Origin of the sequence: Atopobacter sp. AH10 (assembly GCF_003664595.1) — a bacterium.
Taxonomy (GTDB): Bacteria; Bacillota; Bacilli; order Lactobacillales; family Aerococcaceae; genus Atopobacter.
The window spans coordinates 1-56,586 of the sequence record NZ_QXPZ01000023.1; the positions used below are offsets into that span (position 1 = coordinate 1).

Below are 56,586 nucleotides of genomic sequence, written 5' to 3' on the forward strand. Positions count from 1 at the left end.
ACCATAAAATTAGGATTTGTACGACTTAAGCTCGTTATTGGTTGGGGAATTCAGGATATAAAGAATGGCTAAGGACTAGTGTAAGAATTTTCAGACAAAAAAAGCCGAGATCTCTCTCAGCTTTACTGCAACTGGGCTAGCTGGATTCGAACCAACGAATGACGGAGTCAAAGTCCGTTGCCTTACCGCTTGGCTATAGCCCAATAATATAAAATGGAGGGAAGTGGATTCGAACCACTGAACCCGAAGGAGCGGATTTACAGTCCGCCGCGTTTAGCCACTTCGCTATCCCTCCCTAACTGATACTTAAATATTCTATCCTAAGATCCATTGAAATGCAATACTATTTTGCATTTCTTTTTCTAAAATGACGCCCTCTCAAAAGAAAATACGTCGCACTTATCCTAAAATATGAGCTTTTTCCCAGTCAATATTCTATATTTTTGCTAGTCTGTAGCTTCTTTTAGCCAATTTCTTGCCATTATTGCCCTATAGATCTTCCCTTTTATTTAACGATACTTTTTATTTCTCCTTAAGGTAAACTCATCCGGAACAGGATCCATCCCCCCTCTAAGGAAAGGATGACAACGCAAGATGCGAGCTATCCCCATCACAAAGCCTTTTAAACTCCCATGCCGTTGAATGGCTTCTATCATGTAACTTGAACAAGTCGGAGAATACCGACAGCTTGGGGGGAAAAGAGGAGAAATAGCTTTTTGATAACACTTGACTAAGAAAATCAACACTTTCCCCATCATCTCTCCTCCTCTTCCCCCCTAGTTTACCATAAACAGCTAAGAGACTATATCTCTTTACATTGTCCTGCTAAAACTCAACAGTCTCTAGTCACCTACGCCGTATTTTCCCCTCTTCCTGATTTTTCCTTTTATCTCTCCTTTCTTTTAGCTCCAGCAGTCTAAAGGGTAAATGTCTATACCCAGCCCTCTAGTTCTTTTCTATCTCGATTTTTGCCGGCTACTACAAGAAAGTCAGCTCTTTCACTTCCCTAAAGTACCAAAATAAGGTGCTATTTCTCATCAAAAATAGTATAGTAATATTGAAAACTATGAATTACGCTAGGAGTTGATAAAAAATGTCCAAAAGTTCTACCAAAACTTTAACGATGAGGGGTATTTTCGTTGCCATCCTTTTACTACAAACCTTTGTTCCATTCTTTGGCTATATTCCAATCCCCCCACTCAATCTAACGATTATTCACTTAACCGTTATCTCCGCTGCACTTATTTTCGATGGTTACTCCGGTTGGTGGATCGGCTTAGCTTGGGGTCTTTTAAGTATGTTGCGAGCTTATATCGCTCCGACTTCCCCCTTTGATATTCTAATCTTCCAAAACGCTATTATCGCCGTTGTTCCACGCGTATGCATTAGCTTAACAACTGCCTACACCTTCAAACGCCTATCTAAACTTTTAGACAAGCATTCGTCTTTGATGTTAGCCTCTGCAGTCGGTTCTATAACTAACACGGTAGGCGTTTTGGGGCTGATCGCTCTTTTAAAAGGGAAACCTTACGCTGAACTAGCCCACACGACACCGCAACTACTTTATAAGCTTTTGGGGACGACCGTTGTCACCAATGGTATCCCTGAACTCATTGCTGCCTCTGTAGTCGTTCCTATTATTGTCTACGCCTACCAAAAAGTAGCCAATCGGAAAAAACACTAATCACTTATCACCCATTAAACATCCCCTCAAGCGGAATTTACTAGACCCTAAAGAAGCGATAGTCCTGCAAAAGGGATGATTCCTTTCCCTAACAGTAAGTCTTTAGATTATAAAAACGAGTAGAGCTGTTCAATAAGCAACAGTTATACTCGTTTTTCTTGACTTTGACACTTAAAAAATAAAAAAGCGGGTATAGATGTTGATTTACCAACGTTTATACTCGCTTTGCTTTTTTTGATCTGTATATACTAGACTATTCTGCCTATTTTAGAAATCTGCATAGGTGAAGCCTGGTGTTGACAGCCCCATGCCAAACAAATAAAAGATGTACAAAACAGCCATACAAGTAAAGAATCCTAACATATATCTCAGAAATTCCTTATCTTTTAGCCAAGTCATTTTTTTGATAGAAGTTAAAAATGGCTTCATTGATCAACACCCAACCTCTCTTCCATGGATGAACTGCATCACTGAGGACATATGGTTCATAAGTATAACTAGAGAGGTCAGCAACCTCTGCTTTGTACTTGTCAGCTATCGCATGGATCTTTTCATAGCATTCTTTTCTTCTCTTCTTACTCATTCCAGTATGATCATACCAATACCCATTAATCGGTTGAAGAATTAATTGGACTTTTTTATTATTTGCCCGAGCGACTTGAAGGAAGAGTTCTAAATCTTTGAATTCTTCTGACTTGGTCAACTCATCATTTTTATGTGCATTCTTCATCCGTTTCCATTTTTTAGAGAATTTTCTCTTCCACTGATCCTGTTTTATATAAAGAGGATTCTTTGATTCATCGAGGGACTGCTTATAGGCTTTTTCCTTAAACTTTTGCCAATCGATATGATGAGGATCTTGAATCGTCGCTTTGCCCCTTTGATATTTTGCTTTTTCAAAGAGCATAGCCAGCTTCACTGCGCTATTTTCCTGATCCTTACGCATTCTTTCCACAATTGTCTCAAGGCTTCTAACAGTCCACTGTTGGTCTTTTTCGAAATAGACTTTATTATACAGTTTAACTCTAGAAAGCGTCTTTTTATCATTTGCAAGCAAGCCAACTACTCTTTTTATAATCTTTTCCTTGAGTGGCCGTTTAATTCTATCATCCTTTAGCATTTCAATATATTCTGAATCAGAAAATCGAATACTGAACGCATTAGGATCAATCCCATCGCCTCTGAACCAAGTTGGGGACACCACCATCACGACCTTGTTGTTCGTCGTATTCTTCGATAAAGCAGCTAAGGCTATCGTGTGGTTGATACTCTGAGTATAAGGTTGACCAATCAATAAGGCATTCAAATCCCTATCTTTGAACATATTTTTTAAATGATACCAACTCTTTTGATGGTGGCCAAATTCAGATGAACCAAAAACCATCATCGTTTTTTTATCCATATTACTACTGATCGCTTGATAGGATTTGTCTTTATATTGATTGTACCAAGTCTTAAAACCTGATCCACTCTTCAAACTGATGCTATTGGTTACCCCATGAAGAGTCGCAACAAATACAAGCAGTAGCAAAAACGCTGCAATAAATGCTTTGATTTTTTTCATTTATCCTAACATTTACCCTCCACTATGCTAGCGATTTTAGAAGGAGTATCCATCTCCTCTCTTGTATACTCTGTAGGAGCAATCACTACACCTAGTTCTGATTCAAGAGATACCAACAATTCCATATAGCCAAATGAATCAATCAATCCTTCATCGACGATATTGATATCTGGTTCTTCAATGACAACTTCGTCCCCACAGACTTCAGCTAAAATTGCTAACACTTTTTCTCTAATATTTTCCATTTTAATTCCCCCATTGTAAACCCATTTTAGATAAACTTCGATAAATTCCCAGAGAAAATCAACAAACCAAACATCACTAGATTAAAGGTGACAAACCATGATAGGCCTTGATAGGCAGGATTTTTTCTATACTTTTTATGCCAAGGTAGCTTCTTTTGGTATAATTCTGTCCCAGCAAGCAAGACACCATGATACAAGCCATAGATAATATAGTGACTTTCTACACCATGCCACAAACCCATAATGAGCATATTGATGATAAAAGCTGTAGAGGCAATCACATATTTATTCCTAACCTTACCGCTCTTCATAATATCCATGGTGATTCTAGAAAAGACAAAATCTCTAAACCAATGTGATAAAGATATATGCCACCTATCCCAAAATTCTTTCATATCTTTGCTGATGAAAGGCTTATTGAAATTATCCGGTGATTGAATGCCGAAAAAGTAAGACATCGCCACAGCCATCAAACTGTAACCAGCAAAATCGAAAAATAAATAGAATCCATACGCATACATGTTGACGAAAAAGGCTAAGCTTCCGTTTCCTTTGCCTAAAAGCAAGATTGCTTGATAAAAAATAGCAGATATCACTAACTTGTAAACTAGACCTAGACTCATTTTCCAGAGCCCTTTCCCAACTAATTCCAGATACTCCGCCCGTGGAATTGTCCGATAGACATCTTTTTTAAATCTTTCACTCCGGTCAATCGGCCCTGAAGTCAGCACTGGGAAGAAAATCATCATGTAGATATAGCTAAAACTATCAATCTGCTTAATTTGTCCATCATAAATCTGAATAATCACTTGCAAAGCTTTGAATTCCATATAGGAAATTCCCAGAAAGGCAAAGAAAACAAATTGGCTATGCTGAGCAATCCCGTATTTGTTTAATAACAAGGGAAGTAAGGCTAAGCCCATAAACAACCAGTAAGTTCCAGCCTTTCTTCCTTGTTTCTGCCTCAGCCAAAGATAAATTTTAGCTTCTAGTAGTTGCCAGATGAGAAAAATAACCAAGAAAACCAAAGCAGTTTTGCTATCTTTCATCGCTAGAAAGACAAATAAGAGTGAAACCGCAAACCCATAAAGTCGAATAGGCTTTTCAAAATAGCCTAATAGGATAGCCGGTAGAGAGAGCAAGGCAGCATAGACAAAAAATCCTGTATCGACAAATAGCTGCATTAAATAGCCTCCCTCATCTTCTTTTTATCCACCTTACCATTCGGCGTTATAGGGAACTTTTCAAAGAAGACTATCTTTTTAGGCACCATATATTTTGGCAGCTTTGCTCTTAGCGATTCACGGATATATTTGCGACGGTGATAGGACTGATCTTCGCTATTTACCTGTGAGACACAGGCAGTTAGAGAGTTAGGTACCCCATCCTTAAGTTCAATTAAGATGATAGCATCCTCCACGCCTTCAATATCGAGCAAGTTTCTTTCAATATCCCCGATTTCGATACGATAGCCATGTAACTTAATTTGCGTATCCTTCCGTCCTGAACAATATACCATTCCGTCTGATGTGACATAACCAAGATCCCCGGTTCTATAAGCAGGCTCCCCATCTTCATTCGTAAAGAAACTTTCTGAAGTTCGCACAGGATCGTTAAAGTAGCCAGCTGCTACTGTATTCCCAGTAATAATCAACTCGCCTCTTTCTCCATAAGGGAGTTTCTTACCTTCCTCATCAACAGAATAAAGACTGGTTCCCTCTTTGGCCACTCCAACTGGAAGTGCCTTTTCCTTTTCTACTATTTCCTTACTAATCTTTACAGACGTCACGCAAACAGTTGATTCCGTTGGACCATAAGTATTAATCACATCTGCTTTACTAAAGCGCTCTAGCAAGTTTTTAGCGGTCTGATTTTTCAATGGTTCCCCACAGAAAAGGAACTTTCTCATCGATTTTAAATATGCCCCATTCATCTCATCTGATGATAAACACATTTCCGCAAAGGACGGAGTGGACACCCAATAAGTTACTTTATTTTCCTTAATAAATTTTAGCGCCTCTTTAATATTCTCCGTCTTTTCCTTATTAAGAGAGGCAATCGTAGACCCTGTCACTAGACCTGTATAGGTATCCATCACAGATAGGTCAAAAGAAAATGGCGCTTGATTTAAAAATACTCCAGCTTTTTTCTCCACCAATGTTTCGGACCATTTAAGGTAATTGGCCAAATTCCCTGTTGTAATCTTCACGCCTTTAGGGCTACCCGTGCTTCCTGAAGTAAAGATAATATAGTGAATATCATTTACTTGATTGGCATCCTCATCTGTCAACTCTTTATAGTGCTTTTCTTCAACAAAAGATGGCGAAACAATTTTTTCAAGATCTTCTCTTGTCGTCTTCAAGACATCCTGACAGAAAGAACTATTTGCTTCCGTGTTGATAGCAAGTGGTGACTCAACAGCCTTCACAATAAATTTTACGCGATCTTCTGGCATAGAAATATCAATTGGAACATAAGCATGCCCTGATCTTGTTGCCGCAAGCATACAAATAGGCATCCAGATATTTTTATGGCCATAAATTGGAATAGGTATATTTCTCTTAATATTTAAACTCAAGATCCATTTGGCAAGTTCTCCTGATAGCTTCCAAAGTTCTCCATACTTGATGGACTCATTTGCAAATATAAAAGCTTCCCTCTCTGGATTCGTTCGAGCAACTTCTTCAATTCTTTTTAAAATATCCATTATTCTTTTCTCCTATCATAAATCGGCGCTTATAAAAGGCAACTTCCCTAAGGAATCAAAAAGGGGGGCTATCCGCCCAAAGTAATCTGCATGCCTTCCACTCAAAAGTCGTCCCTAGAACAACTCAATCGCTACTGCCGTCCAATTTTTAATGCACTAAACAAAGTGAATAACTCCATCTTTTCTAGTTGATATGGATTTTTTTCAGTGTCTATTATATCCATTAACTCGAATTAAAAAAAGATGAAAATTCAATCAAGTTGTCAAAAATGCATTTTTTATACGCACAAAAAATAAACACTTTCCTTGATAAGATTAGCTAGCCTAAATCTCATGGAAAGTTGTTTACATCTTAAAGATATCAGCTAAGCAACGGCTCCCTTGACTCAACTTTTTGCTTGCATCTTGGAAATTGCTCTTATCAAGGGAAAGGAGACCTTATCCTTTTCTTCCCATTCAATTCTCTAAAACTCATTTCCTTAATGCCCCCCTCTTACAAAGATATTGAGCATATCCGATAAAAAGCCTGCTCCCTTTAGCATAATCATGGTATAGATGTAGAGAGTTAGAGGCTTAGAGAGGAGGTAAATCCCCATAAAACGTTTGAAAGACATTGATGTCAAGCCAGCTACCATACAAAGGAAATCATCTGGAAAACCTGGCAAAGCAAAGGCTGCAAAAAGCATCTTGCCAAAACGATCTTGTTGGTCAATCCAATGGTGATACTTATCATACTGCTCATCCGAAACAAATGAACGCACCAGTAACTCCCCATAATTTCGTGCCAAATAAAAGTTAATAATCGATCCAATGGTGATACCAATAAAATTGTAGGTAAATCCCAAAGCATTCCCAAACACAATATGGCCAACTAAACAAGGTACTCCTCCTGGGATAACTGGATATATAACTTGAATCACTTGGATAAGGATAAATAAAATCGGAGCTAAGCCCCCCATAGCTTCCAAGGATTGACGAAAGGCCTCTCCATCTCCTTTGAAATATCCTGAACGATACACAGCTAGGGCTATCATAATGGATAGAACAATTCCAATCACTGTTACAATTTGTACGATTTTCCTGTTATATGCAAAAGCTTTTTGTCGATCCACATTCTCACTCCCCTTGCTTACTCCTATTTTACGAGAAGATTTCACCAAATGCCTAGGTCGTTAGTATGATTTTGCTCACTTTCCCTAGACCAGGCTTTCGAAGACTGATTTTAGTGGATTCAAGGGGCAAAAGTCAAGACAGTTTTTACAAAGCATGGCTTGAAATCAATTTGTTTATTTCATATCTTGTTTTCTCTATACTACCTTTCTCATTTTACCTACTATTGCCCTCAAATCACTCCCTATGAAGTGTTTTTTAAGAAGATCTTTTCATAAACTTAAGCTTTTCTCCCCCTATAGATATAAATACCCCCTAAAGTTAGATTGTTCAGTCCAACTTTAGGGGGCATTTCAATACAATTGACTGGCTATGGGATTTTAGACGGCGCTAAATCAGAAGCCTTTTTATACCCTTTATTCATCCATAAAAGTTAATGGTTACTCATCCCTATTACTTTATGGCAAGTAGCTCATCCTTAAGGAGCTATTTTCACTCTAAGATGCTCCTAAAAGACAGGCAGGTTAACAACTTATTTTTACATCATACCGCCCATGGATGGATCCATCCCTGGAACTGGTGCTTTATCTTCTTTAACATCTGCCACAACTGCTTCCGTTGTTAGAATCAAAGCAGATACACTAGCTGCATTTTGCAAAGCAGAGCGAGTTACTTTAGTTGGGTCAACAATACCAGCTTGTACCATATCTACCCATTCATCCGTTGCAGCATTGTAACCTACTCCGGCTTCTTCGCCCTTGATGCGATTAACAATTACAGAACCTTCTTTACCTGCATTAGTAGCAATTTGACGAAGTGGTTCTTCCAAAGCCCGTGTCACAATTTGAACACCAGTAGCTTCATCACCTTCTGCCTCTACAGCAGCTACTTTATCTTGAACGAGTAAGAGAGCAGTCCCCCCACCAGCAACGATACCTTCTTCAACAGCTGCTCTGGTAGAGTTCAAAGCATCTTCAATACGTAGCTTGCGTTCTTTTAATTCTGTTTCAGTAGCCGCACCAACTTTAACAACAGCAACCCCACCAGCTAATTTAGCCAAACGTTCTTGTAATTTTTCACGATCGAAATCAGAAGTTGTATCTTCCGCTTGCTTACGAATCAATTCTACCCGTTCTTTAATCTTACTTGCTTGACCTGCTCCTTCAACAATTGTTGTAGAGTCTTTAGTAACTGTTACACGGCCTGCAGAACCCAATTGGTCCATACTTGCTTCTTTTAATTCCAAGCCTAGGTCGTCAGTAATCACAGTCCCACCTGTTAAGATAGCAATATCTTCCAACATTGCTTTACGGCGGTCACCAAAGCCAGGTGCTTTAACTGCAACAACATTGAAGGTCCCACGTAGCTTATTCAAGACTAATGTTGGCAAAGCTTCACCATCAACATCATCCGCAATAATCAAAAGCGGACGTCCTTGTTGAAGAATTTGTTCTAATAAAGGCAAGACTTCTTGAATATTGGAGATTTTCTTGTCGGTGATCAAGATATATGGATTCTCCAATTCAGCAGTCATTTTTTCATTGTCTGTCACCATGTATTGAGAAAGGTATCCACGATCAAATTGCATCCCTTCAACCACATCTAATTCGGTGTCGATCCCTTTTGATTCTTCAATCGTAATAACACCATCTTTACCCACACGTTCCATAGCTTCAGCAATTAGTTGACCGATTTCTTTATCGTCGGAAGAAATAGCCGCTACTTGAGCAATAGCATCTTTAGAAGCTACTTTTGTAGATAATTTTTTCAATTCTTCTACAGCGACACGTGTTGCTTTTTCAATTCCTCGGCGGATCCCAACTGGATTAGCCCCAGCTGTAACATTTTTCAAGCCTTCACGTACGATAGCTTGAGTCAGAACAGTAGCTGTCGTTGTCCCGTCCCCAGCAATATCATTCGTCTTGGAAGCTACTTCAGCAACTAATTTAGCCCCCATATTTTCAAAATGATCTTCCAATTCGATTTCTTTTGCTATAGTCACCCCATCGTTTGTAATCAGTGGTGAACCAAAAGCTTTTTCCAATACGACATTGCGCCCCTTAGGCCCCAAGGTAACTTTCACTGCATTCGCAAGAATGTCTACCCCTTGAATCATTTTACTACGTGCATCTTCAGCGAATTTAATTTCTTTTGCCATATCTTCCCAATCTCCTTTGCATGACAAGATTTCACCCTAGACCTTGCTAGGCTTTGAAAAATTATATATTTACTTCCAACAACTAGATCGACTAGCCTCGAATAACTGCCATGATATCTTTTTCTTTCACGACAAGGTAATCTTCCCCATTGTGTTTTACTTCTGTAGCAGCATAAGTTTCATAGAGGACGTGGTCGCCAACTTTGAGCTCTGTATCTTCTATCTTGTCACTAATCGCAACGACTTCAGCCACGTTAGATTTTTCCTTGGCAGAACTTGGTAGGACAAAGCCACCCTTAGTTACTTCTTCTTCCACTGGTTTCAAGATCATTCTGTCCATCAAAGGTTTTAACATGTCAATTCCTCCAATTTCTAAATATACAATAGTCAGGGTCTAGGCAATTAGCACTCTAAGCGTCCAATTGCTAAGCTCTAGTGTTATCTTAACTAATATTGACCAATCATGCAAGTAAATTTACTTAAAAAAATGCTAAATCCCCTTAACGACTTTACAAGAATCCGTTCAAAAAAACTTGTCATTCAAACAAATTGGCAGAAACTTTCCCCAATTCTCTCTGAAAGTACAAGGACACCTTTCATCAATAGCCATAAATATAGCTAAAAAACTTGCCCACTCAACCCACTCAAACTAGAAATAACAAGAAAAGCTCGCTTACTAAAAAAGTAACAGAAGGCATTAGCTAGTCGAAATATGCATAAGAAAAAAGTCCCTAAACTAAGGAATTCCCCTAGCTTAAGGACTTTCATTGATCTCTTTTTATTTGTCCTCTTCGTGACTCTTTTCCATTCTTCCTCCCTTGATATTAGAAGAATTAAGAAAATAAATTAACGTTTGTAATTCATTCGTTAAATCCACATTTTGCACGTGAACATAGTTAGGTAGATCCAAGCGAATTGGCGTAAAGTTTAAAATCCCTTCAATTCCTCCTTCTACCAAACGTTCTGCCATCTCTTGCGCATTTTCTTGTGGAACCGTAAGAATAGCGACCTTCAATTGTTGTTGTTCAATTTGAGATTCCAATTCGTCCAAACTATAAACAGGGACGTTGGAAATAATACGGTTAATCTTTTCTTGTTTGACTTCAAAGGCTGCTGAAATCCGCACATTATTGCTCTTGTAAAAATTAAAATTCAGCAAGGCATGTCCCAAATGTCCTACCCCTATTAAGGCAACATTGGTGATGACATCTTGTGATAAAGTACGGCTAAAGAAGGACAGGAGGCTCTCCACATCATATCCATACCCCCGCTTACCTAATGGGCCAAAATAAGAAAAATCTCGGCGGATAGTTGCACTGTCAACTTTCACTGCTTCACTTAGTTCCTTGGATGATACCCGATCTTTTCCTGCATCATGCAAAAAACGTAAATAACGTTGGTAAATAGGTAGGCGCTTGGCCGTTGCTTTAGGAATAATCCTCTCGCTCAAGGTTACTCCTCCTTTCTTTATTATCACTTATTTTTTACGTCTATAGTCAGACATAATCTGTCTCGAAGCTATAAGCTTATCACACTTGTGGCTTCTTCATCTACTGATAATATAGCAAAAAAAGTGTCAAATAACCATACATCAAGCTATAAAAAGCCAATTTTTTCACAAACTTTTTATTTACCCAACTTTTTATCCCCTTACTAGTAGCTTACAAGCCTAAATAGTCCCAGCCTAAATTTCCCCTCATTTGAAACCAAAATAGACCCTTGGCATTTTCTATCTGAAGCAAATAGCTGCCCCTTTTACTTAAGCCTCTCCCACTTTACACAATAGATTCCTTTTCATTTATCCTTATATATTGCTAAATATTCTCTTTTTTACGTTTATCTGCCACTTCTCCTAGCGTTTTTTCAATTGAACCCCAAAGTATTTAGCAAAAAATTGTCCCTTTCAATTGACGTAAGAGTCATAATCTCAGACAATGGAACTAGGCAAAAGAGGGCGTAAGCTCTTTTGATCCTCTTCTTTCTCTTTTGAGAAAGCTACTATTTTAGGAAAGTGACTGAATGAAAATGATTGAACTCCAAGCCCATCAAGTCGCCCGTTACTTCGGGTCTGATATTCTCTTCCATCAAATTTCCCTCAACTTGCAAACTGGCGAACGTGTCGGTTTAATCGGCCGCAATGGGACAGGGAAATCTACTCTTTTAAAAATTTTAACTGGTGCCGAAAAGCCTGATGAAGGGTCGGTACATATCGCTAAAGACCACACATTAGGTTACTTGGACCAATATGCCCTTTCCGCTTATCAAGGCCAAACCGTTTTTGAAGTTGTTCGTTCAACACAAAAGGAACGATTAGCGCTTTTAGATACACAAGAAAGCTTAAGCCAAGCTTTAGCTGATCCCCATTTAGACCATACGAGCGATCGCTACCATGAGCTTCTTCAACAATTTGATCGCAATCAACAAGAGATAGATGACTGCAACGCCTATGCCGCGAACAGTGATATCAAAATGGTGCTATCCGCCTTCCATTTCCCAGCTGAATGCTACGATCAAGAAATTTCCACTCTTTCTGGTGGGCAGCAAACTCGCTTAGCCCTTGCCAAATTGTTACTAGAAGCTCCAGACATCCTTATTCTAGACGAACCGACCAACCACCTCGATATTGATACACTAGCTTGGCTTGAAGATTACCTCATTGCGCGCCGAATGACTTTACTAGTTGTCAGCCATGACCAATACTTCTTAGACAAAATCTGTACTAGGCTTTACGAATTATCTCACGACCATATAGAAGAATATCATGGCAACTATTCCTACTATTTAAAAGAGAGAGAGGCACGTTACCGGCAACTCATGAAGCGCTACGAAAAACAACAAGAAGAAATTCAACGATTAGAAGATTTCGTGGCAAAAAACATTGTTAGAGCTAGCACCACCAAACAGGCTCAAAGTAGGCGAAAAATCCTCGAACGTATGGAGAGGATCGAACGTCCTAAACAAGATAAAAGATCCATGAGTTTGACCTTCTCTACCCAACGTGACTCTGGCAAGGATGTCCTGAAACTAGAGAACCTTTGTATAGGTTACACGAAAACTTCCCCTCTTGCGAAAGGTATCAATCTCAATATTAAACGCCAGCAAGCCATCGCTATTGTAGGTCCAAACGGAATTGGAAAAACAACTCTCCTTAAAACCTTAATGGGACAACTAGAACCCCTTGAAGGGAAATTTCAATTTGGTAGCCATATTGATTTAGGCTACTATGACCAACATCTCACCCATCTGACTGACCATCTCAGTGTCTTGGAAGAAGTTTGGCAAGACCATAGCAATTTACCAGAACTTGCGATTAGGACTTTGCTCGGTTCCTTTCTTTTCTCTGGAGATGATGTAAAAAAGAGTATTAAACAATTGAGCGGGGGCGAACGAGCTAGAGTTGCTTTGGCAAAACTTTCTCTCGAGCAAGACAATACTCTCCTAATGGACGAGCCGACCAACCACCTCGATCTCGATAGCAAAGAAGTTCTTGAAGAAGCTTTAAGCCATTATGATGGTACTCTCCTTTTCGTCTCTCACGACCGTTACTTTATCAACCGTATTGCCACAGCGGTTTTGGAGCTTTCCGAAAACGAGTCTCGCTTGTACCTAGGCGACTATGACTACTATCTGGCAAAAAAAGCTGAAGAAAGTGAACGACAAAACGCCCTAGAGGAAGAAATCGGCAAGGTTCAAAATGCTAAGCCTGCTCAAAAAACGGCTAGTCAAATCAGTTACGCTGACCAAAAAGCCAAACAACGACAAGAACGTGATCTTTACCGCCAATTTGAAAAAGTCGAAGAGACTATCGAACTTTTAGAAGAAAAAAAGGCCAGTCTACACGATGCCATGACTGACCCTCTTATCTTTAGTGATCCAGAAAAACTCCAGGAACTCTCCAGCCAATTAGAGGAAATAGAACAATCTCTTTCTACTGCTAGTAAAGAATGGGTTCATTTGGCTGAAGCTATAGATGCTCTCTAGTGGCTATCTAATTGTAGGGCACTCCCTAAATCTTTTGATAATACACAAACAGCGCCCATCGTCTATCCAAAAGACTTGGGCGCTATTCTTATTGGGCTCTATACTAGCCTAACTCCCATAAATTCGTCCACCATCACGGCATTAGCTAAAATTGTAGGGGATTTAGCTTTTTATGTATCGTTAGTCAAAATACCACACGAACTAGTATAAAGGGTCTTTTTATTTTTACCCTAACCCCCCAAAAAAATTTGTCCGCTACACCTTGGATAAATTTTGGGGGAATTTAGCTTTTATATCTCTTAATGTATCGATGGTAAAGCTTGGTCTATCGCCCAACCAGGAAAAGCATTTAAACGGCTATCAGCAAAGTCTCCCTTTAGATATTGGTAATAAGCACAGGCCGCAATCATAGCTGCGTTATCTCCACATAATTTCATTGGTGGTCTGAGAAATTGAACTGAACCTTTTAATTCCTTTTCCAAACGTTCCCTTAATCCTCGATTAGCCGCTACTCCTCCCGCCAAAATCAATTGTTTCGAAGGATATTCCTTTAAAGCACGCAAGGTCTTCGTGGCCAAAATATCCACCACTGCCGCTTGGAAACTAGTTGCTACATCTTCTTTAATAATTTCCTCTCCTAATTGATCGGCATGATGAAGAGTATTGATCACTGCACTCTTTAAACCGCTGAAAGAAAAGTCATAATTATCTTCTTCCATCATTGCCCGTGGAAAAGCGTACTTATCTTCCCCCTGATGAGCCAATTGATCCATTGCCTTCCCAGCAGGATAAGGCAAACCTAATACTCGGCCAATCTTATCATAGGCTTCCCCAACCGCATCGTCTCTAGTTTCTCCGATCACTTCAAAAGTCACATGGTCTGTCATTCTAACCAATTCAGTATGGCCACCACTGACCACTAGTGCCATCAAAGGGAATTCCAGTGGCGTTTCTAAATGATTAGCATAAATATGACCAGCCATATGATTCACTGCAATCAAAGGAATACCTTGACTATAGGCTATCGCTTTCGCTGCTGATACCCCTATTAAAAGAGCCCCAACTAAACCCGGTCCAGCTGTTACCGCAACTGCATCTATATCCTCCAAATGAAGATTAGCTTCTTCCAGAGCCATAGCAATGACAGGGTTAATACAAGCGATATGATGACGGCTCGCCACTTCTGGAACAACCCCGCCAAACCGCTGATGAGAAGGAACTTGACTGGCCACGATATTCGAGAGCAATTCTCTCCCATTGCGTACTATGGCTGCAGATGTTTCATCACATGAACTTTCAATAGCTAATATAGTTGTCATTTCACGTCCTCCTCTCTTGTTAAATCTTTTTTCATCACAAGGGCATCTTCTTTCGGAAAACTATAGTACTGCTTCCGTTGATAAATTTCTTTAAAACCATTTTTTTGATACAGCATCTGAGCAGAAAGATTAGAAGTTCTGACCTCCAAGAACACTTCCTCCGCCCCTTCTTTTTTTAGGCAAGCTAAACTCGTTTTTAGCAAGTATTCTGCCAGACCCTGTCTTCTAAAATCCGGTAAAACCGCCAAAAAGAGCAAATCCGCTTGACCTTCTACTAATTGGTAACCGATAAAGGCAACCGTTTGTCGAAAATAGGTCAAACGATAATCGAAGGATATTTCTTTGGACAAATGCTCCTCTATATCTTCTTTATGATAAGGTACTTGATGGATATCAAAACTTTCTTCCAACACTAGCGCTAATTCTTTACAGATATCCTCTTCATCACTAGATCTCAGCTTAACTTCTTCAAATCGGAAAGCTCTTTCAACCAATGGGCACAACATAAAATAACCATCCTCTTTAGGCTTTTGGTAATACTGAGGCAGTCTTTTCACCACACGAAAACCATAGGAGTGGTAAAGAGCTTGCGCTTTCGTATTGCTGGTTCTCACCTCTAAAACCATATGATTCGCCTGATAAAATTGTGCATGATCTATAGCTACTTCGGTGAGTTTCCCTCCAAAGCCCTGCCCCTGATACTTTGGATGTACAGCGATTTGTGTGATATGTGCTTGTGAAGCATCCAAACGAATGCCAATGTATCCCACCAGAGATTGATTAACAAAAAGGACATAATAACAAGTATTGGCTCGACTCAAATCAAAAGAAAAGCCTGAAAGTCCCCACTGCCCTTGCCCCTCATAAGCAGACTCCTCTACGGTTACCAAATAACCAATATCGCTTCTTTGGATGCGACGAATTTGGCAAGAGTTTTCCCCTTCCTGCCATTTCTTTGACCAGGCTGGATAGCTATCCGAGGTAAATCCTTCATCAATAGGGCTCATAAAAGCCTCTTTCCATTTCTTCCACATTTCTCTAACGCCTGCAAAGGGATCCTTACTAGACATAGCGCACATATTCCAAAGGATCTTTATCCTCTTGTTCCGGATGAGCTGCTTGCCAATTTTCTTCAGCTTCCACACGTTTTAAATACGAGGGTTCAAAGAGATCGGCTTCTACTGATGCCTCTTTTAATTCGACAAGATAGTGAGCTTTAGGATAAGCATCATTTACGGGATGTTGCCTCCATTCACTTGGCCATTCCACTTGCTTAGCTCCTTCGCCAATTAAATAAACTTCTTCCTCTAAACTAGAAAGTTGCTCAACCCACTTATCAACTGGTGTGTAATGATCTCCAATCACTTCTACTAAACGCCCATTACAATAGCGATAGGCTCCTGTAAAGACAGCCTGACGCCTTGCATCCATGTAAGGGACTAATAAGCCAGTCCAATCACTTGGGGCATTCTTAGCTAAAGCCGCTAAACTGGACACAGGATACAAAGGAACGGATAAGCTTTTCGCCAGTACTTTTGCTGTTGTCCCACCAATTCGAATTCCCGTATAAGAACCTGGCCCTTTAGCAATAACAATAGCTGTTAAATCCTTTGGCGAAAGTTTAGCAAAGGTCATAACTTGTTCAATAGCCGGCATAAGGGAAACAGCATGTTGCATTTGTCCTGTCGTCGTCAACTCACTTAAAACGCAGCCTTCGTCAACAAGAGCTACACTCATCGTCTTATTCGATGATTCAATGGCTAAATCCATGATCCACCTCCTTAATTAGTGCCTGATACACCTCCACCCCACCTGTTTAAACTAACAAGCGGGGTGAAAGAATTGCTTCATTCAATATAATTTACTTCAAACGTTACTTATCCAAAAATACCCCTCTTACAGGATTTTAACTCAAAGCTTAATAAGCTCTCGCAATCCAAACAGTTTCTTTAGCAGGCTTGCCACTAACGATGTCAACTTCCTTCTTCACTGGTGGGTTGAATGGGATATTCCGAATAGTGAAGCCTGTTTCTTCTTTAATTTTCGCTTCACTTTCATCTGTGCCGTCCCAACCCACTAAAGCCCATCCTGCTACTTCATTAGCTGCACGTTTTTCTTCGATATGGGCCTTTAATTGGTCTAGCGTATCAATATGCGTATAGGCATTGGCCTTGAAAACTTCCCTTGCTTTTTCCAAGAGGCGTTTATTCATAGCTGGCATACCCTCTAAAATATATTCTTCAATATTCTCTAGAGCAACTGCTTCCTTATCCTCTTGATCACGCCATTTAGCCATCATATGACCTGCTTGTAAATCACGTGGGCCGAATTCTAAGCGCAATGGCACCCCACGCACTTCCCATTCATTAAATTTGAAACCTGGAGAGTTATCTGTATCATCGACTAAGACGCGAATACCCTGCGCTTTCAACTTGCTTTCTACCCGACGTATTTCTTCCAATATTTCAGGTTTCTTCTTCCATGGACCAACTGGCACAATCACTACTTGTTTAGCCGCAACAGTTGGCGGTAAAACAAGGCCTTGGTCATCCCCATGAACCATGATCAAAGAGCCGATCAAGCGGGTAGATACCCCCCAAGAAGTCGTTTCACAATAGACGTGTTCATTATTTTCATTCAAGAAGCGAATATCAAAAGCTTTAGCAAATTTTTGCCCTAAATAATGGCTAGTCCCAGCTTGTACAGCCTTCCCATCCTTCATCATCGCTTCGATACAATAAGTACGCACAGCGCCTGCAAAGCGTTCACTCGGTGTTTTTTCCCCATCAATTACTGGAATAGCTAAGATACCTTCTACGACTTCTTTGTATACTTCTAGCATACGTTTGGTTCTTGCTTGAGCTTCTTCAGCTGTCGCATGAGCCGTATGCCCTTCTTGCCACAAAAATTCAGACGTCCGCAAGAAAGGTAAAGTTTTCTTTTCCCAACGGAAGACATTGGCCCATTGATTAATTTCATAAGGCAGATCACGATAGGATTGAATCCACTCACTAAAAGCTGTCCCAATCATAGTTTCTGATGTTGGACGCAAGGCCAAACGCTCTTCTAATTGTTCACCAGCCGCTTCAGTAACCCATGGCAATTCTGGACTAAAACCTTCAACGTGTTCTTTTTCCTTGGTAAAGAAAGATTCTGGGATCAGCATTGGGAAATAAGCATTCCGAATTCCTTCTTCTTTGAAACGTTTATTGAATTCTTCTTGGATATGCTCCCACATTTCATAGCCATCTGGTTTGAAGATCATACATCCACGAACCGGCGAATAATCCATCAAGTCCGCCTGTTTAATCGTTTGAATATACCATCTGGAAAAATCTTCCCTCTGTGTCACATCAACCATACTTTAATTCTCCTCTGTTAATTAATTAAGTCAATCATAGTAATTCATATTTACATTGGCTATTTTAATGCATTTTCCAAACTGAAACAAGCTCAAAAAGGCTATCTCAAGGGCAAATACCCTATAAAAGAAAAAAGGGATTCCCCCTAAAGAGTCCCTTTTCAATACATATAAGAGTTTAAACTGGCTTATTTTTTAATTTTATCCAATAGATCACTGGCTTTTTCTTTTAACTTGCCACCGACTTCTTCCAGTTTCCCTTCAACTTGTTCTACTTTACCTTCAAGTTTTTTCTTATCTTCTTTTGATAACTTGTCATATTCTTCTTTGACTTTTAGAACGAGCTTATCTTTCAAACCTTCTGCTTTTTCTTTCAATTCTGTCATAGAATCGCTCCTTTCAAGTCTTTCTATCTTTAGTATACAAAGAGTGAACTTCTATAACAAACAATATGCTCATATTGGCCTATTTGTTCTACAATATTCTCTTATCGATAAAACATTTTACTTAGTCATTTATTTTATAACCAGCTCTAGGGCAGCCACAGCAGTGTAATGGAAAATCCCCTTCCTACAAATCAACAATATGGTAGTCAAAACCTATGCTCTTCACAAAAGAAAGAACATCTTCCGTCTTAAGAAAAATTGTCTTCGTATTGTCATTTGGGTGGAAAGTCTGAATCTTCTCCAGTAAAATTTCCCGATCGAAATAAACGTGGATATTTTTCCCTTCATTATTCATCAAGCCAAAAGGGGAAACCACTCCCGGCTTCGTTTGCATCTGTTCCTCTAAACTAGCTGAACTGGCCATTTTAAGGCGCTTCTCCCCCACAATCTCGCATACTTTCTCCATATCCATGCGTTTGCTATCATCCATCACCAACAAATAAAAAGCCGTTTTTTTCTTATTGGTCAGGAACATCGACTTGGTCCGCACACCTTCCATGCCCTCGATAAAGCTATCAGCTTGTTCTGTCGTTAGAGCCGCTTCATGTTCAACAATGTGATAGGTCATCCCCAATTCCTCTAACCTATCTTTTACTTGTTGGAAATCGCCCATTCCATTACCTCCTATAGCTTTCCACTTTTACTGCGAATCCATTTTTTAAACTAGCACCCTTATATTACACTAAAAGCACTAAAAGGACTAATAGGACTAAAAAGTTCCGCCTTATGCCTAACAATCACTCCCGACTTTTTCACTTTCTCAAGAAAAATCGCCCCCTAGACAGTTTCTAGGAAGCGATCCTCTTTCTAATGATTATAAAATATACAACTAACTTTCTACCGAAGAATATCAATAACGTTCTTAGCTGCAGCACTTTTGGCGGGGAAAACGCTAAATGCTATCCCAATAAGCACTGATACACCTATTGCTAGACTGATACTGAAAAAGTCGAGATAGATATTGAAAGGAAGAGCTAGACTGATGAGATAAGCACATAAGACGCCTAAGATATAGCCAATTACTCCTCCGATAAAAGTCAGTACAATCCCTTCAATCAAGAATTGCTTTTGAATATCGCTAGCTGTCGCTCCTAAAGCCCGACGAATCCCTATTTCTTTAGTCCGCTCAGAAACAGAAATATACATCATATTCATTACCCCAACACCAGCAATAAGAAGAGAAATCCCGGCAACTGCCGATACGAAGTAGGTTGCCATATCCAAGGTTTTGCCAATCTCATTCATCACTTCAGACATATCAAAATACTCATACTTCCCTAATTGCCGGCAGGATCCTTGTGCATTTAAATAGGTTTGCACATCGTCAGCTACTGTTTTGGAATCATAGCTTTTCTTGACATAAACGGTCAAGTTCAAGCGATTATTATCTTGAGGGTAATAACGGAAGTAGGATCGGTCTGGGATAATGGCATCCCCAGTATTAGCATCAGGCTTTTTATCACTAAAACTAATACTGATACTTTGATCCTTATGACGGAAGGTTCCCACAATAGTAAATTGCACGTCTCCAATGGCCACCGCATGATTCAAACTATTTGAAGAGGAACCATACATTTTTTCCGCTAACTCCGTTGATATCAGAGCCACTCTTCTATAAGCTTCATTATCTGTATTGGTCAATGAGCGCCCTTCTACCACTTGGCTTTGATCAAATTCCTCGACTCTTGAAATAACCCCTTCTTTGTTAGCATTACGCCCTTCTATATTTTGGTAGAATTGACCATCATCATTAGGCTTTTTAAATTCAGCTTTTTCTACCCCCTTGATTTTTTCGATAGCAGAAAAATCCCCTTCTGAAAATGGCGAAAGCTTGCTCATATCCAACGTTGGTGAAGTTGGTGTGAAATAAAATTGTATAGGCACAGCTCCTGTTTTATTATTCGTCAATGATTGAACCGCTTGACGTTGGAATCCCTTCCCCAGACTAATAATTGTAATAACGGCAGCAATCCCAATAATAATCCCTAGCATGGTCAAAATTGATCTTCTAGCATTTTTCCTTAGAGAGCTTAAAGCTTCTGTTAATAAGACGCCTGTATTCATTAACCTAGCACCTCATCTTTCAGAACCTGTCCGTCCTTTATTTTAATACTATGGGTGGCAAAGCGCTCCAAGGATGGGTCGTGCGTTACCATAATGATGGTCACTTGATCTTCTTCATTAAGCTCTCGCAAAAGATCCATAATCTTAGCTGATGTTTTGGAGTCCAAGGCCCCAGTTGGTTCATCAGCTATAATAAAACGTGGTCGATTCACAATAGCCCGAGCTATAGCAACACGTTGTTTTTGCCCACCAGAAAGTTGATTCGGGTAATGATCCATCCGATCAGCTAGACCGACTCGAGTCAGGACTTCTTTTACCCGATCATGTGTTTGAGAAGGAAGCATACCCGCATACAAGAGTGGCACACGCACATTGTCAGCAACATTTAAAGTATTGATCAAATTAAAATCTTGAAAGACAAAACCTACTGTCTTATTGCGAATTTTGGCTAATGCATCATCCGTTTTCGCTTTAACTAATTCATTATCAAAAACATATGCCCCTTCAAATTTACGGTCTAAAAAGCCCAAGACATTAATCAAAGTCGATTTCCCTGACCCAGAAGGCCCCATGACGGTGACAAATTCCCCAGATTCAATTCTTAGGTTAATATCCTGCAGGACTTGTAAACTTGTTTCACCCGTTTGATAAAATTTATTGATATTTGTTAGATGAATCATTGGCCTTCCCTCACTTTGCTTGGGAAGCGTCATCGATTTGATCACCGTCTTTTGCAGAATGAGCATCCGTTAAGATACGATCACCCTTTTTCAAACCAGACATAACCACTAGATTGATCCCTCTTTTTTCTACGCTTACCTTTTCTTGCTTAACCTTGCCATTAACAATTTTCATCACATAGTATTGACCAGATTTTTTCTTAAAAGCTGTAGCTGGAACATCATATCCATCAACAGGGATTTCCAGACTGACTGAATAGCCAATATGCACTTTCTTATCCGGAACAACTTGGAAACCGTAAGTAGTCGCATCAATAGCACTAGAATTTTGCCCAGCTGATTTTCCTGCATCTCCTGAGCTTTGACTTGCCCCAGAATTAGCAGTGGCCATATTATTCGGCAGTTCATCAACAGCTGATACATGCCCTTTAACAGTCCTATCTTCTGCCTTGACGTAAATTTTCACCTTTTTATCGCGTTTCAAGCGAGCATAGTCATATTCACTAATAGAAGAATTGATGACTAATTCTTTAGCTACTAAACGAACTAGGGGGACTTGGCTATTATAAACGCCTTCTTCATTCACATAAACAAAACCATCGTAGTCAGCATAAACAATCGGCTTTTGATCTCTCTTCGCACGCAAGAGTTTCTTCTCTACTTCCTTAATGGCAGAGTTCACTTGGTCGATTGCTGGATCCCCAGTTGAAGGGATCGAATAGTCTATCTTACCAGTAGCTACTTGACTGCCAGAAGAACTATTATCATTTTCCCCTGCGCTTATTGTATCAGTCGGCTCATCAACCGTTTCATTCTCTATATCCGCTACTCCATTAGCCCCTGTATCGCCTTTACCATAGACATAGTTTGCGTCCAAAGGGTAACCAGCATAGTTATAATCTTTCCCTGTTAACTTTTTCCGTTGGCGAATCAAACGAATTCTCTGATTGTAGAGATTGGTTTGTTCCTCCAACAAATCCGCCACTGCATCTTTTGTTTGATTACTGCTATCCACATATTCAAACAGCGGATCACCTTTTTTTACATATTGGCCATTTTGCACATAAATTCTAGCCACTTGCCCCTTTTCATTATTGGCAAAATACCCCTTATCAACATTAGAGCTTATTTTCCCATTTGCGGTTAATGGCGCTTGTTCAACTATGGTATAGATTCTATCCGTCTTACTAGATTCAGCTTCTTGACCTAACTTTCCACCAAAGCCAAAAGCTACATTCCCAGCTAAAGTAAGTGTCGCCAGGCTTCCTATGCCTATTAAAGCCATTTTTGCAATTTTAACTGTATCCGCCATTAACCTTTTCTCCCCACTTTCAACCTGATCTTCTTAAACATCCCTTGATTAAAAATTCTTTCTTCTTCATCCATTTCTCGATGGCTTCGTTTTAATTGCCGTAACAGCCAATAAGGATAGGCAATCATGGCCAAATACAAGCCAAAACTCACTCCACTAGTCCCTATAGTAACCATCAGCGGTAGACTAGGCATCATTCTACGAGCAATTACCACATCAAACAAAGTCACTAATAGCAAATATACTGCATTAGCTTCAAATACAAATTTCTCTGGCAATTCTTCTTCCTTAGCTAAGCGGTAATTATGCCAATATAAAACGCCTAAAGCTAATAGGGCTAACAAAATAAAGAAAGTCATTCCTATCGCAAAAGGTGTTTTTTGAGCAGATAAATTAATAGTCAATGCGCCAGCTTTTGTACTGACTAGCTTTCCAGTTAAACGCTTGATCAAACTAAAACTTCGATTCAAAAAAGCCAATACTTGAATAATCAGTAAGAGCAAAGAAAAGTTCTTCACTTTCTTTAATTTATTTTTTCTAGATCATCTAACATAAGCCTTCCTCTTTTCTTCAGATTTTTTCAGGAACCCTTCTGAACCAGTAATAGTCACAGCAACAAATTCCAACTCAAACTACTCCAATGGCTTCTGGGATTCTTTTTCTAACAGGCGAAGACTCGCTCTATAATAAAGGGCATAACTAAAGATTGCTAAGAAAATCGCCCCTCCCCCTATAATGAAAGCCAACTGCGACAGACGTAACAAACGTGCAAAGCCCAAGCCCATAAAGGCGAAGCAGAAACTTTTCCACCACACCGTCTTCGTTTCAGCCAATTCATTTAAGGTCAAAAAGAAAAACCAATAACCGAGCCCTGCTCCCATCACAGCAATCAAAGGATTAAAAACAAAGGCAGGTACTAAGGGGAATCCTAGCCATAAGTCTATACTAAAGACAGTTCCAGCTAAAAAAATTCCAGTTAATCCTGCTATTCTTAATCGTTTTAATGAAGATAAGTTCTGTGTTCCTTTAATAAAGGTATATTGTAACATGTTTTTTCTCCTTTAATCGTCTTCACTCTCATCTCCATTCTAACAAAACTCTGATATAATGTAAACACAAAGATCTGTAAAAAACATCCGTCCAAAGACGGATAAGTCTATACTTTGCATAAAACGTTTTTGAAGTCTCATATAGACTATTTTCTCATGTTAACAAGGAGATCCACATGCTAAAGCATTTTTACCTCTTTTCCTACCCAAATGACTGGCAAAGGGAGGGACTTGCCCCATTCGTTCTCGATGATACACTACTCCACTATATCAGTCAGCGACAAGATTCCGGCGCATGTCACTTTTGGCCTAGTCACAAGCGGGTTATTTTAGGCGCCATGGATAAGCGTTTGCCTTATTTTGAAGACGCTATCTTATCCTTAGAAAAAGCTGGGTATCCTCCAGTTGTGCGTACTGCAGGAGGTTTAGGTGTAGTAGACGACCCAGGCGTATTGAATTTTTCTTTACTCCTAGCTAATCCTCATCAAAAGATTTCCATCGATGGCGCCTACGAGATCATGCTAGACCTTATCCGTTCTTGGCTAGCCCCTTACCGATTAGAAGTCACCCACCAAGAAGTCCCTGATTCTTATTGCCCAGGAAGTTACGATCTCACTGTTAATGGGAAAAAAATTGCTGGTTTAGCTCAACGCCGTTTGTCACACGCTGTTGGTATAATGATTTATCTCAGCCTTTCTGGCAAGCAAGAGGAGAGAGGCCAATTGATGAGAAATTTCTATACAATCGGCCAAGGCAATGAGCCCATAAAAGGGACTTACCCAGCAATTGACCCTTCTAGTATGACCAGCATAGAAAACTTACTCGGTCTAACCATCACGAGAGAACAAGCCATTGATCAACTCATCAGCCTAATTAGCCATCGTTGGCCACTTCAAGAAGGTCAGATGGACTGGTTAGATCCAGACCGTTTATATAAAAATTGGCAAAAAATTTCAAGGCGCCAAAAAGGAAGCAAAATTTGATGTTTAAAGGAGGTTACTTATGTATTTCTATAGTCCAACCCTCAAACAGGAAAAAGTCTTTCGTGATCCTATCCACGACCATATTCATATCCAACATCAATTGATATTGGACATTATTAATTGCCGAGAATTTCAACGTCTCCGCCGCATTAAACAAACAGGTACTTCCCTTTATACCTTCCACGGGGCAGAACATTCTCGTTTTGGTCATTGTGTAGGGGTATACGAAATAGCTAGACGGATCTGCGACCATTTCAAACGCAACTATCCTAGCCAAAAAGAAGGCGATGGCCTATGGGACGACCGCAATCGGATACTAGTCCTCTGCGCTGCCCTTTTACACGACTTAGGTCATGGGCCTTTCTCCCACGCCTTTGAAAAGATCTTTCAAACCAACCACGAAGACATCACAGTCGCCCTAATCCTTTCAGAAGAAACAGAAGTTCATCAGGTCTTGGCTCGAGTCCATCCAGATTTCCCCAAAGCCGTCGCTTCTATTATCCAAAAAACGCATCCTAATAAACAGTTAGTTCAACTGATCTCTAGTCAAATCGATGCCGATCGAATGGATTATCTCTTGCGAGATGCTTACTACACTGGCGTCAATTATGGCAGATTCGATTTATCCCGAATTTTACGCGTCATGTTACCTAAGAAAAACGGAATTGCTTTTCACCTATCTGGCATGCATGCTGTAGAAGATTACGTTTTGAGCCGTTATCAAATGTATATGCAAGTCTATTTTCACCCCGTTTCAAGAGGAGTAGAGGTTCTATTAAACCACTTACTCAAACGAGCTAAATACGACTATGGTCATCCTTCTCATCCCCTTCATCACTCTGCAAGCCTACTCGCCCCTTTCTTTACAGGAGATTGGAGCTTGGAAGACTATCTTAAGTTAGATGATGGTGTCCTCAGCACTTACTTCACCCATTGGCTAGAGGAAGAAGATCCTATCCTCAGCGATCTAGCAGGTCGCTTCCTTAGTCGAAAACCTTTTAAATCTGTAGCCTTTGATCAGGAAAAAGACCAAGACAAAATAGACAGACTAACCCAAATAATTAAAGAACTCGGCTACGATACTAACTATTACACCGCCCTCAATTCAAGCTATGACTTGCCTTATGACTTTTACCGGCCAGGCCAGAAAAAGAATAGAACGGAAATTGAATTACTTCGTTCAGACGGTCAATTCATCGAGCTCTCTCTAGTATCAGAAGTTGTTCACGCCATCACAGGAAAGGCTCGTGGAGATAACCGTTTCTATTTTCCAAGAGAAATCCTTTACCCTGAGACAAATTCTGTCAGCCTCTTTAATGACCTTATCGCAGAGTTTCAACAGCTCATTCAGCAATTGTCCCATTAACTATGCCAAAAAAGCGACAGTAAACTGCATTATGCAACAAGTTATTCGTTAAGGACTATCTATTCTAAAGGAGATTTTATTATGACACAAGCAACAGCTTATCAAGAACCTCTCTTTTTACACGCCCACTTTTCCCCAAAAATTTGGGGGCATGAAGACTGGGTCATTTCCGCCCATAAAAACGGTCCTTCTATTGTAGCAGAAGGAACTTTCAAAGGTCTAACATTGACCCAAGTGTGGGAAGAACATCCAGAAATATTTGGTGTAGATACTAGCAAAGCTTTCCCACTGTTAGTAAAAGTCCTCTATGTTGACCAAGATCTTTCTGTCCAAGTCCACCCAGATAACGCCTATGCTTTAGCCCATGAAGGTGAATACGGTAAAAACGAATGCTGGTATATTTTAGATGCGATTCCTAATGCCTCTATCGTTTATGGGCATCATGCGCAAACGAAGAAAGAATTCGCCCAATTATTAAATGAAGGGCGCTTCTGTGAACTACTGGCTAGCCTTCCAGTAAAAAAAGGAGATTTTGTTAATGTCCCAACAGGTACTATTCATGCCCTTAAGGCCGGCTTGGTTGCCCTTGAAATCCAACAAAGTAGCGACACCACTTATCGTCTCTACGATTACGATCGTGTGAACAAAGATACCGGTATGAAGCGTGAACTCCACCTCAAACAAGCTATAGATGTTACACGTGTTCCTCATGAAGTCATCCCTTACACGCCTAAAATAGAAAAGCTTGCTCATGGCCAATTAACAACCTTACTGGAGAATGACTACTTTATCGTTCGCCACTTAGAGCTAAAAGGCAAAGCAAACTTAGAAGCTAGTGCTCCCTACAGCCTGCTAGATATTTTTGAAGGGGAAGGACGCTTGCTCATCAATGACAAGATTTACCCGCTCACAAATACTAGCCACCTCATTCTCCCTAACGGTGTTACATCCTACCAGATTGAGGGAGATCTACAATTGATGCTCAGCACAGCTAAATAGACTCCCTTTGCCTTAATCATTTAATCTCTCGACTCTTCGGACTTCCTGCCTGTGGTTTTTTTCACCTTCCCCCACTATTTATTGGTATAGGATATCGTTATAATACAGATGATGTCTTAATTATTCCATTATCGGGTATAGTAGCCTCTACTCATCCCTCATTAACGAATAAGGAGAACACAATATGATTTTATCTATTACATTAAATCCATCTATTGATATTTCTTACCCTTTAGAACATCTCAAGATCAATACGACAAACCGTCCTCTTGCTACTAGTAAAACTCCTGGGGGCAAAGGTTTAAATGTGACTCGAGTAGCAGCCCAACTCAAGCACCCAGTTATTGCTACAGGTTTCCTTGGTGGGAAATTAGGGGAATGGATCAATGAGCAATTGCTCCATTTGGATTATGTGACTCCAGATTTCTTCCCTATCGCTGGCGAAACACGCAATTGTATCGCTATCTTGCATGATGATGGTCAGCAAACGGAAATCCTTGAAGCCGGTCCTGAAATCAGCGAACAAGAAGCACAGGGTTTCCTCACCCATATTGAAAAAATTTTCAATGAACAATCTATTAATATTGTTACTATTTCAGGGAGTCTACCAAAAGGTTTAGCCAACGATTACTATAAACAAATCATCCAATTGGCCAATAAATTCGCTATTCCAACCATTCTAGATGTTTCAGGTAAGCCCTTGGATGCCATTTTAAATGGTGAGGTGAAACCTTTCGCCATCAAACCAAACGACGAGGAACTTTGCGCCATCGAAGGCATCCCTAGCACACGAGATCTCAAAATCTTAAAAGACATTCTTTCCAAAGACCTCTATAAAGGAATTCCTCTCATACTTGTTTCTTTAGGAAAGGACGGAGCCTTTGTCCGCTATGACGGTCAATTCTACAAAGTAAGCATTCCACATTTAGATGTTGTTAACCCAGTAGGTTCTGGTGACTCAACCGTTGCTGGTCTGGCTGTTGCAACAGCTCAAGACGCTTTAATCGAAGCAATTGTAAAAACTGCCATGACAACAGGTATGCTCAATGCTATGGAAAAAGCAACAGGTTGCATTAACCCAGCGCTTTTCGATAGTTATTACGAAAAAGTGATAGTCGAAAAACTTTAATCAGGCAAATCATCTCTATTAAGTTTAAAAGGTCGCTACTTTCACAAGTGACGACCTTTGTTTTTTCAAGGAAAGGAGTTTTTATGTCACATTACAGCATCCGACTCGCTCAAAAAGAAGACCTTCCTTCTATTATAGATTTAATCCAACAAGGTCGTAGTCTATTAAAAGAACAAGGATCTCCACAATGGCAAGATGGTCACCCTACAGAAGAACGATTAGCTCAAGACATCTGCCAAAAAGCCTCTTATTTATTACTCGTAGATGGCAAAATTGCAGGAACAGCCGCCTTGCTTGAAGGCCCTGAACCCTCCTATGAAAAGATTTATGACGGGTCTTGGTTTGACAACGAAGCTCCCTATGCTAGCATTCATCGCTTGACCATTTCTCCTAATTACCGAGGAAAAAAATTATCTTCAGTTTTTCTAAAAGAACTCATCCAATTAGCCAAGAAAGACAAAATCCCCTATATGCGAATTGATACACATATCCTAAACAAAGGTATGCAAAAAAATATTCATTCGGTTGGCTTCTGCTTTAGAGGAATTATATATGTATCAGCTAACCCAGACGGCCATCGCCTAGCATATGAACTGCCCTTACTCTAAACATCTGCTTGTACTTTGTAAGAAGCTATGGCACAGGTATAAACAAATTAATGAGATGTTAGCCTTAATATCCCATAAGTTATCTCTCCTTTCCCCTGCTTATGAGCCGGAGAATTCAGGGATGATAAAGGATACCTGCACCCCTCAATTGAAAAGATTGCCCTTCATTCAATCCCTAGACCGTCCTTATTTCTAGATTGCCTCTCTAGCCTAAATTCCCCCAAAATTTGTTCACTTGAATATTGGATAAATTTTTGGGGAATTTAGGCTCTATACTCCATTGACAAGATCTCACATACTTAAAAAACGAAAATTCCGATTAATATATACAGCAGGGAAAATATAAAGCGAGTACAAACGTTGTTAAATCAACATCTATACTCGCTTTTTTATTTTTTAGTGTAAAAGTCAGGGAAATCAATGGCTTCCTGAAATTTACTCGTTTCATATGGCAAAATGACAGACCTTGTAGGCCTTGGATTACCTAATCGTGTCATGCCATCTCTCCTTTTTTAATCGTCTTCTTTCTCTCAAATGGTCTGAATTTATTGCGGACTTTTTCGGACTAAATCTGACCACACAAAAATCTGCATAAAAATAGCACCCCTCGATTGAGTGAGTGCTTAGTCTTCGTTTTGTTTAGATTTTACATTGGGCAACTCTTCAGTATCTTCTCCCCAACGCTTAATACATTCATAAAATTCTTCTGGAGTCATTTCTGGTCCATCTAGCATTAAATTATTTTCCATTGTTTCACCTCAGTATATATCTGACCCCCGCATTATACATCGCTTTAATTACACTTACAAGATACTTATCCATATCTTTATCTAGCGAAACATCTCTTGATAAATCCCGAGCAGAGTTTTTATCAAATCTATCTGTTTTAGTTAAATACATGACCTTTCCTTGATTAGTAACAATAGTTAAAGTTTTGACAGAATCATGAGACATAAAAGTTTGAACGTCGTTTGCCGAAAAACTAGACCCACCTGGATGATTATGCAATATCGTCAAGCTTCTATCTGGTGAACTATTGATCAGATACCTTGCTTGAACTGATTTGTTGATATCCACCGACACCTGGTCTCCATACACCACAACAGGCTTTCCTTCCGTCGTTATATGCATGACTTCGTTAGATTGGTTGTTTTGTTGAGCATCTCTTAATAAAACTTTATGAGCTTCCTGTATCCGTTTGTTCTCCTCTTGGGAATAGCCTGGAATTTCAACAAAAGGCACCTTTTCTATAGCTTGGTCTGTAATATAAATCTTTTTGCCACGCTTTTTAGCCATCGCTAAATTAAGCGCCTCATTCTTCCTCTCCTCTATCTTACCATCTTTATCCACATCACTCCATACTTTCGACCATGCATCCTGCTTTTTCCCATTTCCTGGATAGTAGGTCAATGTACAGTGACAATTGGCGTGACGTCTGAAGATGTCTTTATCGATGGTGTCCTTGTCATAATCGTAAGTTCCGACCCGCTCTCTACAGAATTCACACTGACTATGGGATCTCTTCTTTCCCGTCCGTGCGCCTAGTTTACGCACAATTTTAGGTGCTAAGCCTAACTTGTGGTGAAAAGAAACATTTTTCTTTAAGGTATCCGATTTAAAGATTTTCTATAACGATCTTTAAACAACACCTAGAGCCACTTGCCGGATTCAATAAGCGCACTGTATCAACTCTTAATCGCCATGCGTGCAAAATGTGTGCAAAATGAGTGCGCCAAGTTACGGAACTAAAAACATCTAAAACAATTTAACTAAAAGGGTTGGCTTTATGCAACACTCGCTGTATAATATAATCAGAGGTTGCGAGATACCTCAATAAAAATAGGAGGTGAACATATGTGAGTAGGAAACAAAGAAAGAAGCTTGAAGACGAAATCAAGCTAACTAAATTATTAAAAGCAGTCGCAATGCTTGAAATAATCAAAACGTTAGTTGAAATAATCGACAAGCTCCTATAAAACTTAGGGCTGGGCAACCAGCTCAGCCCTTTTCTTACTTGCATTATATCATGAAAAAAGAAAAAGTAACACTCAAAGAACTATTAGTAGTATTAATTGTTTTACAAGCAATCGATATCTTATTAACCATTTTCAGATAGGGGGTTCATTATGACCTACACAGAAATAATTGCGTCTGTTTTGAATTCAGACCAAACTAGCTACTCAATTGCTAAAGCAATCGGAGTTCCCGTCCAAACCATTGATCGTTACCGTAACGGTAGCAATATTGATAACATGAAACTTTATATAGCAGAAAAAATAGTAAGTTACTATCATACTGAAAAAAAACCCTCTGATTAGGAGAGGTGTCAGAAAAACTTTACAACTACGCTATATCTATAAAAAAGGGGCGTCTATAATGGCTACCCCTTTTTATATAACTAGATTTCCTCTTGACTTTATAACGGTTAGCCGTTGTAATATAGATAGAAGGTCAAGAAAGGAAGCGTGATATGATAACTAGAACAATGCAAAGACAACGAAAGAAACAAAAAACAAAAGAAACTATCGAACTCACCGCCAAGTTAGTTTCAATAGTTTCTGGAATTGCCAGCTTAGTTAAGTTACTACTTAAATAAATTAGCCAAAAGGGAAGTTGACCTTCCTTCCCTTTCATTATAAAAGAAAGAGGTAAATATTACAAATGAAACTAACCAATGAGCGAAAACGAAATGTCAGAATCGTCTTTTGGGTGAGTTTAGCCATAGTGAACATTATTTATTTAATTTGGGGGTAAACATAATGAGAAAATCTGTAGAAGCTTTATTAAAGAGTGACCTATCTGCTTATAAAATATCTAAAGAAGCCAACGTCCCTTATATGACCGTCAACGACTTGCGCAATGGAAAGTCTTCTATTGATAATGCAAAGTTTGGGACAATTGAAAAGCTATACAACTATGCAAAATCAATAAATAAAAAAAGCCCCTCCAGTTAAGGAGAGGTTTCCTTACACAAAAAGGGGGTAACCGTTATGGCTACCCCTTGCATGATGTGATTTTAAATTCAGAAAAAAAGTTCCCAATCTCCCTTGACATTACACACTATAAAGTGTATACTATAGATAGTGAAGGAGGTGATAAAGTGGAAAAAGCTGACTGGCTTAGGATAGCTGAAAAAGTTATCGAAACAGTCCCAGAGCTGATTACAGCGATTGTAGCGTATCTTACCTACAAGGAGCTAAAGAAAAAGAGCGATTCTAAAGACTCCGACCAAGAGAAATAGAACCGCACTAGGGTTGAGGGGCGTTATCCCCTCTTACCCTTATTGTATCTTTAATAAGGAGGAATAGCAATGGTTTATCTAATAGCTTTCACTTTGTTAGCACTATTGTGGGTTAAAGTAAAGAAGGATGATTAAAATGTTCCAAGATGTATATGCTGTTATAGAAAACCTATTGAAAAGCGAAATCACAAGTTATCGTATCCAAAAAGACACTGGCGTTAGACAACAGATGATCGATCGATATAGAAAAGGCCAAAGTGATTTAAAAAATATGACCTTAGATGTTGCTGAAAAATTATACAATTACGCATCAAGCATAAAAAAAGCCCCTCCAATTGAAGGGGGATTCCCTTACACAAAAAAGGGGGTAGCCATAACGGTTACCCCCCCTTTTAATTTTAGTCTAAATTGTCCGTATTGTTGGCTTCGTTGTGTTCGGCTGGATATTCTCTTTCAAGCTCTTTCAATTGCAAGCGTTGATTTTCCGCTTCCAATTTTTCGATCATTTGATAAGATTCGAAAAGCCTTTGATCTGCCTTCTCTTGCGCTTTCTTTGCGTCTATCATGAGCAAAAAGCAAACCATCGCTACAATAGCGAAACCTGTTATAACAGATAATGTTAATTCAAATTCGTTGTTATTTTTCATTAGGCGTCCTTTACAACATACTTCTTGCCATCAATAGTAATTTCCCGATCATCAGTAGACTTGGCTGGTGGTAGAGGCTTCTCAATGTCTTGTTCTAATAGCCAGCCTAGGTAACCGCCACCCTCTTTCAAGCGGTAAGCCTTTTTAGACACACTAATATTGCAATCACAGATAGCATCATAAGTGTAAGTCTTACCTAGAACGTTTGGTGAGATCTTTTCACGGGTTAGCCAGTGAGTCGCATTCTTAGCAATTTTGATTGTACCGCTTACCTTTTGCACGTTTTTAGGCTCTGGCTTGGCTTGTGCTTGTGGTTGAGGAGCAGGCTTAGACCCTTGGTAGCGGTACACATACCAACCCATAGAGTACGGGCAAGTGCTGGCTTCGTTATCGATCGTTACCCCGTTTCTTGCATAATTGCAATGGATAATCTGATCATGGTTGATGAACATCACCACATGTCCAGCTGCTCCACCACTCGCCCCACGTTTACCAAAGATAACCACGTCGCCCCGCTTGGCTTCCCAAGTCGAATTGGTTGCAATGCATTTGAATCCGTTTTGCTCCAGCCATGCATGCATAGAATCAGTGTTAAGAATCCAGCCCGCATTACTTGCCCCACCTTGACGCAAGGCGGAATAGATAGCGCCAGAACAGTCTGCTGTCCCGTCAGTCCCAATTCGTGAGCCATTCATAGAGTAGCGTACTCCACGGCTCTTTAGCCAATTCATGTGATTAATTGCTTTTTCAATATCTACTGCCATTTTTATTTCTCCTTTTTCTGTAAAAATAAAGAGCCGTTCGATTTGAACGACTCTCATGCTATTGAAATGGTATAAAACTATTTGATCCCTAATTCCTCTTTTAAAGCGGTTTGTAAAATACTTGAGAAATTGACTGATTGTTTCTCAGCAATATCATTAAGCCACTTTGGAATGGTTAATGTCTTTTTGATGGATTGATTGTTTGCTCTGTCCATTATCGGTTTTAACCAAATATCTACATAAATAACTTTTTTGCTTTCATCAGACGTTATTTCTAGAGAAGCTTTTGGAAATTTTCGCCCATTTTTAGCTAAACTAAATAAAGTTGCTTCAAGAACATCTTTAGCGTTAATTACTGCTTCTTCAAATGTATCTCCATCAGTGAAGCAAGATTCAAAATCTGGGAAATCAACATAATATACCCCATCATCTTCTGAAATTAGGCATGGATATATAATTTTTTCCATTGTATCCTCCTTATTCAGATAATAGGGCTAAAACTTCAGCCCTGTTATTCTCTCGATTTTTGTCAAGGTACCTGAAGGAATATCTTTCTTAGTACACTTTACAGGACACATCAATCCATTTTTTAAATAAATTTCGTGTGAACCGTTAGTGTGATCTAAAATCCACCCTTCTTTCTTCATACGCTTAACAACATCTCTGTAAGGCTTGGTTTTTGACATGTCATTCCTCCTTACATTTTTATTATACGTATTTTTTATACGTGCGTCAAGAAGGGTTATTCTTTAACTAGAATGTTTAAAATGTCATCGGGTAAAGTTGCCCCATTATACTGTAAAGACATTAATCGCCCCCTTCGTCATCTTCAACTTTCAACATATCTACTTTTAATTCTTTGGCTAAGACGGCATCTGAATTTTTGCGCATCTGATTAAAGAAAGGTTTGAGTTGTGGCGGGAACGGTAGTCCCAACGCTTCCCAGTTTTCAGCCACGGAAATAAGATAGTTGGTCAAGAAAAAAGTACACGTCCCAACACTAACCCCGACATGGCCTAGCGCTCTTGAGTATGTCCCGACAATGAACACCATCATAAGAACTAGGATATGGCGGATAATACCGTTCGTACCAACCTTGCTATCGAACCGTTTTAACTTAAAGGCTTTTGCGTACCCCGTTAGAATATCGAACACCATAGCAATAATCAGCCCATGCATCAAAGGGCTTCTAACTAAATGCTGTAAGTGTTCAAATAGAATTTCCGTTGTCATTTCAATCATTGATTACCTCATTTCTCGTATTAAATAAGCAACCGCCCCTACAAGCGTAAGGACGATTGCCAGTGTAACTACAAATTGCATTACTCCTTGATTAAGTTTTCGGCATCCATCAAGCGCAGTTGCTCAGCGACATCTTTCTTCATGAATGGTAGGACGTTCTTATACTCATAACGTCCCGCCACGATATTAATTGCCAGTAGCATTACCATCAACTGTCTCACCCCCTTTCTCATCATTGTTAGCAGTAGGATTAGATGGCGCATGTTCGGTCACCTCTTCTTTTGCCTTGTGCAAGAATGGCAGCACTTGATTCATCAATTCAATGATTGCGCCTTGTGTTATCTTAGACTCCTCTTTCATTCTCTCGATTGCTTTGTCCGCTTTAAGTAAAGTTTGATCTAATCGATTGATTTTGTCAGTAGGGTCGTACTCTGCCGCTACTTGATCGATCACTAACTTAATTAGCTCTTCGCTTGGCTTATCGCACACGTTACCCACGATGTCCCGTGTAATGACGGTATAAGGGGCATTACAATAAATTTGCACTTCCGTAGCATTGATCGCTTGTTTATAGAACGGCGTATTTAAAATTTCGTAATTCATAATCTCTCTCCTTTTTCTATTTCTAGACATAATAAAAAGGCTAGCGAGTGCTAACCTTTAAATAATTCATCGTGTGAACCTAGTCGAATTAATGTACATATACTATCTTCAGTTACATAAATCAAAAGCCAATCGTTATCAACGTGTAATTCGTAGTGACCGATCCAATTCCCTTTTAATTGATGTAATCTGTATCTGTTTATCAAAACTTCAAACTCATCATTTTGAATATGTTTAAATACCATCGATAATTTATTCATATCAAAATGCTTCTTTTTATATTTTTGATAATCGCGCTTAAAACGATTTGAAAAATTAATCTTCATTCTCAAGCGCCTCAAACAATGCCTCTACCGAATCATATGGTCCATATACCTCACCACGCTCAGCTTCTTTCATTGCTGCTAAAGTTTCATCATTAGGCTCTCTATAAACACTAGGTATAAATGGTAAGCGATAGTCTGTAACAGTCTGTTTTAAAAAGATCGTAATAGCTGTGGTCATGTCCATTCCCATTTTACTGAATATTTCTGCCGCTTCATCTTTCAGTTCTTGATCAACACGAATATTAATATTTGCTTGTTTTGTCGCCATAGTAATCCCTCCTGATAAAGTTATTATATCAGTTTGTGATTACAACGTAAACACATTTTCAACGATGATATTAGTTAAATTATTTGCACATGGAATCACGCTCCTTTCTAGATATAGTGAATAGTTACTGTTTCGCCTGTTCTCATGAAGTTGCCGTTCAAGTGATAAATTTCGTTCAAGTCTTTCGGGAAAGTAATCCCGTACAAATGCCATTGGTTATCCCAGTACTGCCATTGAGGAGTTTTAGCGGAAAAATATTGATACGGCTTTACTTCTCCCTCATAACTAGGGTACCCCTCTATTTCTACTTTAAATATTTTTTTGATTTCCGACGGGATTACAACGGAATTTGTTTTGATTTCATTCGCATACGGGCTTAAAGTTGTTCTTTCTAATTTTAAAGTCAGCTTCTTGATCTTTGCATAAACCAACTTATCTCCAATATATCTCTCCACGATCTCTTTTCCGCCAACATAAATACCAGCTCGTTTCATGCTTGCACCACATCCGAACTGGTATAAATTTGACTAGAAATTAAATTGTAAATACCCCCCGAATTTATGAGGTGGTTTGCGTTTTGTTGCAAGCATAATTTAATTACACCCTCTATCTGTAGAATATTTTGACATTGTTGTAGGCTACTGCGATTTTTTCGTATTCCCCATTATAACCAAAACCATTTAGATCAATAATTTTGTTTTTGAGTTTTATCGAATTACCATAATAATCAACTCCCTCAATATGCTGGGAATAAAATGTTGGTCCATTGTCGATTTCTATTTTAGTTATCTTCTTACCTCTTAATCTTTCTAAATCATTCGTTAGATATATCGTATCATCAATTGTATCAAGATCGTAATTAAGTATTTCTATAATAAAGCGACTTGGTTCCCACACCTTAAGCGAACCGATATACCTTGCAATGATCTCTTCGCTTCCAATTGTTATTTGCTCTCTCATATCCTACTCCCACACATCATAAATCGTATTCGGGTCTTTGCTACTAATACGATCATAATCTGTTTCACTTCCACACCAATATTTCATCTCCGACCCCGTGCGTTGGTTGACAATACCTGTACCAGCGACCCCACGTGGACCTTGGATACCTTGATAGCCACGAGGACCTTGATCTCCCTTAGCTCCTTTAGCACCCGTATCTCCTTTTGGGCCTTGTGCTCCTGTGGCTCCTCTCGGACCTTGCGGACCAGTAGCGCCGCGTTCTCCCTTGCTGACGGTAATTGATTTTCCATCCGAAAAATTAACTACCGTATTGCCTTGGCTATCTTTACTTGTACTCGAAATAGTAATTGATCGGCCATCTGCACCACGAGGGCCTTGCAGACCTGTTGGCCCTTGTAATCCAGTTGCTCCTCTATCACCTTTTGCCCCTTGTTCTCCCTTTGGACCCTGTGGCCCAATTGGGCCAGCAAGCCCACGCTCCCCCTGTGGACCAACAGCGCCACGGTCACCTTTAAGTCCTTGCACACCTTGAAGCCCTTGAGGGCCTTGATCCCCTTTTGGCCCTTGGGGGCCTTGGAGTCCTCGTTCCCCCTGCAAACCACGATCCCCCTTAGGTCCCCGTTCCCCAGTAACTCCCTGTACACCTTGCTCACCTCGTAAGCTTTCTTTCTGACCTTCAGTCAGCTTATCAAAGCTCACTCTACCATCAAAACCTCTTGGCCCTTGATCACCTTTAGGACCTTGGGGGCCTGTTAAACGCTCGGTGTAGCGCTCTACAACCGTATGAGCTACTTCACCGATATCAACTTTATCAGCAGCCATTTTTGCAACAGCATCCACACCCACAACCTGAATAACGTTTGTCTCTAGGCCAAGCGGACTTTCAGTAATTCTAAAACGGTTATGATTAAATGATGGATAGACTTGATCATCTACTTTGATATGCAATAAATATGCTCCAATCGGTAGAACTTTATCGATTGAGAAGGCAACTGTATTGTTGCTCCCGACAGTTGAGGTTGATTCATAGTAAATATCATTACCTTGTGTCAGAAACACCTTAGCGGACTGACCATTCTTATTAGTAGTATTCCCTTCTTCATCTACTAGTTGATATTTCAAAACTGTTTTATCGCCTTGTTTTAAGGTATTCCCCCTGTTTAAGTCGATGAGATCCAGTATTTGCATTGCTACACCACCTTTATACAAGCTAGATAATTATTTTTTCGATCGGTCCATCTTCCGTTTGTCGTTTTTATCATTTTCATCATCGCCCCCTCTTATCATTTCGAGCGCAATTTTCAACTGCTCATTTTCATAGGTAAGAGCAGCGATTTCTAAAGATTGCTTTCTTAAGGTTCTAGTCATCGCTAACTCTTGTGCTGTTAAATTTTCCATCGTTCATCTCCTAAACTTTATATACATCATCTTTAGCCGCCCAAGCGATTTGCCATCTACCAATATAAAGCTCATAGTAGCCGTAACGTTGATGTGACCATGGTCTGATTCGTGCAACAGTAAACGTGCCGTTCTTAATCGGTTGACCGCTACTACTATATGTTGGTATTCTGACTGCTTGGTCATCGTTATTGTAGTAATAAGTTGCAGATGATTTAAATTTGACTCGGTCTCCCACGCTAATCGTTTCAGAATAATTCGGTGTAGGGTTCGGCGTTGGCCTATATGGCTCTGGTTCAGGGCTAGGTGTATAGCCTCCTCCGCTCCAACTATTAGATTTATTAGATATCGTTCTGATTTCCGATTTGAGGTAACTAATTTGTCTACTCAAATCAAGGTACTTGTTCCACAACATAGTTGAACTAACTATCTCACCACTGTTGATTGGCATCCAAAAATCACCATCTTCACTGATACCAAAAGCTCTTCCCGTATAAGTATCTTTGATCATGGTGGCATATTGACGACCATCTGAACTCGCTCTTGGGAAAGTACCCGTCTCAAAGCTCCATCCACGGTTTGAATCACCAATATTAAAAGGTGAATGCAGCCTTAGACGACCATCTCCACCTAGTGACAAAGCACGATAGAAAGTTTTGTTTGCTAATGAATAATAAGATAGTGATAGGTATGAATCGGGTTGCGTAGTTAGTGACATAGATTTCATGCCAGCATAGGGTCCACTCTTATCAGTTGCATCTAACGAATGCACCGAGCCTACGTGTGTACCACTCCGCCAAATTTCGATCCCATTCTCAGTAAATTTAGACGAATAGCTCCCACTATTAGTCATCACTTGCATACCGCTCGGATCGATCTTGACCTTAGAATTTTTGCCATTAAACAGTGTTTGAATAAATTGCGCCATATTTCCTGTCAAATTATTAACATCTAGATTAATAATTCTTACGTCCGCCGCATTTAGCGTCCCTGCGGTAATCTTGCTTGCTGAGAGATCACCGATATGAGCATTTTTAATCACACCGTTATTAATATGCGTATCAGCAGTAATTGACAAGTGCTGACCATCAATCAAAATACCTGATTTATCAATTGCAATGGCATTTTTAATCTCACGCCCCGACATCTTCCCGTCGGGCAATTTGTTTTTGAGTGCTAGGTATATGCTGTCACCTGAACTATTAATAATGCTTCGAACATCTCCACGAGTTACACGTAAATCAATTTGATTCTGCAATTGAGTAATCGAGCTTGACATTGATCGACCTAAGTTGCTTATCGAGCTATCAAATCCATCCGCCCGTTGCCTCAATCGATTAATATCACCTTTTGCGTTAGTAACTAATGTTTTTAATTCTTGATCAGTTTCAGTAAGACTTTGCTTAAAACTATTGAGTTGAGCTTCATTGCGAGATTGACGTTGCTCCAAAGCTTGTTTCATTTTATTCGTACGTTTCTCGGATTCTTCGATTTTCTGCTGAGCTATATTATCAAGACTTTCGGTATCTAGAACCTTAATCCAATTCTTGCCATTCCAGATATATAACCGATCATAATTACCGTTTTTTTCAAATTGAACATCCCCGATTTTATGTTCAATATCGTCTGGTGGCTTGCCATACCATATACGATTGCCACGGCTATTTATTAAAGAAGGGATAACTACCTGGTTAATTTTATCCTGTTTATTTTCAAGGTCATTCAATTGATCACTTAAAATGCCGCCCATGGCCGATTTAATGCCACTGCCAATTGTGCCTACTTCGATCGATTCATTTCTATCTAAGAGCACGTTATATTCTACCTGGGTGACTTTTGCTTCTGCATCAATAATGCCTAGGGAAGGATAGTAGATTGGAACTATATCGCAAAGTTCAATTTCTTCTACAACTTTTAAATCCTGATAATCCAAAGTTGTTGAAAGATCAATGTACTTCACCTTGACGTTGATCTTCGGTAACCCGACTCGGTTATTTTTTAAATAACTTTCCGTATACTTTCTTAATTTCTCCTCTGTCGGCTTTTCGTTTTCGCCAAATTTAGAAGAAAGGTCTACAATCTGAACTCTCCTATGAGCATAAGCTTTAATATATTTTCCATCTATATATCTTTCTGGCAACGTCACTATAATCGGGTCTGGCATACCGGACTTACCGTCTTCAACTTGCGGTGTGTAGGAAGCGAAAGGATAGATTGATGTATAAGTGTTTTCTATATCTTCATCTTCTTCTGCCGATAAGATATTCCGACCATACTCTAAAACAGTCGGTACTTTTCGGCCCAGTTGCGAGTGCAGTTTGATTGTTGTATTGTCAAACTCGTATTCGCCACCCCAAGTGTCTAATATAGATCCGCTAACACCACCTAATGCTTCACGAGCGTTGGCAATTTTATCTACTGTCCATTTGGTCGAATTCTCTGTTGTGATATCTGACCAAGTGTTGAACTTAACGCCACCAACCAAGTTATCTGCCCACATAGCCAAAGCAACATCTGCCCCTGATTTAGTGATTGCGACTGAAGGAGCTAAAGCCATTTGTTCAGTTTTATGGCTAATATGTTTAGCATAGATTTTGATTAGTTTATCACTCGATTTATTAATGCGGCTGATCTCGAAAGTTTGATTCTTCGTTCTTACTCCAGCATCCGCTTTGATCTTCATTTCACGTTGAAACAGGTTTGCCATCTCACCTTGAGCTGGATACTCAAGATATAAAGTATAATTGCCGTTTCGTTCCCTTGTCGCAATTGCTTTAGTAGCATTAATCTCTCCAAGTCCATAAGTATCAAACTTGGCTTCATCTGCTTTAAAAAGAATCGGTTTCATACTTTTGACCCCCAAAAAGGCATGATGGTAGCAGAAAAGTCGCCAGTCCAAGTGATTTTATTAGCATCAATATCTAGGTAAGGTTTTACCGATTGCGGTGATCTGATGAACTTATCCCATGCCCCTTGTTTGCCTTGATAGACAGTATTCGATTGCATATCCAAAATAATGCCTCCTTCAATATTCTTTAAATGCGTTTCACGGTCATTTATTTTCAATACGCAGTCACCGTTACCTTTTAGTTTGATGATGGGGTGGGCTAATTCGTTTCCACGCCCTCTAAGGTTCTCGCCATTTTTAAGTGGGCGCTCAATTAAACCATCAACATAGTATTTGATGGGGTGAACTAGGAACGTTACTTGCAGCTTGCCGAAGTTTCTTAGAACTTCTTCAACTTCAAAAGTTTTGATAAAAGCCGCTTTATATTCAAATGCGCTATCCCAAGATAAAAGGAGAGGCTTATACCCCTCCACATTGAGCCAATTGCTGATTTTTTCCTGAACTTCTGTGACTCTAACATCTGATAAAAGTCTAAAAGGGAATGTCTTCTCCACCGCTTTTAGGCGCCTGTTGCTTAGCAAAAGCTCGCCATCTCGGCCAGGCACCACAACCGTCTCAACATCAAATCCTGTCGATTCATGACTGACGTTGTTATATATTCTAAGTCCAAAATCATCACTGCGCTGACCATTGAATTGTATGTAAGCTGTCATTACATTCCTCCTTCCAAATTAACATAATAGGCAAACTCTTTAATCAAACGTTTCATGTTTTCAGGTGTAAAGAAATCATCTGATGTGCTGCTGTTGGCGTTTAATGTGTAATTTTGATAGTAAGTAGAATTATTCGAAGAACCACCTAATACTGCCCTATTACCATTAATTAAGCCAAATTTACTTTTCACTCTGTTTGATCCACCACCGATTAAGTCTTCAGCTTTCATTTTATACTTGCTCATTGAACTGATCATGCTTTCCATCGCTTCGTTTGAATACTTTGTGTTCTTGTCGATCCCCATAGCCACCCCACGAGGAATAAACTTACCAACTGTATTAGCAAATAATCGTGACGGCGAGCGAATCATCGCTCTTGCTCTTGCTGCTCGGTTTGCTTGAGCCACCATCGCATTAGCTGCAGCTGTGATCGCTCCTAAGGCACTATACATTCCTTGAGCTAGGCCGTTACCTATCTGAGCACCGATACTTCTAAATGTTCCAATTGATCCACGGGCAGCATTCGCCGCCGAGTTTGTACAAGACCGCATAGCATTGGCACAAGCGCCACTCTTGCTTTTAATAGAAGATACGAATTGGCTCATACCACTTCTAGCTGAAGACAATATTTGAGTGAAACCGCTGCTAACTGCTTGCTTAATGGAGCTCATCGAATTAGTAAATGTTGATTTCACGCTATTTAGATTGCTATTAACTACAGATTTGATTGAAGACATAATTGTTGTAAAGCTTGTAGATAAAGCTGATAAGATTGAACTTGCCCCAGTAGAAATAGCGCTCATTGCTGATGTAAATGATGTATTAAAAGATTGAACGGCAGTAGTGCTCATTGCTAATGCAGAATCTAAACCGCTAAGTGAAGTCTTAACCTGCTCCATCCCCATCGCAAAAGCTGACACACCACTTATGTTACCTAAAGCAGTACCGACTGCAGTCAAACCGCTTGCTATCGTATCTAGTGATGGGAATCCAGTTAACGCTGATTTAAGTGCGGTAAAGTCTGTAGCAATCGCCGATACAAGACAGATCGATCCCAACGCATTTCCAATTTGCTGTAAACCAGTACCAATCTTAGCCGTATCGATTAGGGCTAACCCGCCAAGTGGTACGACCATCGAAGCGAAGCCCGCACCGATCCCAAGTAAGTTTGCACCTGATAAACCTTTACATGAATCAGCAATCATTTTGAAAGCTTCCGCAACCTCTTTAGCAGTATCCCCTATTTCATCGATTACGCCACGAACTGAGTCAATCATATTCGCAATTGAATTGTTGACCTTCTCGATTGACTCGCCAACTTTAAGCGCCATATCGCCAAATGATTCTATGACTCGACTTGCACCTTCTGCGATACTCGTTACTAAACGACTTATCGCATCAATGATTTGACTTACACCTGAAGAAACCGCAGACACCACTTGGCTAATTGCCCCTGCAACTTGCCCTGCTAGGCGACCGAATGCATTAAGGATTTGATCCACATTTCGCCCAATCGCATCAACTAACGGCACGAGAGCGCTGATGATTTGAGAAACACCATTAGCTATGGCTGAGATGATTTGAGACATCGCTGTGCCGATGGACGAAACTAGGTTATTGAAAGCTTGAATGATTAAAGGCAATTGCGTGATGAAAGCCGTCACCATCCGCTCGATATAAGGCATTAATGGCTCCAGCGAAGGGATAATCATGGCAATTGCTTCTCCGATTGCTCTTGACACTGCCGTAAAGCCTTCAGCAAGAGCAGTTATAACAGTGCTCAAAGCATCCCCAAGAGCTGATACTACCGTTGCTATGGCATCGCCAAAAGCAGTTAAAATCGTCTTTACCCCTTCAGCTTGAGTAGCTAATAACGCCAAGGACGCTACCACTAAGGCAATTGCTCCTGCAAGCGCCAATACTCCAGCAGGGTTTATTAGTTGAGTCATTTCCCCGAAACCTTGTAAAACAGTAGATAAGCCTTTACCTAGCCCTTGGAAGGCCGTCGACAAGCCTTGTCCAAGGCCAGTGAACGCTGTTTTAAGGCCTTCCCCTGCTGATTTAATCACGTCAGTGATCCCTTTAAACACATTGATTAATATAGATTGGGGTTGCTTTGCAGATCCCGTCAATTTAGAAAGCCCATCCTTCACTGGATTAAATCCATCAAATAAAGATTTGATCTTCATAGCTGTTTTTAAGCCTTTAAAAGCGATGACTAACCCAGCTATGGCTTTGGCTACTCCTTGAATAGTGCCTGGCTTAAGCCCCTTAACAAAGTCAGCAACTCCCTTAACGGCATTCGCCATTGACTTGGCTACATTACCAACCGTCTTACCAACATCTCTAAAACTAGCATTAGCAGGTTTAAAAGCGCTAAGCACATGCTTGACTGCCTCTCCGACCGATTTCATTGAAGAGCTAAAAGCTTGGAACGCCCCTGAAGCCTTGAAGCCCTTTAGAAAGTCACCGAACGCTTTTGAAGCCTGTCTAGCGAATGACTGAATTTTCTTAGCTGCGCTATCAATTCCCTTGACGAGCGGTTTAAAGTCAACCTTTTCGAGCCGATCTGCAATACCACTAATTGCTTTAATACCGATACTATCTAGTTGTTCGAAAGCGGGTTGCAACTTATTAGCTAGCGTTTCTTTTAGCCCATCCATTGCTTCGCCAGTTGTTTTGAACGTTGTAGCCATTTTTGAAAAGTGCTCATTAGTTCCTACTTCGGCCAACGCTTTCGCAAAGTCTTTTGATTTGATCTCTCCATCTTGAATCTTTCGAACCAAGTCATCTGCCGACATGCCCATTTGTTTAGCGACCGCCGCCATACCTGCGGGGGACTGCTCTAGCATCAACTTAAAGTCCTGCCAGCTCATTTTTGGCTTCGTCAAAGCTTGTGTCATTTGCTGGCTCAGTGTTTTCATCGCTTGCTTAGGATTATCGGATGAAGCCGCAATACCGCCCATCCCTTTAACAAGCTGTTCAGCATTTTTAGTTCCGATTGCAGCCATTTGGGAGTAGGTCTTAGCCATATCTGAAGCTGAATAGATCGATTGTTGAGCAAATTGTTGTAATGAACCTTTTACTTTGTTAATCTCTCCGCTTGATTTCCCGATCATCCGCATGTTGCCATCAAATGTTTTCCAAGCAACCGAAGACTCAACTAATTCACCAGTCATTGACCGCACGCCGTTTGAAATCATACCGATCCCTTTCTGAATCCCTGCCGACAATAAGTTAGCGCCAAGCAGTTTTCCAAAAAGCCCGCCTTTCCCACCGCTATTGCCTAGTTGTTCAAAGGCGCTTTTGATTTTCCCAATCCCAGACTTAGCTTCGCTTGTGTTCAGCTTCGTTTCAATTGTGACTGTTCCGTCTGCCATTATTCCTCACCTCCTATAATCGATAAATTTCTTGTTGCTTGCGCATTTGTTTCTTATATTCTGAACTATCGCCCTTGGATGGTTTCCACGCTCTAATCCGCAACACTTCCATGAATTTCGTGTCCGATGGCAAACTTACAAGTAGCGCATTGAATTTATACCAATGTAGCTTGCCTTGCTCCTCGAACAAATCAATCCCGTACGCTTGCAGAAAGCTAGCGTAGATGTATTCGCCATCTTTCATTATGTCGTACAACGGTTGATCATCGTCTTCTTCATCGGATTGAGCCTTACTCTTTTCGATGATCTCTTTAGGTATGATGTTTCCCTTAATATCCCTAACAACTTGCTCGTCTTCGTTGTCAAACGCAATAAATTGTTCGAACAAATCCTCACAAACGGCATCCATCTCTTCAATGGACAATGACTTGCTAACGTCATCTCCAAGCAACAAAAAAAGAGCTGTGCGAAGCTTTGACAAGTCATCTAGATCTTTATCTCTCATTAGTTCCAAGACCTTGAGAACAACGTTATAAGCTAAATTTAAGGTATATACTTGATCAACGACTATGTAAGTGTCTGGTAACTTTCGTGAAATATCCATGGGCTTTAATCTTCAATGTATTTCTTCAACTTATCCGCATTGATTTGTTCGTGGTATTCTTCTGAAATTCCCTCGAATGTTTGGACAAAATAATTGATAACCATCGTAACGGATTGACCTGCAAATTGGTAAATCTTATCGAATGTGCCTTCCCCAAAGGATTCGTCCCACGCTTTGGTAGCCATGAACTTAAGGGCTTCTAGCGTCTCGCTAACGTTTTCTTCCGTAGTTATGCTTTCAAGGCGTTTAGATTCTTTGGATAACTCTTTTTGAAGCTTATCCAATCGTGACAAATTATCGTCATTTGCCACGAATTCAAGTTGAAAATCCCCAAAATCAATCGGGATGACATTGCTTCGCTTCTCAAATTTAATTACTCTTGCCATTTATTCGGCCTCCTTTTAAATCAATAAAAAAGGGAGGGTTACCCCTCCCGCTACATATTAAACGCCAGCAACAACTGCAGACTCTTTCGGTGTTTCAACGTATTTGATCGTGCATCCAAAGCTTTCGTCTTCGGTTGCTTCACCCGATCCGTCATTGATACTCGAAACGTTGGCACGGCCTACCCATTGCTTCTTACCATTTGAAGATACGACTTTATGCCATACACGGCGCCCTTCGCCTGTTTTAAACTTCATACCACAAATAAGGTTTTGTGCAGGGTCTTCATGGTCACGATAACCTTCGAAGGTATAACCTGCTGCAAAAGTCTTAACAAATTCTTCAGGCGTTCCATCACCATCGTAGAATCCTTCTGATTCAGATTCTTCTTCGTCTTCTGTTTCAACGTTTGAAATGTATTTAGCTAATTCTAGCCATTCTGTTGGTTCTTTCGTTGGATTTTCTTTGCTGATCTCAGCAATAAAATGCCCACGTAATGCGTTTTTTAGTCTTGCCATTAACTATTACCTCCAATTTCTAAATGTGCCTCAATTTGTAATAAATAAACATAAAAACCCTGCTCATCCACTCCTTCAAGAAACGGCTTAGAAAGCGTCATACTCAAGAATTGGTATGACCCGTTACCGCTTGGTATATCGAGGTTGAATTGAGACAAGGCTTCGTTAATCATCCACAGAACCCTGTTCCCTTTCTCATTATCTTTCGTCTTAATAGCAAATTGATAAGGTAACCGCACTTCTTGAGTGCCATCCATGAACGTTTTATCAACTTTCCCGCCAGGTAGAGTAAAGATAACGAGATCTTCATCGTGAGTGAGAAAGTCAATACGTGCTGTGATTGGTAGCTTAAGATCATTGATAAATCTCAATAACTGAATTTGAAAATCATTTGTCATCATTGAATCCCCATCGCTTTTATTGCGACTACTCCCCATTCTCTAACGGTTCCTTTGGGCACTCTCTTGTCCCATCGTTTTCCCGTTCCAGGTGTGGTGTACTTTCTGAATACTACAATGCCATTCGTTCCGTAGAAGTGAGCTCGCCCATAAGGCCCTGGATAAATAACTTCCCCAGGCTTTGCATGAGCGCCTGACCTTAGTCTACCGCTTCTCATTGGTACGAATTGTTCCATGTCCATCATGGCTTGATTGGCCATTGCTAATTCGCCCTTCTTCAAGGACGCTTCACTGAATTTACGATCTAAAACAGAAAAATTAACATTGACATTCACTGAGAACGTTGCACCGACAGACATTAAACCACCTCGATTTCATAGCCTATCTGCTTCTTAAACAAGCTGATAGGAATTAAACCGACAACTCGATAGGATCGATTCCCATCAGTTAAACGACCGTCGATGTAGCTTTCATCCGGCAACACTGGACAGAACTTTGTGTATACAAAGACAATGCCAGGCTTTCGTTCGATTTCATCCTTAGCATTCTGTGTGTTATGTTTGAGTGTGGTTGATCGATCGAAGCGAACAGGAGAAAGGCTCAGCTTATCTCCATAAGCTTCCTTCCCCCATTCATCCCGCCCGATTACTTTTTCGATGGTGACTGAATCAATCAATAAGCGTTTATCGATCATAGTCCACCCCGCAATAGCCAAAGCCGACACTATCTAACAACGCTAGTGCATCCAGGCATAAGCCGAATGATGGCCTACTTGTCGCGCTTTTTTGACCTGCTCCATAAGAAACGGATGTCCGACCAATTGAAATACTAGTTAAATTCTGCTTGTCTTCTGCGGTAGTTATACCTGTTTCGCTCATATACGAAATTTGTAATGCCACCGCTTGCTTGACTGCTTTCTTTCTCATTTCATGGTCATCATCGAAATCGATAAAGCTATATAAGCTTTTAGTGTATAAATCAATCATGACACTTGCCCGATTGTTTAATTTTTCAAAATCTTCGACTGGTTCAAATCCCATTTTGGAATACTCTGCTTCTGTTAAATACAAACGCTATCCTCTCCCCTCTTGATATACAAAGGCTAGTCACTCACTAGCTGAGAGATAGTGGATCACCGCCTTATTCTTTTGATGTCTCCTTGACTTCTGCTTCGGAACTTTCAGCTTCTTTTGAATCATCCAAGCGTTCTAGAAAGAGTTGCCCATGCAACTCTTTCGCTTGCTCGTTGATGACATCCGCAACGGATACCTTCATCTCGATTTTTTGATCTGCTTTATAAGTTTTGCCGTTATTTTCAGTGCTAAACGTTGTTAACACTTTATACTTCGCCATTTATATCAGCTCCTTATGCACCTGGAACGGTTGGCGTGCCCGTTACCTTGACGATCGCTTTCTTGTTATCCTCTAAGACAAATTGGCCACCCTTAGCAGCCGCTTGAAGGATCACACCATCGAAATCCACGGCTGGAATTGTTCGTGCGGTACTGATACCAACGAATGGAATAATCAATCCGTTAGGCATAATTAACGCTTGTGTGTCTTGTGCGAAATATTGAGATGGTACACGTTGTAAAGCGATATCTTTGTAGTAAGCTAAGCCGTTCTTGTCAATGTTGACTGAAGACCCTTTACCTTTGCTAACTTGTGCCATATCTACAATAGCGTTATACACGTCAGAACGGACATAAGCCGTTAAAGGTGCGGTCACTTCTAGGTCAATAAAGTAAGTATTAATCTTGTTGAACAAGGCGTTAATCGCTTTATCAGTCAATTCTGATAAGGTTTCTGAATGCCCTGCAACCTTAGATGCATACGCACCGATTCGTTTATTCATTGCCCGTGTTTGTGCTTCAGATTGTAAACGTAAACGGTCTGCGATCGTTGCGTTTAGATCATTATTAACCGTGTAGCGGTCAATCCCTTCATTGATTGCCAAAGTGTAATCGTACTCTACATCCGTGTCTTGATAAATGACCTCAGTCATTTGGCCAAAACGTGATGAATTAGACGTTCCAGTGCCAAATGCAATATTAGCATCTGTTTTGTATTCCCCAACCACTACTGGCGTGTTATTGGTCTTTACACTAAATGCGGTTGCATTGTTTTGCACACCATCTAAGATTTGGATCGGTGAGATTGCCCCTTGGAATGCATTCGTAGCGGTAAAGACTGTTTGTAGTAGCCCTTTATATTGTTTTTCATAGCGACGTACTGGTAAGTTATTGTTTTCTCCTGCCATTAGATAGGCCTCCTTTAAATTTATTTATACATGTTCATTGCTGCTTCGAAAGGATCTTCCTTACTTTCTCCATTAGCTGACGGATTACCACCCACAACGATAGACGGCGCCTTGTCATCGGGTTCTTCTTCAGTCTGCTTTTGAAATAGGTAAGGCTTGTTCTCTTTCAACGACTTGATCGTGTCATCAAGCTGTGGCTTGCCGTCTTCATCAAATTGAACCTTATCCATATCGATAAGACTAAACAGAATATCACTGTCGACCGTGTCAGTGTCTTTTAAAGCCAATTGAACCGCAAAGGTTTGCTTATCGGCTAAGCGTTGTGCTTCGTGTTCCTTGTCTTTATCAGCCAACTGAGCTTGTAATTGAGCGATGGTATCTTTTGCCTCTTGTGCAGTCGTTTCATTGTTCTTCAGCTCCTCAATGGTTTGATTCACTTCTTGCAACTGATTACGTAGCGAATCATTTTCGGATTTCAAATCTGATTCGCCTTGCGCTTTAGCACTCCCAATGGCACGACTATAAGCGTCCATGATCTCATCGATCTTAGCGTCTTCAGTGACTCCTGCTTCTTTCAGCATTGCTCTTGTAACACTCATCTTATCTACTCCTTTAACGTCCAGTGGACAATGTAGCAGTTAAAGCTTGCTCAGGCTTTGTTGGTGGGCATTTTAACGACTGAACCCAAGTCCGTGAATAGTTTAATGCCATACTCAGGGCAAAATAAAAAGCCGTATCGCTACGACTTAAAAACTAACTTAAACTATACAATCTACCGATATCACTCGGCTTGTGACCGTCATAAACTGGTGCTTTTTCGATCTCTGGTACCCTAAAATGTAACCAGTATTTCATCTTATAATGATAAGTGTACTGCCCCTCAGGTGTATTGATACCACAGATAAAACACCCATCGAACATCGTACCATCATGATGTTGCTTAGACTTCCATGATATTTCGGGATAAGCATTTAGAATGGTTGAAAATAGCACCATTCTATGAAGATAAAGCTCATCGAAAGTGTGATACCCATCCGATATACCTTTTCTCGAGATGCCTTTATCTCGCATCTCTGCTAATTCCTTGTTAATTTCTTCCACGGTTCTCATTTTTTAACTCCTAACGACTTAATTACTCTTAACTTACTCTGAACTACTCCGAAATCGTGTGAATTTACGTGAGAAAATTGCACGATTTGCTCACGATTATTTACAATCCGTTTCACTTATAGATTAAATGCGCTACTCCTAAAATAACTAAAACGATAGCCATGAAGGCTAGCCAAATCCAAACTGGCAATAGCACTAACCACCATGACCAATTAATCACTCCGAACAGCTTGGCTGCAATCAACAATAATGCTAGCCATGACATAAAGCCCATACCATTGCTATTGTTATTCGATTCCATCCTATCACCTCCTGAAAAACTGCATAAAAATAGCACCTAACTCGATTGTTAAGTGCTAATCTTCAAATTCTACTCGTTCGACATCTTTTTCAAGGACTAAACGTCCGACTGACTCATCGCCGTTTACATCAAGTACAAAACCGTCTCCAATGTCGTTATCTTCAATATCATCAAAATCTAAAAACTTTCCCGTTTCTGTAGTTCCATCTTTCATTCTCAGAATAATCTTTTTGCCTAGATATCTTTTAGAATAATAATCATACGCTCTAACCATTTGTTCACCTCTTTTTATTAGGAACTCCATGTAATCCTTGCTTGCCTTGATGGACTTTGATTCTATCGGCTTTTTCAGGTCTTTCATTCGGAATTAAAACATCTCCATCGAAATCACCTACATCTATATATTGATAATCATTAAAAATACTTTTCATATTAATCTTATTCAACATATATCTGTGAAGTTCAGTTTCAGAAACATTCCTAAAATAGCTAGGCGGAGTTTTCCCCTTGTTTAAATCTCTTTCAACACGTTCCTTATAGTCTTCAGTTTCGTAAATATGCTGCATTTGCTTACTTATCTTCAGCTGTAGCCTCTTGCCTAACTCTTCATTTTCCGCCATGACTTTTCTAATCCGCTTCAAATCGTGGCTTGTTAGATCTCTGTACTGATCCTTAGAAAGCTTTTGAGTTAATCTCTCGTTAAATTGATTATACTCTTCTTCAATGGCTTTTCCCATACGTTGCTTAACGCCACTATAGCTTTCTTGATTCTTATAATAAAGCTCACGCTCTTTCTTACGAATTAGGAAGTCATTCCCCCTCACCAACTTCGTAAGCCCCGACTCTAGAGTCTTGAGCTTGAGCTGTGACTTTTGAATCTGTTCAGTATCTTTCAACTCTTTAGCCACGGCCAAGCGCTCTTTCTCTTTGCGAATGTTCCGCTCATAGGCACGTTGCACTTGTTGCGTTCTAGCGTTCTCTTCCGCCTGTTCGGGGGTTAGATTCTTCAGATAATCGGGCAACTCTGGTTTATAATTTGCCCCGACTACAAAAGGTGTCATCATATGGCCACAATTAATCCCCATACAGCCCCCAGGAGAGCCGTAACCATAATCGTTGAGTGAATAGACCTGTGTGCCATCTTCAGCTCTGAATGCCTCGCCCTTGGTCACAATTTGGTGTTGCAAAGGCGCACACATCTCACGAGCAGTTGCCTTCATCGAATAATAAAAGGTGTCAATCCCAAGATCTTCCGCAGGTCGTTCTCGCATCTCACGGTATACACTGTAAGTCGTTGACTTAATAATCGTCCGTGCATAAACATCCGCTTGCCACCTTCTGCCGCCTCTATCTGTAAAGCCATAAAAGCCACGATCAAACCACTTAAAAATGGTATCATTTAGGGCTTGTTGAGCCGACTTCGTACCAGTGGCCACCTCAGCAACCGTCTGAGTAACAACGTCTTCATACATTGCCCTTGTTTCTTTGGGCAGGCTTGTGTTAATCATATTATCAACTTCTCTGAACGTTTGATCCGAATAAGCCTTTAAAGCTCTTTGCACCTCGTAATGATCCGCCGTAGTACCGCCGCGCTTCAAATCCTCGGCTAACTGGTCATAGGTATTTTGATAGACTTTGAAGCCTTCGTTTTCAATAACGTTTCTTAACTCTTTTTCCGCCACTTGGCTATATTTCAAAATCAGCTGAATATTACGCTCATTCAGTAGGTGCATATCATTCAACTTCTCCAACTGCCAAATATAAGGATTTCGTACTAAATCAGCGGTGCCACGTCTTGTCAATCTTCGCACCGTTCGCAAGAATAAATCCGTCTGCAATTGATGGTAAATATCAGCGACTTTATCGCCCGCTAAAAAATACTGTTCTGCATTGTACTCTAATTGATCATGGTCAAGTCTTCGTTTCATGGCCTACTCACCATATACCTCGGTATCAAACTGACTGCGGTTACGATTCATCGTTTCTTCCGACTCACGATCGATTTCGTTAGCTAAAGCTTTTGCTTGCTCCTCAGTCATACCTAACGCTTTCTCGATCGCATACCGCTTAGGAACCAGTCCAGCTGCTAAAGCCTTGCTCCAATAATCAAGTTGAGCGTTCTTATCGGTGAAAATACCGTCATCCAAACTAATCGTTATTTCATCAAGTGATGGAATTTCACCGTTGTATAAGCCGGTTGCTTTAGCAAGCTCGCAAATCGATACAATCAATTCGCTAATCGAATGCTCGACCAATGACACAACAGAATTTCGCAGTTGGTAGGTGTCTGAATTTTCAGATACAACCTCAGTTGCCGTCTTCATGGACTTACCGTCAAAGGTGAACATGCCTGCCGACACACCAATTTGCATTTCGAACAGCCGTAAGCCTTCATTAATTGCAGCAATGTAAGAATCCGACCGAATATCTGTCGTAAGATCATGGATTCCAACCGACTTATCATCGGCACCACTATCTAACTGAACGAACACGTTCTGATCGGGATCAAAGTGTTGTTTTATGATCACTTTATCGCCATTCTTGTCGAAGAACGTTCGCACCGTTTGAGCGGGAACTGCTACACGCCGTTGACCCATCTTCACTTCCCAAGCGAACTCGTCATAGGTCGTATTGATAAAATCAATTGTGGTCTTGGCATTATCAAAGATAGATAGCCCCAGAGAGCTGTTAATATCCTTGTTATTCATGCCAGGAGTCCGTAAATAAGTGAATAGCGGTCTAGATAAGTTGTTGAATGTTACGACTTCTTCCAATCCTTCGTAAACATCTGATAATGGCACTCTGCCACCTAACTGATCCTTACGCTCCGACATATAAAGCTCATTGCTTATCTTATATTGACCATCAGCTAGCCACTCATGCACCTCTAGCAAGGTGTAATACTTGATAGTGCTTCGGCCTGACTTGACCGACTTAATAGCGATCACTGCACTTGAAACATCTTGAGTGTTAGCCTGAGAAGGAAAGAATACAGGCGCTTGGATAAACGCCACTCGAATTCGTTCGCCATCAACATAAGGACGCATCGCCATACCACCAAGGGCTAGCGCAGATTCTAAATAACGCTCAAAATTCTTGTTAAACCGATCCTGCTTCAAAATCTCATTAACAAACTTACTCGCCACTTCATTATCAATCTTGAACTCTGCTTGCTCGTTGTAAATCAGTCCTGCGATCTTCTTACAAGCCGTCCGAGCAATCGGCAAATGTTTCACCTCTCGCTCTCTTAATTGATAATCGGTATTTGTATAGTTTGCTTTGCCATTGCGTGATTCATAATAGCTCAAGTTTTCTTGAATTCTTGCATACTCTTCTTTGGATACCGCAACTTTCTCATGGTCTAAAATGCTTTTGACTGGGTTCATCAATCCCTTCCCCCTTGTAAACCAATTTTTGATGGTGCTAATCACCCCATTAGTGATCCCCCCTAAACTTTCAGATCGAGCAAACGTGCATTATCTAATATCAAATACTGGAAAGCGTCCACCGAGTGATCGTCCTCCTTAATGACTTTCGGCTCTTCTGAATTTAGTGTCTTTTCGTCATAACGATACATTTTGTGTTCTTCGTAAAATATCTTGTTATTCTCAGTGTTGAGATAATAAAAACGCCCTTCAGCCAATAAACTTAGGACGTGATCAATCATTGTTTGTTTCTTCTTCTTTGCCACTGGATGCCATACTTCGCCATAATCTAGCTTGTACTGATTGCGTAAAGCACCTTCCGCCGAGTCAATGGTCATCTGCAACTTAGGGACGCCCTTGTAGCGGTACATAATGCCGTCGACAAAGTCATGAACTAATACAGATAGCTGACTAGGTGCGAGCTTATCCGCCTTGCCAGACGGGCTATAATAAAGCGTATCAAGCAAGATAAGTTTCCCCTTTGCAGTGACGCCACAAGCCACACAAGCCGTTGCTGATTGTTGGTGCCCAGTATCAAGCCCAAAGGCAATTCCAATTAGCTTATCATCTGTCGGCAATTCCTCAATCATTTGAAAGTGATTCATATTGTAAATGTGCGTACCGAGACCGATAACCTCTCCAAGATACATCCAGCGATAATAATCGGGATCCGTTTCTTTATAACCTTCCACTTTTTTAATCATTTGATGACCTAAAAAGCCATATTTATCATCAAGGTAAGTTGAATGGTGCACGAGATAATCGGGATCTGCTTCCTTCTCAGCCACCCATTGATTAATCCAATCGTATGGATTCTTTGGTGGGTTATAAGAGTAATAGACTTTGACGGGTTTTCCTGTGGGCAAGTCTACCCGTAGGAAAGTATCTTCCACCACGTCAATGTCTTCTCTACCTGAAAATTCAGCTAATTCCTCATACCATAAAGCATGAATATAGCCTTGCGCTATCTTGAAACCTTTTAGTTTCATCGGGTCATCAACACCTGAAAAGTAAAAAGCGGTTTGTGTTCGCTTATGAACGATCTTTAACGGACTTGTATAAAATCTAAATTGCTTATCTACTCCTAATGTGTAGATCGCCCACTTGATTTGTTCATAAACGGATGTTGATAAATACTTACCCACTTTTCTCAAGCAAAGTACATTCGCTTGAGGATCATCTAAAAACTCCAATACCAACTGAAGGCTAATCACAGATGACTTGGTAGAAGCCCGCCCACCTTTCAAAACAACATAAGGCCGATCAGTAAAAAGTACCTCATCAAATGATGGATTAATCAGCTTCGCTATGTTCAGCATCTGCTTCACCTCGATTGAATGTGAATCCGATTGGTTGAGTTGTGTCTTCCTCTTCGGCTAGTTGGGCTTTTAGTTTTTCGATTTCGAGTTTCATTTTTTCGCTTTCTGCAGACGTTGGATAACGCTTCATCAATTCGCTTCCCGCTCGAATGACCTCTTTAATTGCTGGGGGTTGCTTAAGCTCTACGACTCCACCTGTTAGTGGACTAATTTCTTGTTTAATCTCAAAACGCTCTCCCCTCAAAATTGCTGTGAAGACTTGTAAGACTTCATCGGCTTTAGCGATTTTGTTATTATTTATTTCTTCAAGGCGAGAATCAATATATTTTTTCAGGTTATGATTTGTAAGTAGTTTTGAAGCATTAGCTTTGGCGGTATTTTCGCTTTTCCATGAATAGCCTGCTTTTTTATATGCATCTGTCGCATTTCCACTGATGATGTACTCATCAGCAAACTTCTTCTGTTTAATTGTTAACTTACCAATGAATACCACCACCTTTATGTCTGTTTTCCGATTGTTGGCTATAAGATCTAGCTTTTCTTGTTCTTTTTCTATCAAATTTGGTCTAATTTAACCATCAAGGCCCCTCCTGCACTTGGGTTGGATCATTTATACCAGGGGGCTATTAATGACCTCCTGGGGTATAAATAAATAGACCGCCTAAAAAGGTGGCCTAGGGTATAAAAAAACCACACCAACAAATTGTGGCGTGGCTATAAATTGAAAATGTGGTTGTGGCAAATGACAAAAAGAATTTACACTCTTTATACATCTTTCGACACTACCATAATAACATGACTTTTAGTGGCTTTTAATGGCTTTCTACCTGAAGCTGTTTTCGAAGTGCTTCCTGCAAGGTTTGACTGAAATTAATTTTCTTCTCCTTTGCCATCACTTCCATCCATTTCGGAAGGGTCACCATCTTATTAACCGAAGTGTTTTCTTCATACAAGCGAGCATAGTAGGTATCAACCGGTATATACTGCAAGAAGTCCTCGTCACTTTCCAAGAGTCCCTTTAACTCAGATAGGCTTCGAGGGGTATTAATTTTTTTATCCATATCTTCTAAAGTTAACAACATCTCTTCTAAAGCGCCTTTTACTTGCTC

67 protein-coding genes and 2 tRNA genes (1 of these 69 only partly in view) are annotated in these 56,586 nt (G+C 40.1%); 11 read left to right on the forward strand and 58 right to left on the reverse strand.

What is annotated here, in order from left to right; genetic code table 11:
* Nucleotides 1-131: 131 nt before the first annotated feature.
* The 3 genes from D3H64_RS05800 to yidD all read right to left on the reverse strand — a co-directional run bounded on the left by D3H64_RS05800 (nt 132) and on the right by yidD (nt 755).
* A tRNA-Gln gene (locus D3H64_RS05800) sits at nt 132-203 on the reverse strand.
* A gap of 11 nt (nt 204-214) precedes the next feature.
* A tRNA-Tyr gene (locus D3H64_RS05805) sits at nt 215-295 on the reverse strand.
* A 214-nt stretch (nt 296-509) separates the two neighbouring features.
* A complete protein-coding gene (gene yidD, locus D3H64_RS05810; protein WP_121565334.1) occupies nt 510-755 on the reverse strand; it encodes a membrane protein insertion efficiency factor YidD in 246 nt (81 codons plus the stop codon).
* A 338-nt stretch (nt 756-1,093) separates the two neighbouring features.
* On the opposite strand from yidD, the gene D3H64_RS05815 reads away from it, so the two are divergent.
* Nucleotides 1,094-1,684, forward strand: coding sequence for an ECF transporter S component (locus tag D3H64_RS05815; RefSeq protein WP_121565335.1), 591 nt, complete (start codon nt 1,094-1,096; stop codon nt 1,682-1,684).
* A gap of 379 nt (nt 1,685-2,063) precedes the next feature.
* Here the strand turns inward: D3H64_RS05815 and dltD are convergent, their stop codons facing one another.
* The 8 genes from dltD to D3H64_RS05855 form a co-directional block, all read right to left on the reverse strand.
* On the reverse strand, nt 2,064-3,248 hold the full coding sequence (gene dltD, locus D3H64_RS05820; RefSeq protein ID WP_121565336.1) for a D-alanyl-lipoteichoic acid biosynthesis protein DltD: 1,185 nt from the start codon (nt 3,246-3,248) through the stop codon (nt 2,064-2,066).
* A 5-nt stretch (nt 3,249-3,253) separates the two neighbouring features.
* The gene (dltC, locus tag D3H64_RS05825) at nt 3,254-3,493 is read right to left on the reverse strand and encodes a D-alanine--poly(phosphoribitol) ligase subunit DltC (protein WP_121565337.1); all 240 of its coding nucleotides are present in this window, start codon (nt 3,491-3,493) and stop codon (nt 3,254-3,256) included.
* A gap of 26 nt (nt 3,494-3,519) precedes the next feature.
* The gene (dltB, locus tag D3H64_RS05830) at nt 3,520-4,677 is read right to left on the reverse strand and encodes a D-alanyl-lipoteichoic acid biosynthesis protein DltB (RefSeq protein ID WP_121565338.1); all 1,158 of its coding nucleotides are present in this window, start codon (nt 4,675-4,677) and stop codon (nt 3,520-3,522) included.
* Complete coding sequence (gene dltA / locus D3H64_RS05835) at nt 4,677-6,200, reverse strand: D-alanine--poly(phosphoribitol) ligase subunit DltA (RefSeq protein WP_121565339.1); 1,524 nt, start codon at nt 6,198-6,200, stop codon at nt 4,677-4,679. Before dltA ends, dltB begins: the two co-directional genes overlap by 1 nt.
* A 479-nt stretch (nt 6,201-6,679) precedes the next feature.
* Nucleotides 6,680-7,312 (reverse strand): TVP38/TMEM64 family protein, encoded by a 633-nt coding sequence (locus D3H64_RS05840; RefSeq protein ID WP_233554897.1) that lies wholly within the window; start codon nt 7,310-7,312, stop codon nt 6,680-6,682.
* A gap of 536 nt (nt 7,313-7,848) precedes the next feature.
* Entirely contained in the window at nt 7,849-9,468 is a 1,620-nt protein-coding gene (gene groL / locus D3H64_RS05845; protein WP_121565340.1) for a chaperonin GroEL, read from the reverse strand.
* Nucleotides 9,469-9,559: 91 nt separating this feature from the next.
* Nucleotides 9,560-9,823 carry a co-chaperone GroES gene (locus D3H64_RS05850; protein ID WP_121565341.1) on the reverse strand — a complete coding sequence of 88 codons (264 nt, stop codon included), beginning with the start codon at nt 9,821-9,823 and terminating at the stop codon, nt 9,560-9,562.
* A 423-nt stretch (nt 9,824-10,246) separates the two neighbouring features.
* Nucleotides 10,247-10,918: a redox-sensing transcriptional repressor Rex gene (locus D3H64_RS05855; RefSeq protein ID WP_121565342.1), complete on the reverse strand. Its 672-nt coding sequence runs from the start codon at nt 10,916-10,918 to the stop codon at nt 10,247-10,249.
* Between the two features lie 575 nt (nt 10,919-11,493).
* Here D3H64_RS05855 and D3H64_RS05860 point away from each other — a divergent pair.
* The gene (locus tag D3H64_RS05860; RefSeq protein ID WP_121565408.1) at nt 11,494-13,449 is read left to right on the forward strand and encodes an ABC-F family ATP-binding cassette domain-containing protein; all 1,956 of its coding nucleotides are present in this window, start codon (nt 11,494-11,496) and stop codon (nt 13,447-13,449) included.
* Nucleotides 13,450-13,748: 299 nt separating this feature from the next.
* On the opposite strand, the gene tsaD is transcribed toward D3H64_RS05860, so the two are convergent.
* The 11 genes from tsaD to D3H64_RS05915 form a co-directional block, all read right to left on the reverse strand.
* Nucleotides 13,749-14,768: a tRNA (adenosine(37)-N6)-threonylcarbamoyltransferase complex transferase subunit TsaD gene (tsaD, locus tag D3H64_RS05865; protein WP_121565343.1), complete on the reverse strand. Its 1,020-nt coding sequence runs from the start codon at nt 14,766-14,768 to the stop codon at nt 13,749-13,751.
* A complete protein-coding gene (gene rimI, locus D3H64_RS05870) occupies nt 14,765-15,775 on the reverse strand; it encodes a ribosomal protein S18-alanine N-acetyltransferase (RefSeq protein ID WP_158589238.1) in 1,011 nt (336 codons plus the stop codon). Before rimI ends, tsaD begins: the two co-directional genes overlap by 4 nt.
* Nucleotides 15,776-15,830: 55 nt before the next feature.
* Nucleotides 15,831-16,538, reverse strand: a complete 708-nt coding sequence (gene tsaB / locus D3H64_RS05875) for a tRNA (adenosine(37)-N6)-threonylcarbamoyltransferase complex dimerization subunit type 1 TsaB (RefSeq protein WP_121565345.1) — start codon at nt 16,536-16,538, stop codon at nt 15,831-15,833.
* Nucleotides 16,539-16,686: 148 nt separating this feature from the next.
* Nucleotides 16,687-18,129, reverse strand: coding sequence for a proline--tRNA ligase (gene proS / locus D3H64_RS05880; protein WP_121565346.1), 1,443 nt, complete (start codon nt 18,127-18,129; stop codon nt 16,687-16,689).
* Between the two features lie 188 nt (nt 18,130-18,317).
* On the reverse strand, nt 18,318-18,515 hold the full coding sequence (locus tag D3H64_RS05885; RefSeq protein ID WP_121565347.1) for a CsbD family protein: 198 nt from the start codon (nt 18,513-18,515) through the stop codon (nt 18,318-18,320).
* 184 nt (nt 18,516-18,699) lie between these two features.
* Nucleotides 18,700-19,188, reverse strand: a complete 489-nt coding sequence (locus tag D3H64_RS05890; protein WP_121565348.1) for a prolyl-tRNA synthetase associated domain-containing protein — start codon at nt 19,186-19,188, stop codon at nt 18,700-18,702.
* Between the two features lie 224 nt (nt 19,189-19,412).
* Nucleotides 19,413-20,639 carry an ABC transporter permease gene (locus D3H64_RS05895; protein WP_121565349.1) on the reverse strand — a complete coding sequence of 409 codons (1,227 nt, stop codon included), beginning with the start codon at nt 20,637-20,639 and terminating at the stop codon, nt 19,413-19,415.
* On the reverse strand, nt 20,639-21,319 hold the full coding sequence (locus D3H64_RS05900) for an ABC transporter ATP-binding protein (RefSeq protein ID WP_121565350.1): 681 nt from the start codon (nt 21,317-21,319) through the stop codon (nt 20,639-20,641). Before D3H64_RS05900 ends, D3H64_RS05895 begins: the two co-directional genes overlap by 1 nt.
* Nucleotides 21,320-21,329: 10 nt before the next feature.
* Nucleotides 21,330-22,631, reverse strand: coding sequence for an efflux RND transporter periplasmic adaptor subunit (locus tag D3H64_RS05905; RefSeq protein ID WP_121565351.1), 1,302 nt, complete (start codon nt 22,629-22,631; stop codon nt 21,330-21,332).
* Nucleotides 22,631-23,134: a hypothetical protein gene (locus tag D3H64_RS05910; RefSeq protein ID WP_121565352.1), complete on the reverse strand. Its 504-nt coding sequence runs from the start codon at nt 23,132-23,134 to the stop codon at nt 22,631-22,633. Before D3H64_RS05910 ends, D3H64_RS05905 begins: the two co-directional genes overlap by 1 nt.
* A gap of 129 nt (nt 23,135-23,263) precedes the next feature.
* Entirely contained in the window at nt 23,264-23,680 is a 417-nt protein-coding gene (locus D3H64_RS05915) for a hypothetical protein (protein ID WP_121565353.1), read from the reverse strand.
* Nucleotides 23,681-23,856: 176 nt separating this feature from the next.
* Here D3H64_RS05915 and D3H64_RS05920 point away from each other — a divergent pair, with 176 nt between their 5' ends.
* From D3H64_RS05920 to D3H64_RS05940, 5 genes are all read left to right on the forward strand, one after another.
* The gene (locus D3H64_RS05920; protein WP_121565354.1) at nt 23,857-24,663 is read left to right on the forward strand and encodes a protein--protein lipoyl transferase; all 807 of its coding nucleotides are present in this window, start codon (nt 23,857-23,859) and stop codon (nt 24,661-24,663) included.
* A gap of 19 nt (nt 24,664-24,682) precedes the next feature.
* Nucleotides 24,683-26,029 carry an HD domain-containing protein gene (locus D3H64_RS05925; RefSeq protein ID WP_121565355.1) on the forward strand — a complete coding sequence of 449 codons (1,347 nt, stop codon included), beginning with the start codon at nt 24,683-24,685 and terminating at the stop codon, nt 26,027-26,029.
* 81 nt (nt 26,030-26,110) lie between these two features.
* On the forward strand, nt 26,111-27,028 hold the full coding sequence (locus D3H64_RS05930) for a type I phosphomannose isomerase catalytic subunit (RefSeq protein WP_121565356.1): 918 nt from the start codon (nt 26,111-26,113) through the stop codon (nt 27,026-27,028).
* 184 nt (nt 27,029-27,212) lie between these two features.
* Nucleotides 27,213-28,157, forward strand: a complete 945-nt coding sequence (locus tag D3H64_RS05935) for a hexose kinase (RefSeq protein ID WP_121565357.1) — start codon at nt 27,213-27,215, stop codon at nt 28,155-28,157.
* 83 nt (nt 28,158-28,240) lie between these two features.
* On the forward strand, nt 28,241-28,765 hold the full coding sequence (locus D3H64_RS05940) for a GNAT family N-acetyltransferase (RefSeq protein ID WP_121565358.1): 525 nt from the start codon (nt 28,241-28,243) through the stop codon (nt 28,763-28,765).
* Nucleotides 28,766-29,388: 623 nt separating this feature from the next.
* Here the strand turns inward: D3H64_RS05940 and D3H64_RS10505 are convergent.
* Together D3H64_RS10505 and D3H64_RS05945 are read right to left on the reverse strand one after the other, a co-directional pair.
* On the reverse strand, nt 29,389-29,514 hold the full coding sequence (locus D3H64_RS10505; RefSeq protein ID WP_255420998.1) for a hypothetical protein: 126 nt from the start codon (nt 29,512-29,514) through the stop codon (nt 29,389-29,391).
* A gap of 4 nt (nt 29,515-29,518) precedes the next feature.
* Nucleotides 29,519-30,319 carry a head morphogenesis protein gene (locus tag D3H64_RS05945; RefSeq protein WP_147429897.1) on the reverse strand — a complete coding sequence of 267 codons (801 nt, stop codon included), beginning with the start codon at nt 30,317-30,319 and terminating at the stop codon, nt 29,519-29,521.
* Nucleotides 30,320-30,891: 572 nt separating this feature from the next.
* Between D3H64_RS05945 and D3H64_RS05950 the strand changes: the two genes are divergently transcribed.
* From D3H64_RS05950 to D3H64_RS10225, 4 genes are all read left to right on the forward strand, one after another.
* Nucleotides 30,892-31,083, forward strand: a complete 192-nt coding sequence (locus tag D3H64_RS05950) for a hypothetical protein (protein ID WP_121565360.1) — start codon at nt 30,892-30,894, stop codon at nt 31,081-31,083.
* 152 nt (nt 31,084-31,235) lie between these two features.
* Nucleotides 31,236-31,361 carry a hypothetical protein gene (locus tag D3H64_RS10510; RefSeq protein WP_255421000.1) on the forward strand — a complete coding sequence of 42 codons (126 nt, stop codon included), beginning with the start codon at nt 31,236-31,238 and terminating at the stop codon, nt 31,359-31,361.
* Between the two features lie 163 nt (nt 31,362-31,524).
* Entirely contained in the window at nt 31,525-31,719 is a 195-nt protein-coding gene (locus D3H64_RS05955) for a hypothetical protein (protein ID WP_121565361.1), read from the forward strand.
* Between the two features lie 146 nt (nt 31,720-31,865).
* On the forward strand, nt 31,866-32,006 hold the full coding sequence (locus D3H64_RS10225) for a hypothetical protein (RefSeq protein WP_158589239.1): 141 nt from the start codon (nt 31,866-31,868) through the stop codon (nt 32,004-32,006).
* 398 nt (nt 32,007-32,404) lie between these two features.
* Here the strand turns inward: D3H64_RS10225 and D3H64_RS10230 are convergent, their stop codons facing one another.
* The 34 genes from D3H64_RS10230 to D3H64_RS06120 all read right to left on the reverse strand — a co-directional run.
* Nucleotides 32,405-32,653 (reverse strand): hypothetical protein, encoded by a 249-nt coding sequence (locus D3H64_RS10230; RefSeq protein WP_158589240.1) that lies wholly within the window; start codon nt 32,651-32,653, stop codon nt 32,405-32,407.
* On the reverse strand, nt 32,653-33,417 hold the full coding sequence (locus D3H64_RS05965; protein ID WP_121565363.1) for a peptidoglycan amidohydrolase family protein: 765 nt from the start codon (nt 33,415-33,417) through the stop codon (nt 32,653-32,655). Before D3H64_RS05965 ends, D3H64_RS10230 begins: the two co-directional genes overlap by 1 nt.
* Nucleotides 33,418-33,494: 77 nt before the next feature.
* Nucleotides 33,495-33,884, reverse strand: a complete 390-nt coding sequence (locus D3H64_RS05970) for a type II toxin-antitoxin system HicB family antitoxin (protein ID WP_121565364.1) — start codon at nt 33,882-33,884, stop codon at nt 33,495-33,497.
* 27 nt (nt 33,885-33,911) lie between these two features.
* Nucleotides 33,912-34,103, reverse strand: a complete 192-nt coding sequence (locus tag D3H64_RS05975; protein ID WP_121565365.1) for a type II toxin-antitoxin system HicA family toxin — start codon at nt 34,101-34,103, stop codon at nt 33,912-33,914.
* A gap of 121 nt (nt 34,104-34,224) precedes the next feature.
* Entirely contained in the window at nt 34,225-34,659 is a 435-nt protein-coding gene (locus tag D3H64_RS05980; RefSeq protein ID WP_121565366.1) for a phage holin family protein, read from the reverse strand.
* 80 nt (nt 34,660-34,739) lie between these two features.
* Complete coding sequence (locus tag D3H64_RS10515) at nt 34,740-34,871, reverse strand: hypothetical protein (RefSeq protein WP_255421001.1); 132 nt, start codon at nt 34,869-34,871, stop codon at nt 34,740-34,742.
* On the reverse strand, nt 34,846-35,262 hold the full coding sequence (locus D3H64_RS05985) for a hypothetical protein (RefSeq protein ID WP_121565367.1): 417 nt from the start codon (nt 35,260-35,262) through the stop codon (nt 34,846-34,848). Before D3H64_RS05985 ends, D3H64_RS10515 begins: the two co-directional genes overlap by 26 nt.
* A 50-nt stretch (nt 35,263-35,312) precedes the next feature.
* The gene (locus D3H64_RS05990; protein WP_121565368.1) at nt 35,313-35,588 is read right to left on the reverse strand and encodes a type II toxin-antitoxin system YafQ family toxin; all 276 of its coding nucleotides are present in this window, start codon (nt 35,586-35,588) and stop codon (nt 35,313-35,315) included.
* Nucleotides 35,578-35,856, reverse strand: a complete 279-nt coding sequence (locus D3H64_RS05995; RefSeq protein ID WP_121565369.1) for a type II toxin-antitoxin system RelB/DinJ family antitoxin — start codon at nt 35,854-35,856, stop codon at nt 35,578-35,580. Before D3H64_RS05995 ends, D3H64_RS05990 begins: the two co-directional genes overlap by 11 nt.
* Before the next feature lie 107 nt (nt 35,857-35,963).
* A complete protein-coding gene (locus tag D3H64_RS06000) occupies nt 35,964-36,350 on the reverse strand; it encodes a hypothetical protein (RefSeq protein ID WP_121565370.1) in 387 nt (128 codons plus the stop codon).
* Between the two features lie 112 nt (nt 36,351-36,462).
* Nucleotides 36,463-36,816 (reverse strand): hypothetical protein, encoded by a 354-nt coding sequence (locus tag D3H64_RS06005; protein ID WP_121565371.1) that lies wholly within the window; start codon nt 36,814-36,816, stop codon nt 36,463-36,465.
* A gap of 3 nt (nt 36,817-36,819) precedes the next feature.
* A complete protein-coding gene (locus D3H64_RS06010) occupies nt 36,820-38,007 on the reverse strand; it encodes a collagen-like protein (RefSeq protein ID WP_121565372.1) in 1,188 nt (395 codons plus the stop codon).
* A 30-nt stretch (nt 38,008-38,037) separates the two neighbouring features.
* Nucleotides 38,038-38,217: a hypothetical protein gene (locus D3H64_RS06015; RefSeq protein ID WP_121565373.1), complete on the reverse strand. Its 180-nt coding sequence runs from the start codon at nt 38,215-38,217 to the stop codon at nt 38,038-38,040.
* 10 nt (nt 38,218-38,227) lie between these two features.
* Entirely contained in the window at nt 38,228-41,065 is a 2,838-nt protein-coding gene (locus D3H64_RS06020) for a phage tail spike protein (RefSeq protein WP_121565374.1), read from the reverse strand.
* Complete coding sequence (locus D3H64_RS06025) at nt 41,062-41,778, reverse strand: phage tail family protein (protein ID WP_121565375.1); 717 nt, start codon at nt 41,776-41,778, stop codon at nt 41,062-41,064. Before D3H64_RS06025 ends, D3H64_RS06020 begins: the two co-directional genes overlap by 4 nt.
* A complete protein-coding gene (locus D3H64_RS06030) occupies nt 41,778-44,957 on the reverse strand; it encodes a tape measure protein (protein ID WP_233554905.1) in 3,180 nt (1,059 codons plus the stop codon). Before D3H64_RS06030 ends, D3H64_RS06025 begins: the two co-directional genes overlap by 1 nt.
* 214 nt (nt 44,958-45,171) lie before the next feature.
* Nucleotides 45,172-45,762: a Gp15 family bacteriophage protein gene (locus tag D3H64_RS06035; protein WP_121565377.1), complete on the reverse strand. Its 591-nt coding sequence runs from the start codon at nt 45,760-45,762 to the stop codon at nt 45,172-45,174.
* A 5-nt stretch (nt 45,763-45,767) separates the two neighbouring features.
* Entirely contained in the window at nt 45,768-46,148 is a 381-nt protein-coding gene (locus tag D3H64_RS06040; RefSeq protein WP_121565378.1) for a hypothetical protein, read from the reverse strand.
* Between the two features lie 57 nt (nt 46,149-46,205).
* Nucleotides 46,206-46,664 carry a phage tail tube protein gene (locus D3H64_RS06045; protein ID WP_121565379.1) on the reverse strand — a complete coding sequence of 153 codons (459 nt, stop codon included), beginning with the start codon at nt 46,662-46,664 and terminating at the stop codon, nt 46,206-46,208.
* Nucleotides 46,664-47,062, reverse strand: coding sequence for a minor capsid protein (locus D3H64_RS06050; protein WP_121565380.1), 399 nt, complete (start codon nt 47,060-47,062; stop codon nt 46,664-46,666). Before D3H64_RS06050 ends, D3H64_RS06045 begins: the two co-directional genes overlap by 1 nt.
* On the reverse strand, nt 47,062-47,421 hold the full coding sequence (locus D3H64_RS06055; RefSeq protein ID WP_121565381.1) for a minor capsid protein: 360 nt from the start codon (nt 47,419-47,421) through the stop codon (nt 47,062-47,064). The genes D3H64_RS06050 and D3H64_RS06055 overlap by 1 nt, the downstream gene beginning before the upstream one ends.
* Nucleotides 47,421-47,756 carry a putative minor capsid protein gene (locus D3H64_RS06060; RefSeq protein WP_121565382.1) on the reverse strand — a complete coding sequence of 112 codons (336 nt, stop codon included), beginning with the start codon at nt 47,754-47,756 and terminating at the stop codon, nt 47,421-47,423. The genes D3H64_RS06055 and D3H64_RS06060 overlap by 1 nt, the downstream gene beginning before the upstream one ends.
* Entirely contained in the window at nt 47,746-48,132 is a 387-nt protein-coding gene (locus tag D3H64_RS06065) for a hypothetical protein (RefSeq protein WP_233554900.1), read from the reverse strand. Before D3H64_RS06065 ends, D3H64_RS06060 begins: the two co-directional genes overlap by 11 nt.
* Before the next feature lie 70 nt (nt 48,133-48,202).
* The gene (locus D3H64_RS06070) at nt 48,203-48,415 is read right to left on the reverse strand and encodes a hypothetical protein (protein WP_121565383.1); all 213 of its coding nucleotides are present in this window, start codon (nt 48,413-48,415) and stop codon (nt 48,203-48,205) included.
* Between the two features lie 13 nt (nt 48,416-48,428).
* Complete coding sequence (locus tag D3H64_RS06075; RefSeq protein WP_121565384.1) at nt 48,429-49,322, reverse strand: phage capsid protein; 894 nt, start codon at nt 49,320-49,322, stop codon at nt 48,429-48,431.
* 20 nt (nt 49,323-49,342) lie between these two features.
* Nucleotides 49,343-49,921, reverse strand: coding sequence for a phage scaffolding protein (locus D3H64_RS06080; protein ID WP_121565385.1), 579 nt, complete (start codon nt 49,919-49,921; stop codon nt 49,343-49,345).
* Nucleotides 49,922-50,075: 154 nt separating this feature from the next.
* Nucleotides 50,076-50,432, reverse strand: a complete 357-nt coding sequence (locus D3H64_RS06085; protein WP_121565386.1) for a hypothetical protein — start codon at nt 50,430-50,432, stop codon at nt 50,076-50,078.
* A 112-nt stretch (nt 50,433-50,544) separates the two neighbouring features.
* Entirely contained in the window at nt 50,545-50,733 is a 189-nt protein-coding gene (locus tag D3H64_RS06090; protein WP_121565387.1) for a hypothetical protein, read from the reverse strand.
* A gap of 55 nt (nt 50,734-50,788) precedes the next feature.
* On the reverse strand, nt 50,789-51,007 hold the full coding sequence (locus tag D3H64_RS06095) for a hypothetical protein (protein ID WP_121565388.1): 219 nt from the start codon (nt 51,005-51,007) through the stop codon (nt 50,789-50,791).
* Nucleotides 51,008-51,011: 4 nt separating this feature from the next.
* Nucleotides 51,012-52,661, reverse strand: a complete 1,650-nt coding sequence (locus D3H64_RS06100) for a phage minor capsid protein (RefSeq protein ID WP_121565389.1) — start codon at nt 52,659-52,661, stop codon at nt 51,012-51,014.
* Between the two features lie 3 nt (nt 52,662-52,664).
* Nucleotides 52,665-54,119: a phage portal protein gene (locus D3H64_RS06105; RefSeq protein WP_121565390.1), complete on the reverse strand. Its 1,455-nt coding sequence runs from the start codon at nt 54,117-54,119 to the stop codon at nt 52,665-52,667.
* Nucleotides 54,120-54,181: 62 nt separating this feature from the next.
* Nucleotides 54,182-55,477, reverse strand: a complete 1,296-nt coding sequence (locus tag D3H64_RS06110) for a PBSX family phage terminase large subunit (RefSeq protein ID WP_121565391.1) — start codon at nt 55,475-55,477, stop codon at nt 54,182-54,184.
* Nucleotides 55,452-56,036: a terminase small subunit gene (locus D3H64_RS06115; protein WP_233554901.1), complete on the reverse strand. Its 585-nt coding sequence runs from the start codon at nt 56,034-56,036 to the stop codon at nt 55,452-55,454. The genes D3H64_RS06110 and D3H64_RS06115 overlap by 26 nt, the downstream gene beginning before the upstream one ends.
* Before the next feature lie 253 nt (nt 56,037-56,289).
* Nucleotides 56,290-56,586: the 3' portion of a type II toxin-antitoxin system HicB family antitoxin gene (locus D3H64_RS06120; protein ID WP_121565392.1), read on the reverse strand. The gene runs 126 nt beyond the window's last position; the window shows 297 of its 423 coding nt (coding positions 127-423); the start codon falls outside the window, past its right edge; its stop codon occupies nt 56,290-56,292.

Bases quoted from the DNA above. Each gene is read 5' to 3' on its own strand.
- tsaB (WP_121565345.1), bottom strand. From the start codon at position 16,538: ATGGATTTAGCCATTGAATCATCGAATAAGACGATGAGTGTAGCTCTT.
- D3H64_RS06060 (WP_121565382.1), bottom strand. From the start codon at position 47,756: ATGATCGATAAACGCTTATTGATTGATTCAGTCACCATCGAAAAAGTA.
- D3H64_RS06070 (WP_121565383.1), bottom strand. From the start codon at position 48,415: ATGGCGAAGTATAAAGTGTTAACAACGTTTAGCACTGAAAATAACGGC.
- D3H64_RS05850 (WP_121565341.1), bottom strand. From the start codon at position 9,823: ATGTTAAAACCTTTGATGGACAGAATGATCTTGAAACCAGTGGAAGAA.
- D3H64_RS06085 (WP_121565386.1), bottom strand. From the start codon at position 50,432: ATGAGAACCGTGGAAGAAATTAACAAGGAATTAGCAGAGATGCGAGAT.
- D3H64_RS05955 (WP_121565361.1), top strand. From the start codon at position 31,525: ATGAGAAAATCTGTAGAAGCTTTATTAAAGAGTGACCTATCTGCTTAT.
- D3H64_RS06005 (WP_121565371.1), bottom strand. From the start codon at position 36,816: ATGAGAGAGCAAATAACAATTGGAAGCGAAGAGATCATTGCAAGGTAT.
- D3H64_RS05975 (WP_121565365.1), bottom strand. From the start codon at position 34,103: ATGTCAAAAACCAAGCCTTACAGAGATGTTGTTAAGCGTATGAAGAAA.
- D3H64_RS10230 (WP_158589240.1), bottom strand. From the start codon at position 32,653: ATGAAAAATAACAACGAATTTGAATTAACATTATCTGTTATAACAGGT.
- D3H64_RS05905 (WP_121565351.1), bottom strand. From the start codon at position 22,631: ATGGCGGATACAGTTAAAATTGCAAAAATGGCTTTAATAGGCATAGGA.
- D3H64_RS06010 (WP_121565372.1), bottom strand. From the start codon at position 38,007: ATGCAAATACTGGATCTCATCGACTTAAACAGGGGGAATACCTTAAAA.
- D3H64_RS05915 (WP_121565353.1), bottom strand. From the start codon at position 23,680: ATGTTACAATATACCTTTATTAAAGGAACACAGAACTTATCTTCATTA.
- D3H64_RS05950 (WP_121565360.1), top strand. From the start codon at position 30,892: ATGACCTACACAGAAATAATTGCGTCTGTTTTGAATTCAGACCAAACT.
- D3H64_RS06025 (WP_121565375.1), bottom strand. From the start codon at position 41,778: ATGACAGCTTACATACAATTCAATGGTCAGCGCAGTGATGATTTTGGA.
- D3H64_RS05890 (WP_121565348.1), bottom strand. From the start codon at position 19,188: ATGGGCGATTTCCAACAAGTAAAAGATAGGTTAGAGGAATTGGGGATG.
- D3H64_RS05980 (WP_121565366.1), bottom strand. From the start codon at position 34,659: ATGATTGAAATGACAACGGAAATTCTATTTGAACACTTACAGCATTTA.
- D3H64_RS05900 (WP_121565350.1), bottom strand. From the start codon at position 21,319: ATGATTCATCTAACAAATATCAATAAATTTTATCAAACGGGTGAAACA.
- D3H64_RS05895 (WP_121565349.1), bottom strand. From the start codon at position 20,639: ATGAATACAGGCGTCTTATTAACAGAAGCTTTAAGCTCTCTAAGGAAA.
- D3H64_RS06075 (WP_121565384.1), bottom strand. From the start codon at position 49,322: ATGGCAGGAGAAAACAATAACTTACCAGTACGTCGCTATGAAAAACAA.
- D3H64_RS06020 (WP_121565374.1), bottom strand. From the start codon at position 41,065: ATGAAACCGATTCTTTTTAAAGCAGATGAAGCCAAGTTTGATACTTAT.
- tsaD (WP_121565343.1), bottom strand. From the start codon at position 14,768: ATGACAACTATATTAGCTATTGAAAGTTCATGTGATGAAACATCTGCA.
- D3H64_RS05925 (WP_121565355.1), top strand. From the start codon at position 24,683: ATGTATTTCTATAGTCCAACCCTCAAACAGGAAAAAGTCTTTCGTGAT.
- D3H64_RS06035 (WP_121565377.1), bottom strand. From the start codon at position 45,762: ATGGATATTTCACGAAAGTTACCAGACACTTACATAGTCGTTGATCAA.
- D3H64_RS06000 (WP_121565370.1), bottom strand. From the start codon at position 36,350: ATGAAACGAGCTGGTATTTATGTTGGCGGAAAAGAGATCGTGGAGAGA.
- D3H64_RS06030 (WP_233554905.1), bottom strand. From the start codon at position 44,957: ATGACTGGTGAATTAGTTGAGTCTTCGGTTGCTTGGAAAACATTTGAT.
- D3H64_RS05940 (WP_121565358.1), top strand. From the start codon at position 28,241: ATGTCACATTACAGCATCCGACTCGCTCAAAAAGAAGACCTTCCTTCT.
- D3H64_RS06080 (WP_121565385.1), bottom strand. From the start codon at position 49,921: ATGAGTGTTACAAGAGCAATGCTGAAAGAAGCAGGAGTCACTGAAGAC.
- dltC (WP_121565337.1), bottom strand. From the start codon at position 3,493: ATGGAAAATATTAGAGAAAAAGTGTTAGCAATTTTAGCTGAAGTCTGT.
- proS (WP_121565346.1), bottom strand. From the start codon at position 18,129: ATGGTTGATGTGACACAGAGGGAAGATTTTTCCAGATGGTATATTCAA.
- rimI (WP_158589238.1), bottom strand. From the start codon at position 15,775: ATGAGCCCTATTGATGAAGGATTTACCTCGGATAGCTATCCAGCCTGG.
- dltA (WP_121565339.1), bottom strand. From the start codon at position 6,200: ATGGATATTTTAAAAAGAATTGAAGAAGTTGCTCGAACGAATCCAGAG.
- D3H64_RS06100 (WP_121565389.1), bottom strand. From the start codon at position 52,661: ATGAAACGAAGACTTGACCATGATCAATTAGAGTACAATGCAGAACAG.
- D3H64_RS05860 (WP_121565408.1), top strand. From the start codon at position 11,494: ATGATTGAACTCCAAGCCCATCAAGTCGCCCGTTACTTCGGGTCTGAT.
- D3H64_RS05985 (WP_121565367.1), bottom strand. From the start codon at position 35,262: ATGAATTACGAAATTTTAAATACGCCGTTCTATAAACAAGCGATCAAT.
- D3H64_RS05920 (WP_121565354.1), top strand. From the start codon at position 23,857: ATGCTAAAGCATTTTTACCTCTTTTCCTACCCAAATGACTGGCAAAGG.
- D3H64_RS06015 (WP_121565373.1), bottom strand. From the start codon at position 38,217: ATGGAAAATTTAACAGCACAAGAGTTAGCGATGACTAGAACCTTAAGA.
- D3H64_RS06055 (WP_121565381.1), bottom strand. From the start codon at position 47,421: ATGTCTGTCGGTGCAACGTTCTCAGTGAATGTCAATGTTAATTTTTCT.
- D3H64_RS06040 (WP_121565378.1), bottom strand. From the start codon at position 46,148: ATGGCAAGAGTAATTAAATTTGAGAAGCGAAGCAATGTCATCCCGATT.
- D3H64_RS05990 (WP_121565368.1), bottom strand. From the start codon at position 35,588: ATGAAGATTAATTTTTCAAATCGTTTTAAGCGCGATTATCAAAAATAT.
- D3H64_RS06050 (WP_121565380.1), bottom strand. From the start codon at position 47,062: ATGACAAATGATTTTCAAATTCAGTTATTGAGATTTATCAATGATCTT.
- D3H64_RS06095 (WP_121565388.1), bottom strand. From the start codon at position 51,007: ATGGTTAGAGCGTATGATTATTATTCTAAAAGATATCTAGGCAAAAAG.
- D3H64_RS05815 (WP_121565335.1), top strand. From the start codon at position 1,094: ATGTCCAAAAGTTCTACCAAAACTTTAACGATGAGGGGTATTTTCGTT.
- D3H64_RS05930 (WP_121565356.1), top strand. From the start codon at position 26,111: ATGACACAAGCAACAGCTTATCAAGAACCTCTCTTTTTACACGCCCAC.
- yidD (WP_121565334.1), bottom strand. From the start codon at position 755: ATGGGGAAAGTGTTGATTTTCTTAGTCAAGTGTTATCAAAAAGCTATT.
- D3H64_RS05970 (WP_121565364.1), bottom strand. From the start codon at position 33,884: ATGGAAAAAATTATATATCCATGCCTAATTTCAGAAGATGATGGGGTA.
- D3H64_RS06090 (WP_121565387.1), bottom strand. From the start codon at position 50,733: ATGGAATCGAATAACAATAGCAATGGTATGGGCTTTATGTCATGGCTA.
- D3H64_RS06110 (WP_121565391.1), bottom strand. From the start codon at position 55,477: ATGCTGAACATAGCGAAGCTGATTAATCCATCATTTGATGAGGTACTT.
- D3H64_RS05995 (WP_121565369.1), bottom strand. From the start codon at position 35,856: ATGGCGACAAAACAAGCAAATATTAATATTCGTGTTGATCAAGAACTG.
- D3H64_RS05935 (WP_121565357.1), top strand. From the start codon at position 27,213: ATGATTTTATCTATTACATTAAATCCATCTATTGATATTTCTTACCCT.
- D3H64_RS10510 (WP_255421000.1), top strand. From the start codon at position 31,236: ATGATAACTAGAACAATGCAAAGACAACGAAAGAAACAAAAAACAAAA.
- D3H64_RS06105 (WP_121565390.1), bottom strand. From the start codon at position 54,119: ATGAACCCAGTCAAAAGCATTTTAGACCATGAGAAAGTTGCGGTATCC.
- dltB (WP_121565338.1), bottom strand. From the start codon at position 4,677: ATGCAGCTATTTGTCGATACAGGATTTTTTGTCTATGCTGCCTTGCTC.
- dltD (WP_121565336.1), bottom strand. From the start codon at position 3,248: ATGAAAAAAATCAAAGCATTTATTGCAGCGTTTTTGCTACTGCTTGTA.
- groL (WP_121565340.1), bottom strand. From the start codon at position 9,468: ATGGCAAAAGAAATTAAATTCGCTGAAGATGCACGTAGTAAAATGATT.
- D3H64_RS05965 (WP_121565363.1), bottom strand. From the start codon at position 33,417: ATGGCAGTAGATATTGAAAAAGCAATTAATCACATGAATTGGCTAAAG.
- D3H64_RS10505 (WP_255420998.1), bottom strand. From the start codon at position 29,514: ATGGAAAATAATTTAATGCTAGATGGACCAGAAATGACTCCAGAAGAA.
- D3H64_RS05885 (WP_121565347.1), bottom strand. From the start codon at position 18,515: ATGACAGAATTGAAAGAAAAAGCAGAAGGTTTGAAAGATAAGCTCGTT.
- D3H64_RS06045 (WP_121565379.1), bottom strand. From the start codon at position 46,664: ATGGCAAGACTAAAAAACGCATTACGTGGGCATTTTATTGCTGAGATC.